Origin of the sequence: Vibrio profundi (assembly GCF_005281835.1) — a bacterium.
GTDB lineage: Bacteria > Pseudomonadota > Gammaproteobacteria > Enterobacterales > Vibrionaceae > Vibrio > Vibrio profundi.
Map to the genome: position 1 here is coordinate 826708 of NZ_RZIS01000001.1, position 57671 is coordinate 884378.

Genomic DNA, 57671 nt, shown 5'->3' on the forward strand with positions numbered 1-57671 from the left:
CTGCTCCAGCATCTACTGATGCCCGTGATGGTTTAGGTCCTCTGTTTAATACCAATGGTTGCCAAAATTGTCATATTAAAGACGGTCGTGGTCATGCGCCTGAAAAAGGAGATGATAACGCAGTTTCTATGTTGGTTAGACTCAGCATCCCGGCTGACACTCCTGAACAAAAACAAGCGTTTATTCGCAATGGTGTGATTCCTGAACCTACTTACGGTGGTCAGCTACAAGACTTTGCTATTCAAGGGGTCAAACCTGAAGGTAAAGTGAATATCTCTTATAGCGATGTACCGGTGACTTTCAAAGATGGCACGGTCGTAACACTAAGAAAGCCGGAGCTCAGCATCACAGAGCTCGCATTTGGGGACATGCATCCAGATACGCAGTTTTCAGCTCGTGTAGCTCCACCAATGATTGGCCTAGGTCTACTGGAAAGCATTTCGGAAGAAACCATTCTTGAGTTTGCGCGCCTTCAAAAGTCTGAAGGTTTAGGTGTGTCTGGAAAGGCAAACCGAGTGTTAGATGTGCAAACCAATGAATTAACACTTGGTCGTTTTGGTTGGAAAGCAGGTCAACCTAACTTGATGCAGCAAAATGCAGCGGCTTTTAATGGCGACTTGGGCTTAACCAGCAACTTATTCCCGAATGAGAACTGTACTAGTGCTCAATCCACTTGTACCGATTTCCCGAACGGTGGTGACCCTGAAGTGAGTGATAACATCTTAGATTTTGTCGAGTTTTACTCTCAGCACCTTGCGGTTCCGATTCGTCGTAATACCGATGATCCTAAGGTGATCAAAGGCAAAGAGTTATTTAAAACGGCGGGTTGTCAAAGTTGTCACCAAGCTGAGTTTCGAACGGCTAAGCGGGATGAACTGCCGGCCTTATCTGAACAGTTGATTAGCCCATATACCGATATGCTATTGCATGATATGGGAGAAGGCTTAGCGGATAATCGCCCTGAATATTTGGCCAATGGTCGTGAGTGGCGTACGACTCCGCTGTGGGGGCTTGGATATACCAAAGAAGTGAATGGTCATACATTCTTGCTGCACGATGGCCGCGCTCGTAACGTTATGGAAGCTGTATTGTGGCATGGTGGAGAGGCTGAATACGCGAAGCAGAATGTGTTAGCGTTTAACGCTGAAGAACGCGCAGCGTTACTGGCATTCTTAAACTCTCTTTAGGAAATAACATGAAAATTAAATTAATCGCATTGGCCTGTAGCTCGGCGCTGATTATAGGCTGCCAGTCGACCAATTCTGATGGTGTTGCTACATCATATGCTTTAGATACGACAAAACATGATAGTTCCGCCGTGTATCAGGTTCAGTTTGAATCGGCCGTTGAATTCAACAATAAAGCCCAGAAGTTAGAAATGGATGTGGCGCAATATTGTTCTTCAGAAACATTAGACTTGGCGCAAGTGAAAGGTTCTTGGCAAGAAACGATGACTGCGTGGATGGCATTACAAGGGCAAGAACGAGGGCCAAGCAAAGCGCTTGAGGAAAGTTGGAACGTTCAGTTTTGGCCTGACAAAAAAAATACCACAGGTTTGAAAATGTCTGGTTTAACTAAACAAGACAGAATGTGGACTCAGCAAGAAATCGCTTCACAAAGCGTGACCGTACAGGGAGTGGGCGCCATTGAATGGTTGTTGTATGACAAGCAGTCTCCACTATTGAATGATAAAGCTCGAGGCTGCCAATCAGCTGATGTGATTGCTCAGAACTTGGTAGTGAAATCAACAAACATTGTAAGCGCTTGGCAAGTGAATCCATGGTTGGATTTAGACAGCAAGCAATGGCAATCTGAGTATGTGGCACTTCTGACTAATCAACTTGATTACACGATGAAGAAAATGAGCCGCCCGATGGCCAAGATTGGTCAACCGCGTCCTTATTTCTCTGAGTCGTGGCGATCGCAAACCTCTATGCTGCAATTGAAAGCGAACTTAATTGCGATGCAAAAGTTATATCTAGCCAACGGTAATGGTTTGGATAATGTATTGCGTGAACGTGGTTTGGTTGATCTCGCTGATCGAGTGTCTTATCAGTTCAGCGATACAATTGCCTCATGGTCAAATGAATCGAGCTTGTTCGAATTACTTCAAACGAAAGGTGGCTATCGCTTTGTCTTGGCTGAGTACAACAAACTGGATCAACTTAAGTATTTGATTCACGATGAAATCGCAATCGAATTGGGTGTGATTATAGGGTTTAATGCTACCGATGGTGACTAACGAAACTCGACGTACACTTTTGAAAGCAGCGCTATTTGGCGCTGCTTCTCCGTTAATGCCTTTCGGCTGTGCGTCTGTTCAAAAGGCTTCGACTCAAACTCCATCATTAATCGGTTGTTCGATCTCTGGTAAGGGTAAATTCTCAGCCGTGGTCGCGGATGCAAAAGGTTATCCTATTCACTCAATGCCAATTCCCGATCGCGGCCATGGTGTGGCGATTAGCCCGAGTTCTAACCACGCTGTTGTGTTTGCTCGAAGACCTGGCAGCTACTTTATGGTTTTTGATTATACGACGGGGCAAACCGTAAAATTAATGCCTGCTGGTAAGCAGCGTCACTTTTATGGCCACGGTGTGTTTTCAAATGATGGCAATTTGCTTTACGCGACCGAAGGGGAATCTCACACAAGCACTGGCTTTATTGGTGTTTATGAAGTGAGCCAAGGCTATAAAAAAGTTGCTGAGTTTACAGGTTTTGGGCTTGGACCTCATGAAGTCATTATTATGCCTAACGACCAGCTCGTAATTGGAGTGGGGGGCGTGGATACAGATGGTCGCACACCTCGAAATTTAGACACCATGAAACCAAGCCTGAGTTACCTATCTCCCAACGGCGAATTACTAGAACAAGCTGTGCTTACGGACAAGAAATTGAGTATTCGTCATTTGTCCCATGATGGCGGCGAAACCGTGCTATGTGGCCAGCAGTATCGAGGAGAGCCTGATGAGTACCCTTCATTACTTGCTATGCATACTCGCGGTGGAAAAATGGAAATGCTGCAAGCTGAACCTGAACAGTGGGCACGATTCAATCACTACATTGCGAGTATTGCTGCAACCAAAGATTGGATTATCGCCACATCTCCCCGTGGTAACTGCTACGGTATTTGGTCGAAAGAGACTAAGAAGCTAGTCGAGCTAGCTGCGCTTCCAGATGCATCTGGTGCTGTCGTTTTTGACTCTACATTTTTATTAAGTTCAGGTTCTGGCGAGGTGGTTAGTCAGCAGCAGCCGGGAAGTAAATCGGTCGCTAAGTCAGGTGTCCAGTGGGACAACCATTGGTCGGCGATTTAAAGGGCTTCTTTCAGTCGCGTCTTATCGGATAGGCGTCGTTTAAAAATCACTCATCGCTTCCTTTTTCTTTGCCATACTGAATGTATGGCTAGGTCGGGGAGTGATGGTGATGCTCAAAACAATAATATTTACCGTATTTCTTTTTTTTTCTGCACAGGCGTGGAGCTTAGCTAGTTTTTACCAGCAAGGTTGGATCTCAAAAAGCTCAGGCTTAGAGTTTTATGTGCAGTATCCCACCATCACTGAAAGTCTTTATAGCAAGAATCCATCTCGGCTGTTTTGGAGCGATCCCGAGGCCGCTCAAACCTTAGAATTTCAGTTAAGCATAATTGAACAGTCAGGTATCAGCCCTTTATTTTCTCGCCAATTAAATCGACTCCGCTATTATCGCGAGAATGAGCTTTGGTTTGAATACGATATTCTTGCAACCGACACGCTACTCTTCTATATCAGCTATAGCGAAAATGCACCTTTGGTGGGAAAACCATGGTATTTTTCGGAAAAACTTCAATCAAAGTTGCCTCAACCTTCACAGTCTTCGATCTTAAGTTTGAACAGAGCGATTAGCATCAACCAGCTATCAGTGTTGACCAAAGCTTATGCGCCGCCTATTGGAAGTTACGATAATTTCGAAAAGTCTTATCTATTACTCTTGAGTTCGGTCGAACATGAACCTGATTTGTATATTCAAGCAGGGGTTAAATATCGAGGTGCTTTGTTACCGAATCGGGACAAATTAATTGACCGTATCGAACTGGTAGGTATTGATGTATCCCTTATGAGTGACAACGTCACTAACTACGATTTAGAATTAGAAGCAGCAGTAAAGACATTTCAGAGGATGCATGGCTTAACCGATGATGGCGTAATTGGGCCACAAACTTTGAAGTGGTTGAATATGAGCGCTCAAACAAGATTAAAAGCTTTGTCCCTCAATGCAGAACGTGCGCGTTTGTGGCCTACCGAGCGTGATTCTATGATCGTAGTGAATGTTCCAAGTTTTGAGATGAAATACTGGCAAGATGGTAAAGAAGTCTTTGAATCAAGAGTGGTTGTAGGGAGGAAGTCTCGCAAAACGCCACTGATTCAGACCAAATTAGACTCTGTCATTTTTAATCCTACTTGGAATGTACCATGGAAAATCATGGTGGAAGACATTCTGCCAAAAGTGAAAAAAGACTCGACTTATCTTGAAAACAATAACTTTGAAATTATAGAAGCATGGCGATCGCCAGATCTTATTAGTACAGCGGATATAGATTGGGAAAATATCACTCCCTCACGGTTCCCTTACAAACTGCGCCAACAGGCTGGAATTAAAAATGCGTTGGGTTTGTATAAATTCAATACTCCCAATAGTCGAGCCATTTACTTGCATGACACACCGAGTAAGAGTTTATTTGATGAAGACTCCAGAGCCTTTAGCTCTGGCTGTGTGAGAGTGGAACAAGCCGAAGAGTTTGCGTGGCTACTGTTGCAAACTCAAGGTTTAAAAACTCATGATCAAGCCAATATCGCGTTAGGCGAAAAAACAGCGGTTTCGTTAAAGAAACGCATCCCAGTTCATATAATTTATCAAACTGTATTGTTTGAAAACGAAGGTATTCAATATAGGAGTGATGTCTATCAATACGATCAGATATAGCGGATGGTGATATTTACCCAAAATTTACAATTAATATTTATGAATAAATTGTTTTTTCTATTCAATGACTAAGTTTTAATTTTGTCATTTTATGCACTGTAGGCCTGATTTCTCACATTTGACGAGTATAAATCCATTCTGTAATGTCCGTTTTTTGTTCAATAAATCGGTTTGTTTGCAGTATGTCTCAGAATGTTTTTTCTCGTCGTCAGTTTCTAGCGCTATCAGGCGGCACCTTGATCACTGCATCGTTAGCTCCATCCATCGCTTTTGCTTCCTACCCTGATCAGCCGCGAACCATCGCGATGAATAACCTTCATACTGGTGAGAGCCTTGAATCTTGTTATTTTGATGGTGTGAATTACGTCAGTGATGAAATGGCACGTATCAATCAGATCTGCCGTGATTTCAGAAGAAACGAAGTGCACCCGATGGACCGTCGATTGTTTGATCAAATCTCTCAGATTCAGTCTTTGCTGGGTACTCAAGCCGAAGTACAAATCATTTCTGGTTACCGCTCTCCAGCGACCAATGAAGCGCTACGTTCTAAATCGAGCGGTGTGGCTAAAAAAAGCTATCACATGCTTGGTAAAGCGCTAGATTTTAGACTGGATGGCGTGAAGCTTAGCCAAGTGCGTGAAGCAGCAATCAGCTTGAAGGCTGGTGGAGTTGGTTATTACGCGAAAAGTAACTTTGTTCACATTGATACTGGCCCGGTAAGACAGTGGTAACGCTTGTCAAATAATGACTCAAGTGTCATAGTTCGCGCAGATTTTGTATAGAATTAGGTTAATGTATGTCTCTTAAGTATCAAGTTGTTCCTGTTACATCTTTTGCTCAGAATTGCTCAATTGTTTGGTGTGATGAAACCATGGAAGGCGTAGTTGTCGATCCTGGTGGTGATGTTAAGCAACTGGCAGCGATCATTGAAGAGCTCGGTGTGAAAGTGGTGAACTTGGTCTTAACTCATGGTCACTTAGATCATGTAGGTGGAACTGAACCATTAGCTGAAATTCTAGGCGTGGACATTATTGGCCCTCATAAAGCGGACAACTTCTGGTTGCAAGGGCTAGAGAACCAAAGCCAAATGTTTGGTTTCCCACTAACGAAAGCATTTGAGCCGCAACAGTGGCTTAACGATGGCGATACCGTTGCATTTGGTAAGCAAACAATGCAAGTGATCCACACACCTGGGCACACACCTGGTCATGTGGTTTTATATGTTGAAGAAGCGAAGATGGCATTTGTGGGTGATGTGCTGTTTAACGGGGCGATTGGTCGTACAGACTTCCCTCAAGGTGACTTTGATACCTTAATTTCTTCCATTAAAACTAAGCTTTGGCCTTTGGGGCGTGACGTTACTTTTGTGCCTGGACATGGCCCAGAGTCTACGTTCGGTCGTGAACGAGCGTCTAACCCATTCGTAGCTGATGAAATGCCTTTATACTAGTTAAGACTTTCTGTATCTGGTTCGGCGGCAGCTAAATATCGTCGAGCCAGCCCAACAAACTCCTCTCCTGAACGATCTAAATCTTGTGTTGAGATGAAAATGTCATAGCCATGATAAGCGCGTTGATATTTCATTCGGTTTGCTAGCATTGCTTGTAAGCCTTGGTATTGAACGTTGTCATTGGCAATGAAGACACTTGAATCGAGCACTATATCTTCGAAATGAATCGCCTTTCCTGACTGTTTTACACCCAAATAAAGCAGCGACCGTTGACTAAGTAATATTTCCGTCGAAATTCGCGGGCAAATCGAATCGAGATAAGGCGGATAGTCTTTTAACTTTATGCCTATCCAGGGAAGTGGTCGGAACCAGCCTTGCTCGCCGTACTGACAGATCCCGATTGATTCAATATTTGACCATTTAACAACCCATCCTCCTTTGAAGAAATGTTGCTGTAAGTGTGTAGGGGTTAATGTGAGCATCACTTTACTTCGTATTGCAAAGTGATAGACCATCCAACCTACACATCCGGCACAAAGCACAAAAATGAAAATGGCTTTTCTAAACTCTTCGAATAGGGCTAGAAATAGGCAAAGAAATAAAATGGCATAGCCAAGCCATTTCGATCGATATGAATTGATATCGAATTCGACATTAGTTAAGTGGCGGGTGGGCAAAGAAGCCGGCATACGAATACCTTTAAATCTCTGGATCTATATCCAGTATAGTAAAACTCCAATTAACATTTCTATGACTAAATAATAGCCAGTAGTGAACAATATACGTATTTTTCATCGACTTTCGGTGCTTGGCGCTACAAATTGGTTAGGAATTTTGATATAAATCGCGCTTCAAATTTTCACCACTGCGCAAGAGCAGTGAACTGGAGAAATATTCAATGAGACTTGCTCATAAGCGTAAGGTGCAGGCTAAACTGCAAAAACGCATTAAAGCGTCTGTAGCTAAAGTATCAGAAGCTAAAGCATCAGTAGCGCCTAAAACAGCGAAGCCTGTCGCAGAGAAAGTTGTCGCAGAAAAACCTGTAGCAGCAAAACCAGCGGTAGAAAAAACAGTTGCAGCAACTAAGAAAGTTGACGTAGCACTGACTCCTAAGCAACAACAAGTGTTAGACATTGTTGTTAGCAATGCTGAAGGCATTAACCCTAAAGGTATTGGCTTAGCAGCTGGTCAAGAAGAAGCAAAAGCTGGTTCATGGGCTACTGGCGCATTGAAAAAACTTCTGGAAGAAAACCTAGTAACTAAAGAGCAAATTGCAGGTAACAAAGTTATCTACAAAGCAGTTTAATCCGCATTCGGATATAAGCTCAATTTAGTCAAAAGTTTCAAGCCTCGTTTATCGGGGCTTTTTTGTGCGTGCTTGATAATGAAGAGTGGATGTTTGATATTAAATAGCTTGCATTTCCTTGTAGCTAAGTGAACCATTGATTTTGCTTGGTTTAGTATTTCACGTTGATTGAAATATCGAGCTGTTTCACGTTATTGAATACTAAAATTAACATGTACCTACATCAACTACTTAGGTGCTTATTCATTGTTGAGTATGGCTTTATGGTTTGTAAGTTTCTAATACTAAACAAGTAATAATAAACTATAGGCTTTATCCTACGTATTTGTACGTACCTCATTGGTTTTAGATGGGGTGTTTGTTCGTTCCTTTCTGCGTGCTCACGCTGATATATTCCTTTGTTCAATGAGTTCATTCTGGTGAGGCTTAAAAAAATATACACGACATTTGATTTACATTCTATCGTACGGTAAGTTGATTGTAATGTGAATAATGAAGTCAAATAGCAAAGGATATGTATATGAGTCTTATTAGTAACTCACTGAAACGAGTATTTAAAACGGCAGCAGTAACCGCTGCAACGTGTTTAGCTTTAGTCGCAACGGGGGCAACTGCAGCTGAAAAAGTTTATCGCTTAAAATTGGCGGAGACTTGGGGACCAAACTTCCCTGTTTTTGGTGATGCAACCAAGAATATGGCAGCAATGGCTGAAAAAATGTCGAATGGGCGCCTTCAGATTCGCATCGACTCTGCCAACAAGCATAAAGCGCCACTTGGCGTATTCGATATGGTGAAGTCTGGTCAATACGACATGGGTCACTCGGGCTCGTACTACTGGAAAGGTAAAGTTCCTAACACTTTATACTTCACTTCTATGCCTTTCGGTATGACACCTGCTGAGCAGTACGCCTGGTTCTACCATGGTGGCGGTATGGAGCTAATGGAAAAGGTATATTCGCCTCATAATTTGATGTCGTTCCCTGGCGGTAATACCGACATCCAAATGGGCGGCTGGTTCCAAAAGGAAATCAACAGCGTAGAAGACCTTAAAGGTCTGAAAATGCGTATCCCAGGTTTTGCTGGCGAGATCTTAGCTGAACTAGGCGCTAAGCCAACCAATATTGCACCAGGTGAACTTTATACTTCACTAGAGCGCCGTACTATCGATGCACTGGAGTGGGTAGGGCCATCTCTTGACCTTCGCATGGGCTTCCACAAGATTGCACCTTACTACTACACAGGCTGGCATGAGCCAGGTTCTGAGCTTCAGTTCTTAGTCAACAAACGCACTTGGAACCGTCTGCCAGAAGACCTTCAAGAAATCTTACGCGTAGCGATGCGCACTGCGGCGTACGATATGTACACGCAAGCAACGCACGAAAGCGGCAAGAACTGGGTTTCAATGAAGACTGAATACCCTGATGTTCAAGTAAAAGATTTCCCGCCGTCAGTAATGAGCGCTCTTCAAGAAGCAAATGACCGCTTGTTAGCTAAGCACGCTGAAAAAGACGAGCTAGCGAAAGAAATCCAAGCGTCACAAGCTGATTACCTGAAACAAGTACGTTCGTGGACTGATATTTCTCACCGCGCTTACTTGAACAGCCAAGCTGCAAAATAATTACCATACTAATAATGTGAGGGGCTCACGATAGCCCCCACAAGAAGCCCAAGAAAACTTTTCTAATAAACACCACTCATTTGCATGCAAGTGAAGTGGTGTACCTTTCAAAATTCCATGGAGTAGGGAATGAGAAGCCTAATTTATATTGAACGAATATTTAATCGAATTGGCGATATGCTGGGTTGGTTATCGAGCATGTTGTTTATTCTCTTGGTCGCTAATGTCGTTTATGACGTTGTGATGCGATACGTATTCAATGACGTCTCAATTGCGTTTCAAGAGATGGAATGGCACTTATTCTCTGCTGTATTTTTACTCGGAGTCCCATACGCGATTAAAGCAGGTGGGCACGTAAGAGTTGATATTTTTTACGAGAAGCTCTCTTTTAAAGCACAAGCGATCATAGATTTACTTGGTACTTTCTTGTTTCTTTTTCCGTTTTGCCTATTGGTGGCGTGGTACGGTATCGATTTCGCAAAAGAAAGTTACTCACTCGGTGAAACTTCCGGTGACCCAGGTGGTTTGCCTTATCGCTGGATCATTAAAGCGATGATCCCATTATCATTTTTCTTGATGGCATTAAGTGGAGTTGGCCTTGTTCTTCATTCGTTGAACAAGATCGTTAACCCTCATTTAATCCACGCACAAAACAAATAAGGGACGAATATGATTGGTATTATTATGTTTTTCGTCGCCTTGTTTGCGCTATTGCTGGGATTCCCAGTCGCGTTTACTTTTGGTGGCATCGCGCTAATTTTTGGTGTTTGGGCTGAAGGCGTAGAGATGTTTGCGTTTATGCCATATCGCATTCAATCGATAATGGAAAATACGGTGTTAATGGCCGTACCGTTATTCGTCTTTATGGGGTTAGTATTACAAAAAACTCGTTTAGCTGAACAGTTACTCGAGTCCATGGGGCGTTTATTTGGTGGCGTTCGTGGTGGTATCGCTATCTCAACGGTTTTAGTCGGCGCTTTACTTGCGGCTTCTACGGGCGTGGTTGGCGCGTCGGTAGTGGCAATGGGCCTAATTTCTCTGCCCGTGATGCTCAAGTATAACTACGACAAAGGGCTGGCATGCGGAACCATCTGTGCTTCAGGTACGCTTGGTCAAATTATACCGCCTTCGATTGTATTGATTCTACTTGGTGATGTGCTTGGTGTGCCAGTTGGTGATTTGTTCCAAGCTGCGATTTGGCCGGGAATCATGCTGGTAGGTGCGTATGTCGTTTACATTCTTATTTACGCAAAAATGAACCCTGAAGCTGCTCAACCAATTGAACGTGATGATTCAATTAGTCGTAAGCAGGAGGTGTTCAATGCGCTGAAAGCCATTATCCCGCCGCTTACACTGATTGTAGTTGTATTAGGTTCTATTTTTGCTGGTGTTGCAACGCCTACAGAATCAGCTGCGCTGGGCGGTGCAGGTGCTCTTGTGTTAGCGCTGCTTTATCGCCAATTTAGTTGGAAGATGGTGTTTGACGCTTCAAAGGAAACGGTCAAAGTTACCGCAATGGTGTTTGCGATTCTGTTGGGGGCAACTGCTTTCTCCATGGCATTCACTTACACAGGTGGCGATTACCTAGTTGAAGAGTGGATGTTGGCGATTCCTGGCGACAAATGGGGCTTCTTGATCATTACGATGTTGGTGATTTTGATCCTTGGCTTCTTCATCGATTTCGTAGAAATTTGTTTCATTATCGTGCCTATTATCGCGCCAGTTGCGGAAATCATGGGAATCAATATGACTTGGTTCGCTATTTTGATTGCGATGAACCTACAAACTTCCTTCTTAACCCCGCCATTTGGCTTCAGCCTCTTCTATCTAAAAGGGGTCGCACCTAAGGGAGTGACAACACAAGATATTTACCGAGGTGTAATGCCGTTCATCGCCATTCAAATCGCGGTATTGGCGTCACTACTGATGTTCCCAGAATTTTATGGGATGTGATCGAATTCGAGATTGTGACAGCTTAATTACATAGACTAGCTTGAACTTGGTAAAGTAATAACTGCTTATTGAATACTCAATAAGCAGTTTTTTTATGGGGAAGGGAATGCCTCTTAAAGTTAAACTCATATTACTGACGCTTTTACCTCTGTTGTTGGTGTCGGCGAGCATTAGTTGGATCTCCTTGTATCAAACTAAAACGCTCGGAGAGAAGGAAGTGAAAATCTTCCGCGACAGCTTGATTAAATCCCGCGAAAGCGCACTCAAAGACAGCGTCGATTTAGCGTTCGATGCCATTTCTCACGTTTACAATAATCCTCATGCAAATGAAGCCGAAGCGAAGCAAGAAGTGCGCGATATTCTTACCAAGCTCCGTTATGGCTCTGATGGCTACTTTTTTGCGTATGACAAAAACGGTACAAATTTAGTGCATCCCATTCTTCCTGAATTGGTCGGGCAGAATTTACTCCATATTCAAGACGAAGATGGCGATTACCTTATCGTATCACTTTTGGATCAAGCCAAACGCGGTGGAGGATTTCATCAGTATTTATGGCAAAAGCCTTCGACAGGCGAAACCGTTTCTAAGCTCAGCTATGCCGCTTGGTTAGATAAATGGGATTGGATGATAGGAACGGGGCTTTACATTGAAGACGTTCGTGAAGAAGTCGCGAGCATGCAAGCAGCTATAAATAAGAATATAGAGACCACGTTTTTTTCAATCGTTGTGATTTTGAGTGTCACAGTAGCGGTGATCATCGTGCTTACACTAGCGATTAATATGCATGAACATCGTATCGCTGATAATAACCTAAAAGAACTGGCGCATAAGACCGTGATGTTCCAGGAAGATGAGAAGAAACATCTCGCTCGGGAACTGCATGATGGAATCAATCAATTACTGGTGTCGAGTAAATGTCATTTGGAGTTACTTGGGCATAAGCTTCAAGATGAAAGCTTGGTCGCACATTTGACTAAGTCCCAGCATTCTTTAATGACGGCCATTGATGAGGTTAGGCATATTTCTCATCAGTTACGTCCAAGTGCGTTAGATGATATCGGCTTAGAAGCCGCGCTTTCGTCGTTGTTACAAGACTTTAAAGCTCATTCAGGAACGGAAGTCGAAACCTTATTCAGTACTCAGCAAGGAAAGTTGAAGTCAGAGGCTGCCACGACTTTATACCGTGTTGTGCAAGAATCGCTGAATAATATTGAAAAACACTCGCAAGCGAAGAAGGTCACTGTGATTTTGCAGCAAATGGGGAATATGCTTCAGTTGCTGATCCGTGATAATGGGGTCGGGTTTCAAGTTCATGATGCGCTACATAAGCGCGGAATTGGTCTTAGGAATATGCGAGAGCGCGTTGAATTTATCGGTGGTGACTTTGAACTCAGCAGTGAAGTCGGGTTTGGAACAGAGATAACAGTGTTATTAACACTAGAAGGATTGGTACATGAGTGACGCTATCAGAGTAGTAATAGTGGATGACCATCAAGTCGTTTTAGATGGATTCATGGCTCGCTTAGAAATGGAATCGGATATCTGCGTAATTGGTACGGCCAGCAATGGTGTGGAAGCGGTCGAACTAGTAAAAAGCTTGAAGCCAGATGTAACCTTAATGGACATCAGCATGCCAATTATGAACGGTATTGATGCGACAAACCTTATTAAGGAATCGCAACCAGATGCGAAAGTGTTGATGCTGACCATGCACAATAACCGAGAGTACATTATGAAGGTGATGCAATCGGGTGCAGTCGGTTATATGTTGAAAGAAATTTCTGCGGAAAAAATGGTTCAAGCGATCAAAACGGTAAACCAGGGTTCGACTTATTTCTGTGAGAAAGTCACGCAGACTTTGTTCACTCAACCTGTGACGCCTGCACAAGCGATTCCTAACCCATTAAGCCGAAGAGAAGAGGCGGTATTAAAGTTAGTAGCGGAAGGGGCAAGTAGCAAAAAGATCGCAAACTTGCTCAATATTAGCTACCGAACGGTAGAAACGCACCGCCAAAATATTAAGCATAAGCTTGATATTCATTCAACTGCAGAGTTGGCGAAATATGCGGTAATGCAGGGTATCGTGGACTAAATTTTGAAGATTTTTGAGTTAAATTCTGTAATTTTCTGACAATATTTGCCTTAATTAGCGTTTTATTGCCTCATTTTTTGTTTTTATTTTATCGTATTGTTATCCTTATAAGCGAAATTAATAGCGTGTGGGTTGTTAAAACGCGCGCACCAACAAAAGAGGGACAATGGATCCAGTAAAGGATATCTATAGTATTGAGAATACAGATTACACTGTAGGCCAGGATAACGTGCAAAAATGGGGCTTTGATGTTCATAACCCTGTTTTTGGTATCAGTGCTGGTGTGATCATTTTGTTTTTAGTTGCTTTGCTTGTAGCTGATGCAGATACAGCCAAAGCCGCTTTGGACGGAATTAAATGGCAAGTGATTGGTAACTTCGATGGCTTGTTCATGTGGTCGGCAAACTTATTCGTTTTCTTCTGTTTTGCGTTAATTGTTTCACCGTATGGCAAGATTCGTATTGGTGGTGATGACGCGAAATCAGAGCACTCCAACCTGTCATGGATGTCGATGTTATTTGCTTCAGGTATGGGCATTGGCTTGATGTTCTGGGGAGTTGCAGAACCCGTTGCTTATTTCACGGGTTGGTACGAAACTCCGCTTGGTGTTGAAGCCCACTCAGCTGAAGCGGCTAAGCTTGCATTGGGTGCTACCATTTATAACTGGGGTTTACACGGCTGGGCTATCTACGCAGTTGTTGCTCTATCTCTTGCATTCTTCACTTTCAATAAAGGTTTACCTCTATCCATCCGTTCAATCTTCTACCCTTTGCTAGGAGATAGAGCTTGGGGTTGGTTCGGCCACTTTGTGGATATCGTAGCGGTTTTGGCGACCTTATTCGGATTGGCAACTTCGCTAGGTTTAGGAGCACAACAAGCGGCAAGCGGCATTAATCACGTATTTGGGACCGAAGGTGGTATTGGTATGCAGATCGGTGTGATCGCATTCGTTACTAGCTTGGCCATTATCTCTGTGATTCGTGGTATTGAAGGTGGTGTAAAAGTCCTCAGTAACGTGAATATGCTTGTGGCATTGGCATTACTGGTTTTTGTAATCATTGCTGGTGGCGCCGTAGCGCTTGGTTCTATTCCAACGGCATTGATGGGTTACATCGAAAACTTTATTCCATTGAGTAATCCTCACGGTCGTGAAGATGAAACTTGGATGCACGGCTGGACAGTATTCTACTGGGCTTGGTGGATTTCATGGTCACCATTCGTAGGGATGTTCATCGCTCGTATTTCTAAAGGTCGTACGATTCGCGAATTTATGATTGCGGTGCTGTTTATTCCGACATCAGTAATCGTTATTTGGATGGCAGTATTTGGTGGCATTGCGATTGACCAAGTTATCAATCAAGTCGGCGAAATTGGTACAAATGGATTGAAAGATATTACGCTTTCTCTATTCCATACCTACGATGCACTTCCAATGAGCTCAGTGCTGTCGGTTGTGTCTATTGTTCTGATCATGGTGTTCTTTATTACCTCTTCAGACTCTGGTTCATTGGTGATCGATAGTATTACTTCTGGCGGCAAGGTGGATGCTCCGGTACCTCAGCGTATCTTCTGGGCTGCAATTGAAGGCGCTATTGCTGCAGTATTATTATGGGTTGGTGGTACAGAATCCATCCAAGCACTTCAAGCGGGTACAGTATCCATGGCGTTGCCGTTTACCGTTATTCTGCTGTTGATGTGTTGGAGTTTATTACTCGGACTGCGCTCTGAAAGTCAGTTGGCGAGATATAATCAAGCCGCTAACTAATGATTAAATAATAAAGACCAGCGAGAGCTGGTCTTTTTGTATGCACACACTATATGAAGATTGGTTTAATTTTCAGCGAACTAGTCGCCCTTTACTGAAATAGATGACGCGATCTGCTAAAGTAAACTAATCCAAGTAATTGAATTATTGTTAGAACAGCTCCTAGATCTTGGTAGTTGAAATAAAGAGTGTTCGCTAGCTAGCAATATATAAAGGGATATTTGCGATATTCTGTAGAGAGGAATAATGACTAAAGGTATAGATAAATACAGTATCGATAGTACCGATTACACCGTCGGGCAAGATAATGTACAGAAATGGGGTATTGACGTACACAACCCTGTTTTTGGGATTAGTGCAGGTTTAATTGCACTGTTTTTGATTGGTGTATTGGTTACGGATACTGCGTCAGCAAAAGCGGCATTAGATGGAATTAAAGGTCAGATTATCAACTCTTTTGATTGGTTGTTTATCTGGTCCGGTAACATTTTCGTGATCTTCTGCTTAGGCTTAATAGTCTCTCCGTTTGGTAAGATACGCCTTGGTGGTGTTGACGCAACGGCCGATTATTCATTCATGTCTTGGCTGTCTATGTTATTCGCAGCTGGTATGGGTATTGGCCTAATGTTCTGGAGTGTTGCTGAGCCTGCGGCATACTTTACGGGCTGGTTTGAAACACCATTAGGCGTAGAGCCAAACACGCCTGAAGCGGCACGCTTGGCATTGGGCGCGACTATGTACCACTGGGGGCTTCACCCTTGGGCTATCTACGGTGTGGTTGCACTTTCACTAGCATTCTTTACGTACAATAAAGGCCTACCGCTTTCTATTCGTTCTATTTTCTACCCAATTTTAGGTGATAGAGCATGGGGTTGGGCAGGTCATATCGTTGATATACTAGCAGTATTGGCAACACTGTTTGGCCTTGCAACTTCCCTAGGTCTAGGTGCGCAGCAGGCTGCAAGTGGTATTCAGCATGTTTTCGGTATTGAATCAGGTTTAGGCCTACAAGTTGTCGTGATCGCGGTTGTTACATTATTAGCGGTTGTGTCAGTTTTACGCGGCATTGATGGTGGTGTGAAAATCATCAGTAACATCAACATGCTAGTCGCATTTTTGCTGTTGGGCTTAGTCGCGTTAATTGGCTACGCAGTCACTTTCGGTTCAATCCCGACAACCTTGATGGCGTACATTGAGAATATCATTCCGCTAAGTAACCCACATGGTCGTGAAGATGAAGCATGGTTACATGGCTGGACAGTATTCTACTGGGCTTGGTGGATTTCATGGTCGCCATTTGTAGGTATGTTTATCGCTCGTGTTTCTAAAGGCCGTACGGTTCGTGAATTTATTACCGCGGTACTTATTGTTCCAACTACTGTAACGATTGTGTGGATGTCGGTATTTGGTGGCCTTGCGATTGACCAAATCATTAATGGTGTAGGTGAGTTAGGCTCAAAAGGTCTGACTGATATTTCACTAGCTATGTTCCAAATGTTTGATGCTCTGCCGTTTGGCACAATGCTTTCAATCATTGCGATTGTTCTAGTACTGGTATTCTTTATTACCTCATCGGATTCTGGCTCATTAGTTATCGATAGCATCACTGCGGGTGGTAAAGTTGATACACCAGTTCTACAGAGAGTATTCTGGGCCTTCTTAGAAGGTGCAATTGCGGTTGCTCTATTATGGGTTGGCGGTACAGAAGCCGTTCAGGCGCTCCAAGCTGGGGCTATTTCTACAGCATTACCATTCACGATCATTTTATTACTGATGTGTGTGAGTTTATTAATGGGCATGCGTACAGAAAAACGTTAATAAATTTGAATGAATTAGCGAATTTAAAGGACGAATTTATATTCGTCCTTTTTTATATCTATAGATAAATAAACCGAACTTAGAACGGTCTTAATTTTGACGTTCGACGGGCTTTTGTCACTATTTAATGCCGAAATAACAAAAGCTTAGCTAAGTATTTTATTTGTACAAAACTGCTCGATATTGCTACTTAGATTGGTTAGTATTCGCCTGATCTTCCCTTATTTGCGAAATTACTATGAAACTCACACTTAAACAAAAGTTGATTGGCGCGAGCCTTTCGGCGGTTGTATTGATGGCGACGGCTTTAACTTGGCTATCGGCTACCCAGCTTTTCGAACAGACTCGAAGTGGCGTTTACCTACGTGCAGAAAGCGTATCAGCTGCTGCGTCAGAAGGTATAAAAAACTGGATTGATATTCGTAAAGATATTGCGACTGCGTTCAACGACTTTTCTCAAGAACCTGATTTAGTGCCTTACTTGAAGCAAGCTCGTGTTGCTGGTGGATTCGATGATATCTTCATGGGTACACCACAAGGTGATATGCACCGTTCACACCCTGAGCGTAATCGTGCTGATTACGATCCTCGCCAACGCCCTTGGTACATTGATGCGAACAGTGCGGGTAAGCAAATCATCACAACTGCTTACCAAGATGCGATTACCAATGCGCTGCTAGTAACGATCGCTGAACCACTTCGCCGTAACGGTCAGTTAGTGGGTGTTGTGGGTGCTGACGTACTAATTGATCAATTGATCAACGATGTAATTAGCTTAGATGTAGGTGACAACGCATACGCGATGCTGATTGATGCACAAGACGGTACGTTCTTAGCGCACCCGAACAAATCTCTAATTCTTAAGCCAGTAGATGAACTATCACGTGATATGTCGATGCCTGTTATTGAGCAAGCGATTCGTGGTAGTAACATTGAAGTGATCAACGAAAATGGCAAAGAGAAGTTACTTTACTTCACTAAGGTAAAAGGGACTGATTGGATCTTTGGTATCCAAATGGACCGCGAAACTGAAGAATCTAACCACGCATCACTATTGTCACAGTTAATCACGACGGCTGTGATCATCACTCTTATTGTGATTGTGTTGGTATCATGGTTAGTAAGTTTCCTATTCCGCGACCTAAAACGTGTGTCTGATGCACTAGAAGAAATCGCATCGGGTGAAGCAGATCTAACTCAACGTTTAGAGCCTAAGAGCAATGATGAAGTCGGTCAGTTGGCGACAAGTTTTAACCGTTTCGTTGGCAATATGCACCACATGGTCGTTAAGCTAAGTGAAGTTTCTGCTGCTCTTTCGGAGCAATCTAAACTGACTGCATCTCAAGCTGAAGAGCGTAGTGCACGTATTCGTTTGCAGCAAGATGAAATCAACATGGTGGCAACTGCAGTAAATGAAATGGCAGCGGCGACACAAGAGATTGCGGGTAACGCAGACCACACAGCTCAAAGCTCATCTGAAGCGGTTGGCGCTTGTGTTCACGGTGCAGACCAAGTGACACAAACTCAAAGCTCTATTCAGAATCTAGCTGAAGAGGTGCAAGTAGCGACTAACGTGATTCAAGAGCTTGAAGAGCACGGTAACAGCATCAACACTATCTTGGCGAATATTCAAGGTATTGCTGAGCAAACGAACTTACTAGCATTGAATGCAGCAATTGAAGCGGCTCGTGCGGGTGAGCAAGGTCGTGGTTTTGCCGTGGTTGCTGATGAAGTTCGCGTTCTTAGCCAGCGTACACATGGTTCGACGCAAGAAATTCAACAAACGATTGAATTGCTACAAGGCACGACGGGTAAAGCAGTTGGCATTATGGATGATAGCCGTAATCTAGCGGGCACCAGTGTTGATGACGCGAACTCTGCGGCAGCGAGCTTGACCCAGATTCATGCAGCGGTAGAACGTATCAGTGATATGGCAATGCAGATTGCTTCAGCGGCGGAAGAGCAAGCTTCGGTAACCTCTGAGATCACCCGAAATACTGAAGGGATCCGTGATGTATCTAACGAGCTAGCAACAGAAGCACATGACGCGGCAAATCAGGCGTCTCAGCTGTCTGAGCTTTCTCACGAGCTAGAGCAAGAAATTCGACGCTTTAAGCTGTAAAACACGAGACAGAGCCATTGACCTAGTAGTGAATGGCTTAGGTATAAAAAAGGAGCCAATTGGCTCCTTTTTTATTGGTTAGCATAACTACAGCCAAAGGCTTTTGATTGGTACACTCGGTTCATAATGATGTGCGATTTGAGCCTGTAATAATTCAGCGGTAGCAATCGCGTCGGTTAAAGCATGATGTGGTGTGTAATCAGGGAGGCTGTAACGCCTTCTGCTTTGCCCTAAACGAACTGAGCCGGGGCTCTTACCTTTCAGTTTGTTCCATAGCCCTCCAGCGAGCTTATGCTGAATGTTAGATTCAATTTCAAGCGTATCTAACACAGGAAACTCAATCCCTTCATTAATTCGCACTTTCAACGCATTATTGAGGAAGTCACGTTCAATACGACGATAATGTACCACCATCACATAACCAGATAGTGCTTCTAGAACGTCATCTAGCACTTCATTTAGGTCGGGGGCATCCAAAATGTCGTTATGCGTAATACCGTGAATAACCACCGATTCTTCTTCAAGCTTTTGCCTCGGTCGGATTGTCCAGTGCCTGGCTTGTTTTAGGTAGATTCGGTTTAAGCTGAAAGGCACTACACCAATAGTGATAATGTCATCCTTTTTAGCGTCGAGGCCTGTCGTTTCGAAATCGACCGCTAGGAAAGTTACATCCGAAATCGGTGTGTCTGGGCTTGGTAAGCTGTGCGAATAAAACTGCTTTAAACGCTCATCTTTGCAACGCTCTAATTTCTGCTGAAACTTGAACGGCCAATCGATAGCGGGAGACTTAAATATTCTATTCATACCGGCTACTTAAAGTTGTTGTTAGCTTGGTAACGGAACTTAAGGAAATTCTGAGCATTACTCAAAATTTGGAACGCATCTTTAAGGTTACGACGCTCAAAGTCAGACAGGTTCTCTGGCTCAATGTTGTTATCAGGATCGATTTGGTTATCGACATCCAGCGCTTGGTGGCGAATACGAACCATAGAGATAAACTCCATTGCGTCTTTCAAGTCCTGCGCTCGGCCTTTCGGGAGTATCCCTGCATCCAAAATATCATCCAAGCGTTCAAATGAGTTTTTAGAACGAGAGGCAACGGCAAGTGAATGGACACGGATTAAGTCTGCAAGCGGTGCAGTGCCACGGCGTTTCAAATTGATTGAGTTATTGTGGCGGCCATCTTTCTCCATTACGAAATCTTTAAAGAAACCGAGCGGTGGGGTTCGATTTAGAGCATTGCGAGCTAAACAAGCCAAGAAGCGGTTGTTTTTACGTGAACGTCGTACAATGAAGCTGTTCAGTTGCTCTGCCCATTTTAGTCGACCAAATACGCCATCTAAATCAAAGAAAATAGAGGCGTTCAATAGCGCTTTCGGATTTGGATCGTCAATCCAGTCAGAGAAACACTCTTCCCACTCTCGACGCGTCATACGCCATGTCGGGTTGGTCGCCATAATATCGCCTGTACAGTAGCTATAACCGCATTGATCCAATCCGTCACATACGAACTTAGCAAGCGCTTCAAAGTAAGCGTTATGCTTCTCTGGTTTGTAGGTGTCGTCCAGAATGATGGCATTATCTTGGTCGGTGACAAGCAGTTGTTCGTCGCGTCCCATGGAACCTAATGCCAAGAAGCAATATGGGATCGGTGGGGGACCAAGTGATTCTTCCGCAAGCTCTATAATACGTTGTTTAAAGCTTCGGCCAATAACCGACATCGCACTGCCGACCATGTGGGCATTGGCATCTTCGTTGACAAGGCGGACGAAGCTGTCTTTGACTTGCTCCGAAACGGTTTTCAAATCTTCAATTGATTGTTGCTGGAAAATACTACTTACCAACAGCAGCGAGTTTTGTGATTCGTAGCGAACAATATCGGTAGTTTCGATGATCCCAATTGGCTTACGATCTTTTAGCACTGGTAAGTGGTGAACGTTATAACGAAGCATTGTCAGCATGGCTTCGTAGACGTAAGCGTTATGGTCGAGTGAAATTACCTCACTGGTCATCACGCTCGATACTTCGTCATTCGGATCTAATCCTTGGGCTAATACGCGCGTGCACAAATCACGGTCGGTAATGATGCCTATCACGGGCGTTGAATCATCTTCTTCATCTTCAACGATATCTGGGTCAAGGATCAAAAGTGAAGAAACGTTTTCTTCCGCCATGATAGTTGCCGCTTGCTGAATGGTTCGTGTTTTTTCAATGACAGGAGCATCGCGGTGCAATAAGGTTTTCACCTTAGAAGTTGTTAAGTCGTTAGCATCGTTGTTGTCTGAGATGGCTTGGCGTAGACGGGCGTTGTCTTCAACTTCAACGAAATCAGCGAACGTGTCGTGATTTTCATACAGGTCTTGGAACACTTCTTCGGGAATGCAGTAAAGGAGCGTGTCTTCAATTGCCGTAACTGGGAAGCGAACTTTATTGTTTGTAAGTAGGCCCATTTGACCGAATAAGTCACCTTCGTCTAGGCGGTTATAAAGTTCGCCTTTTCTACGATATACCTCGACTTCACCACTACGCACCACGTAAAGGTCATTTATCTGATCGCCAAAGTGGATGATAGGCGTGCCTTGGCGGTAATAGCTGATTTCGACACTTTTGGTCACACTAGCAAGAGCGTCTTCAGGGAGTTCATTGAAAGGGGGATATTGTGCGAGAAAATTCTGAATTTCTAATAGCTCAGCTTCCATAGTGGGCTTCCATAGATTGGTATGTTTTCATGGTACAACATTTGCCAATTTTTTTCCGTGATGATTCAAGCTGTGAGCGAAAACCTTTTTAAAGTCTTATGGATAGACTAGTATTTTATAATTGCGAGTCAGTAAATGTATCGGTTGATGAGGTGGCGAATGTTGAAGTACGGTTTGGTTCCGGTTTTAGTCGGTTTTTCTTCTAGCCTATTGGCAAACTCATTGCCATCTGAGATCTTGGATTATAACCACGTATATGCTTCTGCTGGCTCGGGAAGCTTGAATGAAGATGCGGGTGGGAATAACAACGCTTCAATCTTTTCATTGGGGTTAAGCCATGAAATGACGGACAAATGGCTTATTCTGGGTGATTATGCAGCGAGATTTGTGCATCCAAATGAGAGTACAACTCGGACCGATACATTGATGGGCGGAGTCGGCTATAAATACCGTATCGACCAGGATTTTGATTTTGTGGCGTCTTACCTGCTAGGCGTGACGAAGTCGAAAGCTGAACTTAACGAGAGCAATGTTACTTTATCTTCAGAAACTGAATTCATTCACGGTGCTAAGATCGCGTTGAATTATGGTTTCTCTCGGACTTGGATTGCGAATGGGAGTATTCAATTCAATAGAAGTGACCTGTTTGATGAAGAAGTGTATCACGCAGGTTTACGTTATTTGGTAACGCCTAAATTTGCTGTGGGTGGTTTTTATAATCACCGCAATGGTAGTGAAGATCGAACTAATGAACTAGGCGTAAACTTTCTTCTAGAATATTAAGCGCGCCAGAAACGATTGATACAAAAAAGCCAGCATTATGCTGGCTTTTTTCGGATTGGACAGTGCATTAAAGAACAGCTGCGATTCCTTTGCATAACGGGCCCATGTTGGACTTAGTCATACCAGCAACACTAATACGGCCTGAACCTACAATGTAAATTGCAAACTCATCTTTCAAACGTGTTACTTGCTCTTTAGTAAGACCAGAGAAAGAGAACATACCGTTTTGACGCTCGATGAATGTAAAGTCTGCGTCTACACCTTCAGATTTCAGTGTTGCCACGAATAGCTCACGCATTTCTTGAATACGATCACGCATTTCTGCCACTTCCGCTTCCCATTCTGCACGTAACTGAGCATCACCTAGGATGTGAGTCACTACAGCACTGCCGTGAGCTGGTGGGTTAGAGTAGATAGAACGGATGATGCTCTTCACCTGAGAAAACGCGGTTGCCGCTACGTCTGCATTTTCAGCAACAAGTGTGAATGCACCTACACGCTCGTTGTACAAACCGAAGTTCTTAGAGAAAGAACTCGCGACTAGAATTTCTTTGTTGTACTTAGCAAAAACACGTAGGCCAGCAGCGTCTTCTTCAACACCTTTTGCGAAACCTTGGTAAGCGAAGTCAAATAGTGGTAGAAGACCTTTGTCAGCAACGAGTTTTGCTAGCGTTTCCCACTCTTCGGCTGTTGGGTCGATACCTGTTGGGTTATGGCAGCAGCCGTGCAGAAGAACGATGTCGCCTGCAGATGCTTTCTCTAGGTCAGCTACCATGCCCGCGAAATCTTTATCTTTTGTTTCAGCGTTGTAGTAGCTGTATTTAGCCGTTTCAATACCAGCAGCAGCGAAAACGCCATTGTGGTTAGCCCATGTTGGGTTACTAATCCAAATTTTCACTTCACCAAGTTGGCGCTTAATGAATTCACCTGCAACACGTAGTGCGCCTGTACCACCAGGAGCTTGCGCTGTTTTTGCGCGCTGCTCAGAGACGATTTCTGCATCAGCACCAAAAAGTAGCTTTTGAACCGCTAGGCCGTATTCAGCAGTACCTTCAATTGTTAGGTAAGATTTCGTTTTTTCATTCTCTAGTAGGGTTGCTTCTGCTTTCTTAACTGTCTTAAGTACAGGAGTTTGGCCATCTTCGTTTTTGTAGATACCAACACCTAGGTTGATTTTTTCAGCGCGAGCGTCTTTTTTAAACTCTTCTGTTAGGCCGAGAATAGGATCTGCCGGAGCAGCAACAACTTTTTCAAACATAATCTTCATCCATGTCAATTGAAGGGAGGATAGTAACAACTCCAGTATTTATACCTGTAAGGATTTTTGAAGACAACACGAATAGAACAGAAAAGCTAAAAAAAATCCGTTTGGCATGGAATATTCAATTAAACGGGGAAATTTCTAATAAAACACCCTACGGATAAACCAATAGGGTGCAAGTAATTTAGTATTTTTAGAGTGGGTGTTATGCGTGTTGTGCCACGAAGCTTTCCCGCTCTAATTCGCTCAAGTCTTCACCTTTATCTTGGTATTCTGCTGCGATTTTAACGAATTCATTTTCAACCGCTAGAAATGCCTGAACAACTTCAGGGTCGAAATGGCTACCTTCTCCCTCTAAGATGATTTCTTTCGCTTTATCGTGGGAAAAGGCAGGTTTATAAACGCGTTTCGAAATCAGCGCGTCATACACGTCCGCGAGAGCCATCAAGCGGCCAGACAAAGGGATTTGCTCTCCAGATAGCTGGTTGGGGTAACCTGAACCGTTCCATTTCTCATGGTGAGTGAGAGAGATCTCCTTGGCTACGCGTAAAAATGAGCTACTTCCAAGTTGTTTTTCTGCGATAGATAAGGCTTCCGCCCCAATTTTAGGGTGGCCTTTCATGATTTCGAATTCTTCGTCCGTCAACTTACCAGGCTTAAGTAATACGTTATCAGGAATACCAACTTTACCCACATCATGGAGAGGTGCTGATTTGTAGAGCAATTCGATGTAATTCGGTGTTAATAGGTCGCGATGTTTATCGGATAAGCTCATATGCTCTGCTAACACTTTTACATATTCTTGGGTACGTAATATATGAGCGCCTGTTTCGTTATCTCGGGATTCAGCTAAAGCGGAAAGACTGACAATGGCAACGTCGCGGGTCGTTTTCACTTCGGTTTGAGCAGATTGAAGACTATCTAGCATGGAGTTAGTCATTGACGCCATCGAGCCCAGTTCATCGTAGCCAAAGATAGGAAGCCTTGTTGCGATATTTCCCTTGGTTACTTGCTCTAACGAATATTCTTGGCTGAGCAAAATACGCTTAATCAGTTTGCTCCATAACACCATTATGGTGACGGCGTAGCCTGCTAAAACGGCTGATAAGAAGATGAACTCTTTAATGATACTGATTTTTCCGGTGCCATCGAGAAGGCGCTCGGGATTATGTTCTAGCCAAAATACATCTTTTACGGCAATCATTGTCAGCATCGTTGTTAAGGTGATAAGCAGCAGCACGACCAGGAAAATCATTTGCTTAACTAACGATATTCTTTGTCCAGTTAAAGAAAAGTCGAACTTTCCAGTGCGGTTCATTTCGTCAATTTGAGCCAGCTTTGATACGAGCTGCAAGATCGTGCCCGTAAAAAAGCCGAACAATGACATCCCAAACAGTACCTTTAAGTTACTGTCTATTGGGAAGTCATAACTTACGCTGTAATAGAGGGCAAATGGAACACTGGCAGCGAAATAGAGGGTTGTATCGAGTTGGGCGAATTTGCATTGTTTTACCCAAGTATGGTTAGCCAATACGAAATGCCGGATCAAAAAAAGTAGTGCAAATACGATAGAGACATGAGTGAGCACTTCGACTGCCGTTAAGGTTTCAAGCATCGGGCAAACTCGACCCCCGTAGGTGCCGAATAGGAGTGCGGCAACAGCGTAAAGTTTGATTGTAAGAGGCGCGTTATAGTTTGAATTATTCATGAATAAGCCTTTTTGTACTACTTCAAAAATCTTCCATAATACTTCTTACGAGCAACGGCTTAGATGGCGATGTTGAAGTGGAGCCATAACTGATGCGAATACAGACCGTGAGTATTGAGATAAGATTTCAATGTTCAGGCTAAAACTTTAACATAAAGTTAAACCTATGTACTCCGAGGTGTTAATTCACTCGCAAAATGTGTTGCTGTTATCTAGCCCTATGCTGGCGCTAAGGTAAGTCGAGCTCTGAACGCGAGCTCGACAGTTACAAGAGTTGATACGTTACTTGACTTTATTGGTATGCTCCTCACCTTCGTGGAGTGAAAGCGAATTTTTTGGGTATAAGCCTAATGCATCTTCCGCATCATGCACCCAATCTGGATGCCAGTAGTAGGGTTGAGTCCCTGTCGGATGATCCCAGCTCAAATTACCTTTATGAGCACCGTTATAAGACAAGTCTTGGAGTCTGAATATTTTCATGGACAACCTCCCTTGTTAGTTGACTTCAAGTTGCAAAGTCGAAAAACAATATCCACGTCTATATTATGGTGTAGAAAGTACGATTTCGCGAAGTTCCATATGCTTAGGTGAGGGGCGTTGGCACATCTTTATGATAAAGTTCGGTTTCTTATAAAAGCTAAGGGATGTTATGACCAAATATCAACAACTTGCTGAGCAAATAAAGCAACAAATTCAGCAGCAAACGTGGCGAGTCGGGGAGAAGATCCCGTCTGTGCGCATGAGTTGTCGAAATTTTGGGTTAAGTAACAGTACCGTTCTTCAAGCCTACCAATTATTGGAAAGCCAAGGCTGGATTGTAGCAAAACCTCAATCAGGCTACTTTGTGGCCCCTAGGCTGCAAGCTCAGTCACTACCTGAGCATACACCAGCAAATCAACGCAAGATAAACGACTTGCTGTTCGATTTTTTAAAAAGCTGCTCGGCAGACTCTATTGAGCCTTTTGGTTCAGCGTTCCCCGATCCTAGCCTATTTCCGCTGCCTGACTTAACTAGGAATCTGGCGAGTGCAGGCCGGAAGATGAAAAGTATCGATGTTATCGATAATTTACCTCCCGGTAGCGAGGCGTTAAGACGTCAGATCGCGCAACGTTATTTGCAACAAGGTATTGCAGTTAACATGCAGGATATCGTGATTACTTCGGGTGCAATGGAAGCGCTCAACTTGAGCTTGCAAGCCGTAACTAATTCTGGTGATGTAGTGATCGTAGAGTCACCGGCGTTCTACGGTGCTTTGCAAGCGATTGAGCGTTTGGGATTAACGCCGCTGGAAGTTGAGGTGGATTCAACGGATGGCTTGGATTTGGAACAGTTTGAACTGGCCTTGGAAAATAATAACGTTGCAGCGTGCTGGTTAATGACTACTTTTCAAAACCCGACAGGTAGTTGTTTATCCGAAGAGAAAAAGCAAAAGGTGGTTGAGCTTGCGAGTAAACACCAAGTGCCAATTATTGAGGATGATGTGTATGGAGAATTACACGAGGGTGAAACTCGACCAAAACCTCTAAAGTTTTACGATCAAGACAATCTAGTGTTGTTGTGTGGCTCATTTTCAAAGAGTTTATGCCCGGGTTATCGAATGGGGTGGGTGGTGAACTCAGCTTATAATGACCGAATTCAAAAGTTGCAGTTGTTGAGTACACTTTCGAGCAGCGCTCCAATTCAAGTAGGGGTTGCGCACTATCTGATTCATGACAGCTACGACAATCACTTACGTAAGTTGCGTAAAGAGTTGTTAGCAAGAAAGTCTCAATACCTGGCTATTCTTAAAAACGACTTTCCTGCCAATATAAAAATCTCAGATCCAGTAGGGGGATATTTCTTTTGGATCGAGTTTGATGAGTCGGTTTCTACTCGAGAGTTATATAAGCAAGGCTTAGTTGTAGGAGTCGGAGTAGCTCCGGGGGAGCTTTTCTCACCGGGATCCAAATTTGAACATTGTATTCGTTTGAATTTTTCGTATGAGCTAACCGAAGCTCGTAAGCTGGCTTTGAAGCAGTTGGGTAGAATAGCCCATTCACTATAAAAATCTGTACGGAAATATAGCGTTAAAACTGTACGCTAACAGTTAATAAATCTTGTGTTTCAATTGAGCATATCAATTCAATTGAAGGACTTATGATGAAAAATACAGAAACTAAACATGAGCTTCGCTTGATCGCGATTGCTATTGTCTGCGCATTAATGTTGGTCTTAGGTCATGTTATTTTGGCTAAAGCATTTGCTGATTTAGCTTGGACAGAGTACACCGCTGCTGCGATACCCTTTGTCATGTTCGCCATGTGCGTAGGGGCGATTAAATACGCCGCCGCTTCCGATATTGATTAACGAATATAAAAAAACCTCCGCAATTGCGGAGGTTTTTATTTGTTCTGTTGCTTTACGTTAAAGCGTTAACTTCAAATTAGAAGTTAGCAGAGCGCGGTGTACGTGGGAATGGAATCACGTCACGAACGTTACCCATACCTGTTACGTAAGACACTAGGCGCTCAAAACCAAGACCGAAGCCTGCGTGTGGCACAGTGCCGTAGCGACGTAGGTCGCGGTACCAGCTCATGTGCTCAGGGTCGATACCCATCGCAACCATACGCTCATCCAGGATGTCTAAACGCTCTTCACGTTGTGCACCACCGATGATTTCACCGATGCCAGGTGCTAGAACGTCCATCGCAGCAACTGTCTTGCCGTCGTCGTTTAAGCGCATGTAGAAAGCTTTTATGTCTTTCGGGTAGTTCTTAACGATAACTGGAGCTTTAAAGTGCTCTTCAGCTAGGTAACGCTCATGCTCAGAAGACATGTCGATGCCCCACTCAACGTCAAACTCAAATTTCTTACCAGAGTCTAGTAGGATTTGAATTGCATCAGTGTAGTCAACTTGTGCAAAGTCAGCGTCAACGAATTGCTCTAGGCGAGTGATCGCTTCTTTGTCGATGCGTTGAGCGAAGAACTCAAGGTCATCACGGCGCTCAGCAAGTACTGCTTTGAATACATATTTCAGCATGTCTTCAGCCAGTTTTGCTACGTCTTCTAGGTCTGCGAACGCTACTTCAGGCTCAACCATCCAGAATTCCGCTAGGTGGCGGCTAGTGTTTGAGTTTTCAGCACGGAACGTAGGACCAAACGTGTAAACTTTGCTTAGTGCACAAGCGTAAGCTTCAGCGTTAAGTTGGCCAGATACAGTTAGGAAAGTTTCTTTGCCGAAGAAATCTTCGTTGTAATCTACTTTGCCTTCTTCAGTGCGAGGGATGTTTTCCATGTCTAGCGTTGATACGCGGAACATTTCACCAGCGCCTTCTGCATCAGATGCAGTGATAAGCGGAGCCGAAGTCCAGAAGAAACCTTGCTCGTGGTAGAAGCGGTGAATCGCTTGAGACAGACAGTTACGAACACGTGCAACCGCGCCGATAACGTTAGTACGTGGACGTAGGTGTGCTACTTCACGTAGGTATTCGATAGAGTGACGTGTCTTAGCCATTGGGTAAGTGTCAGCGTCTTCAACCCAACCTACAACTTTTACGTCAGTTGCAGCAAGTTCGAAGTCTTGACCTTTCGCAGGAGACTCAACAATCTTACCTGTTACTTCAACAGAGCAGCCAGTTGTTAGCTTTAATACTTCGTCTTCGTAATTATTAAGATTATTAGGGACCACGGCCTGAATCGGGTCGAAACAAGAGCCGTCATAAATGGCAAGGAAAGAGATTCCAGCTTTGGAATCACGACGTGAACGGATCCAGCCGCGTACAGTTACTTCACTGTCTACCGCTAGCTTGCCGCCAAGTACGTCTGTTACAGGCGCGTAAGTCATGTTGGTTTCATTCTCCATTGAGGGACAAATTCAACCTAATGCCAAAGAGCGTTAAGATGTTCAAAGCTTTGATTTGAACAAAAAACAATCGAAACACTAGGTTGTGTAATACTTATAAATCAATGGAACATATTACCTGTCATACCGAGAGCTTCAACCTTTATTCTCGCTTGGTTGAAGAAAAATCCTTACTTGATTAAAGAAAATAAGCTCTCGGCTGAAATTTTGTTCTATTTGCGTCCATTTACCTGCTTTTCTAATGAAAATTGGTTAATCAGGTGCTCTAAATGCTGTGATAACTTCTCTAAGTCGGTGCTAATGTCACGAGTCTCACTTGCTGAGCGGGAAGTGTCATTTGCGTGTGAAGTGATAGTATCGACCTTATTCTGAACGTCTTGCGTAGCAAGCGTAGTAGATTGAGTTTGATCTTGGATGTTCTGCGCGTGGGAGAGGACTTGTTGCATTTCAGCGACCACGTTTTCCATTTCTACAGAAAGCTGCTCGATATCGGTTGAACTTTCATGGGCGTGTTCACATACCGTATCGACTGATACTAGAGATTCTTCGCTACCTTTTTGGAATTGACCAATGATCGCTTCTATATTGCCTGTTGCGTCTGCTGTGCGAGAGGCGAGGTGACGAACTTCATCGGCGACGACAGCAAAGCCTCGGCCTTGTTCGCCAGCGCGAGCAGCCTCGATCGCGGCATTAAGAGCGAGTAGGTTAGTTTGTTCAGCAATGCCTTTTATTACGCTCAATATAGAAGACACTTCGCCCGTTTGTTCATTGAGTGACGAAATCTTATCTTTTACTTTCTCAATACTGCTTACTAAGTTTTTGATTTCATTGCTGGCGTTGTGGGCTTGGGAAGCACTTTTTCTCGCCACATCGGCTGTATGTGTGATGAGTTCAGAGGCGGTACTCGTGGCTTGTTCTACGTCCACTTGCTGCATCTGAATTTCTTGGATATTGCTTTGTACTTCGCCTGTCTCGTGTTGCTGGTTGTTCGCAGCCTTCTCAGTGATCTGTGCAACCGAAGTGAGTTGGTTAGCGGAGCTATTTAAGGTGTGAGAGGTTTCTTGTACTTGCGCCAAGCTATGAGAAACCGTGTCCATAAAAGAGTTAATAGACGTCGATAAACGACCTATTTCGTCGTCTTTGCCAGTCGGTAAGCGCTCAGATAGGTTCTTATTTTGACTCACGGACGTCATAAACTTAGAAGTTAACTGGATTGGGCGAACAACGATTTTTCGAATTAAGCCCATTGTCATACTAAAACCAATAAACGAGATGAAAGCCATAATTGCAATAGCGGCTATCGCTTGCTTGCTGATCATGCTATTTACGTGGCTGAGGTTATATTCTAGACGAATGGCGCCAAGCACTTCACCTTCCGGTGCCATGTGGCAGGCAACACAGTTAGTTCCACGGTAGTTCTCACTCGATTTCATTGGCAAGGCCACTACGATCCCTTTACCCCAATCCGATTCAATAGACTCGATAATGGTTTCGCCAGCAAGTGCGCGGCGATCAATTTCGTCAAGCGGCTTTTGGTTCTCTTGCCCCGGACCGTACAGTTTGCTTACGGCGTCAGCTCTTAATACTCGAACTTGCTCAATACCTTCTTGAGCCAATGCTTTTTGGCGTAGCGTTTCTTTCTGCGCCATTGTGCCCGTTAACATCATCATGTTAAGGCTATCGAAGTAATTACTAGCTTTATCGTGAAGTTGCTCGCTGAGAACAGAATTCACCAATTGCTTTTGCTGGTAGTACTGATAGTAGGTGGATATTGCAAGTACGAATGCAAAGACGGTGACCAGAGCCACCAGAAGTTTGAACGTGATAGTTGAGCGCATAATTATATTTTTATTGTGTTTAATAGACGACGCTAATTTAACGTTTGCGCTCACTACTACCAAAGGGGTGTGTTGATAATTGTGACCATGAACATAGTGTGGTTATGTAAATGTGATGTAGCAGCTTTGTATGCAACATATTGACACGGTAAGTGTCAATAATTTACCGTCTAAAGTTTGGTTGTTTGGGTGCACATCACAGAGAGAGGGCCATTTATAAACCTTGTAGTGGGGCTTACTTTTACGTAGTATTGCGTGTCATTTTTTTAAGCTTGAGATACAAGATGAGAACAGAGTTATACAAAGAGTTTATGTTTGAAGCCGCGCACCATTTACCACATGTGCCTGAAGGTCATAAGTGTGGTCGCCTGCATGGACACTCTTTTCTTGTTCGCTTATATGTTGAAGGTGAAGTGGATCCACATACAGGTTGGGTTATCGACTTTTCAGAAATCAAAGCCGCATTCAAACCTATTTACAATCGTTTAGATCACTACTACTTGAATGATATTGAAGGTCTTGAGAACCCAACAAGTGAAGTGCTGGCTAAGTGGATTTGGAATGAACTAAAGCCTTCTCTTCCTTTACTAAGTAAAGTAGAAATTAAAGAAACGTGTACAGCTGGTTGTATTTACACTGGACAATAAGCATCAGTTTGTTAAAAAGCGCCTCATATGAAGGCGCTTTTTTTGTATTTGAATTAGAGTATTCGGTTTGCGGATTGCTTTATCTCTAAGTATTCACCCTTTGAATTTTAATGTGCTCGCAAGGGTATACCTATATAAAAAATTAAGGCGCATATTAATTTCTCGTCATTTCGAGCTTCGTTAGAGTTGCATTCATGAGCGTGTTAGTTAAGATGAATGAGCCTCTAACGGAGAGGTAATTTAGCCGAAGGATCTGCTATACGTAATTAAAATGGAATGTGACTAACTGGACACATACATGACATTCAAAATCACAACCCCAATCATTGAACCTACGGAAGGTTCGCCACACGCAACAACTTCTGTTTCAAACACACCTGATCTACTTTCTTTTGTTATATTACACCTCAACGCTCTACGTCAGTTCTTTACCCAAGATAACGCCCGTTATCGTTCCTATCTGAGTTTTTCATACTGAACTTTAATGAATTTCGCCACGCGGTGATTTCTCATATTTCTAATCCATAAAAAATTAAGTTGAAGAAAATGAATACTAAGATGATAGGGAGCTCCCTAATTATTTCTGGTACCGCTTTAGGTGCTGGAATGCTCGCAATTCCAATGGTCCTTGCACAGTTTGGCTTACTGTACGGCTCATTACTGATGGTGCTAATTTGTTTTGGTACTACTTACGCCGCATTGCTATTGCTTGAAGCGACGATCAAATCGGATGGTGGCTTAGGCTTAAACTCCATTTCTCGAAAAATTTTAGGTAAGGGCGGTCAGTTAATTACCAACGGTTTACTGTACGCGTTACTGATTTGCCTACTGATGGCTTATATTCTGGGCGCAGGGGATTTGCTCAGTAAGCTGGTGTCGAATTTCGGTATTGAACTGAGCCAGCAGCATAGCCAAATTCTATTTACTTTGGTTGCTGGTGGTGTGGTCGCTGCTGGTACAGGGGTAGTAGACAAGCTTAACCGTTTACTGTTTTTTGTCATGATTGCGAGTCTATTTTTGACGTTGACTTTCTTGGCTCCAGATATGTCCATCACGAACTTACAACAGGTCACGAATGATGATCATGTTGATCTAATTAAAACCAGTGCGATTTTGTTTACGAGTTTCGGTTTCATGGTCGTGATCCCTTCTCTGGTTTCTTATAATCATGAAGCAACAGATAAGCAGCTAAGAAATATGGTTATCGTTGGTTCACTGATCCCATTAGTGTGTTACTTATTCTGGCTATTTGCGGTTGTGGGTAATTTAGAACCTGAGCAAATTCGTAACTTTAGCAACGTTTCTGATTTAATGGCGGTTTTTGAAGAACGTGCACCTTGGATCGGCTACGTCCTGACGGCGTTTACGGGTTTAGCATTACTGACGTCATTCTTTGGGGTGGCGATGGCTCTATTTAATCAGAATCGTGACGCCTTCAACCAAAACCGAGCAGTTACGTACGTGATTAGCTTTATTCTTCCTTTAGTGGGCTCATTATTAGCCGCGGATAAGTTTTTGGCAGTGCTGAGTTATGCTGGCATCATCTTAGTGTTCTTAGCCGTGTTCATCCCGTTGATCATGGTCTACAAACTGAGATTCATGAAAGTTGAAGCTGGGCGTTACCAAGCGGAGGGGGGCGACGTAATGTTGGTATTCTCACTCGTCTTCGGTAGCTTCTTGCTGGTGACACAGGTTATGTGATTGAATTAAATCAGATCAAAAAAAGGAACGCATGAGCGTTCCTTTTTAATATCGGCTGCTATTAGCAGACGACTTTAATCGCAAGGCCACCTTGAGAGGTTTCACGGTATTTGGCATTCATGTCTTTACCTGTTTCTAGCATAGTTTCGATAACCTTATCTAGAGATACAGTAGGAGCAGAAGAACGACGTAGTGCCATGCGAGTCGAGTTGATCGCTTTCACTGCCGCGATACCGTTACGCTCGATACATGGTACTTGTACTTGGCCAGCAACTGGGTCACACGTTAGACCTAGGTTGTGTTCCATCGCGATTTCCGCAGCCATACATACTTGCTCTGGGCTACCACCCATAAGCTCAGCAAGGCCTGCCGCTGCCATAGAACATGCTACGCCTACTTCACCCTGACAGCCAACTTCCGCACCAGAGATAGAAGCGTTACGCTTGTATAGACCACCGATCGCGCCAGAAGCTGCGAAGTAACGGATGTAGTCTTTCTCTGTTACCGTTTGAATGAACTTGTCGTAGTAAGCCAGTACCGCAGGGATGATGCCACATGCACCGTTGGTTGGTGCGGTGACTACACGGCCGCCGGCAGCGTTTTCTTCATTAACGGCAAAAGCGAACATGTTTACCCAGTCAACCACTGTCATAGGATCGTTAGTGGTTTTTTCTGATGTCATTAGCTGTTGACGTAGTGCCGCAGCACGACGAGGTACACGCAGAGGACCAGGCAGGATACCTTCAGTATTCATGCCGCGATCCATACATTCGCGCATCGTTTTCCAAATGTTAGCGAAGTAAGTTCGTGATTCTTCATCCGAGTGAAGTGCTTTTTGGTTTTCCATTACTAGTGTGCTAATTGATAAGCCACTGTCTTTACATTGGTTAACCAACTCTTCAGCCGTTGTAAATTCGTATGGTGCTTTAATTGGGTTTTCTTCATCTTTGCCGAAGTTCTCTTCGTCAACGATAAAACCACCACCAATAGAGTAGTAAGTCTTAGAGTAAGCTTTCTCTTCACCAATCCAAGCATGGATTTGCATGCCGTTTTCGTGAAGCTCTAAGTTAGTAGTATGGAAGTTCATACCGCCGTCTTTTGGGAAAGAAACTGTATGACAGTGCATACCAACTGGAAGGCGTTCTGTTTCTTCTACACGAGCGATGAAACCCGCAATAGAATCGATATCTACTTTCTCAGGGGTATTGCCTGCAAGACCCATAATAATAGCGATATCAGTGTGGTGACCTTTCCCTGTCAGTGATAGCGATCCATAAACGTCCACGGTGATCTTAGTAATGTCGCGCAATTTTCCCATTGCACGTAGGTCATCAATAAATTCTTTACCCGCTTTCATTGGTCCAACTGTGTGTGAGCTCGATGGACCAACACCGATTTTATAGATATCAAATACACTAATCATAGTGACTACCTCAAAAGAGAGCCCCCCGAACTAAGAGGGAGGCTCATTTATTATCATTATATTTTGTGCTTAATCTCTGCTTATAAGACTTTATCTGTCTTATAAAAAGTGAGTTGAGATTAAAGAGCGCCGTAGATTACAGAACTAATTGCCGCAAGACCACAGATAGCTGTAAAGATTTGTACAGGTGCTGAAGTTTTGTACTTAGCCATCGCTGGAACCTTGTTCATTGCGAATACAGGCATTAGGAACAGGATAGCTGCAATCATTGGAGCACCCATTGTCTCAATCATACCTAGGATGCTTGGGTTAACTACCGCAACAATCCAAGTAGTCACAACGATGAACGCTAGAGACATTTTTTCAATCTTGCTTACTGGAGTTTCAGAGCGAGACTTGATTAGGCCAACTAGACCTTCGTGTGCACCTAGGAAGTGACCGAAGTAGCTAGAAGTGATTGCTGCGAACGCTACAAGAGGACCCATGTAAGAAATCAGTGGAGACTCGTGAACGTTAGCTAGGTAAGAAAGAACAGAGATGTTTTGCTCTTGTGCTGTTGCTAGTTGCTCTGGAGACAGAGAAAGAACAACAGAGAATACGAAGAACATTACAAAACCCATTAGCATCATTGCCGCGCCGCCAGTGATTTTGTCAGTTTTCTTAACTGCGTCTTCACCGTACACACGACGTTGTTCTTTAGAGAACTGAGAAATGATTGGGCTGTGGTTGAAAGAGAATACGATGATTGGGATTGCAAGCCATACGATTGAAGGCATTGCAGACCACTCTGGAGAAACTTCCATCATAGAAGTGTTCCAATCAGGTACTAGGTAGAAAGACAGAGCAAGCAGAATGAATACTAGAGGGTAAACCATCGCTGATGTTGCTTTAAGCATTAGCTCTTTACCAAACACTACACCCGCAGTCATAGCAGCGATTAAGCAACCAGACAGTAACCAGCGAGGAATTGATTCCATGCCCATTTGGTTAACTAGGAAAGAGTCAACTGTGTTTGTGATGCCGACACCATAGATTAGAACGATTGGGTAGATAGCGAAGAAGTAAGCGAAAGTAATAAGGTTTGCGCCAGTCTTACCGAAGTGTTCTTCAACAGTGTCAGTGATATCTGCATCTGGGTTTTTAGCAGACAGTACGAAACGAGCTAGAGACTTGTGAGCGAACCAAGTCATTGGTGCTGCAATTAGGGCTAGGATAACTAATGGCCAAAAACCGCCAGCGCCAGCTTTAATTGGAAGGAATAGTACACCAGCACCAACAGCGGTACCGAAAAGTGAAAGACACCAAGTGAAATCTTTATAATTCCACTTCGAAGCGGATAGTTCGGCATTTGCCGAAGAAGTTGTTGTGTTCATGTTAAATTACTCATTTTTTGGGAACAGGAAATAAGTCGAGGTCTATTTTGCAGGATTTTGTTCGGGCGAAAATAGATCTAAATCATGTAATGAAACGGCCGTGTATATGATATTCCAAAAACAAATTTTTGATCACGAAAATGATGTGCCACAGGTGATTTCTAATAATGCTTGAGATTAGTTTTAGTAATGCGAGGCATAAAAAAGATTAGTTTCATATGAAGGAAACGATTGCGCAGATTTCTATTAATTATTCTATTTTATGGAGAAATTGAGAGTTGTTTACAAGGTGTTATCGAAGGGTTGTTTTTATGTGCTCGGTTTCATCAATTGTTGTTGCAGAGATTGGATGATTTGCGCCGTCATCCCCCAAATTAGATGTTCGTTAAACGGAATAGCAAACACACGATGACGGAATTTTTTTAGAGGAAACATGTAGCTGAAGAGTTTGTTACGGTCTAAAACGTGCTCTGCAGGCACCTCAAAAACGGATTCAACTTCATTAAAGTCGATAGTGACTTGATAATTTGGGTCTACCATCGCGACGACGGGAGTGACCGAAAAGTGGCTTATGGTGTGAATTTCTGGAAGTTGGCCAACAATTTTCACTTGGTTTGGCTCAATCCCCACTTCTTCTTCAAGTTCTCTTAGCGCGGTAATTTGCAGAGATTGATCGCTTGGCTCGAATTTTCCACCGGGAAAGCTGACTTGGCCAGGGTGATGTTTGAGGTGTTCAGCACGTTTCGTAAAGATGATTTGCAGACCGTTGTCGCGCTCCACTAAACCGATCAACACCGCGGCTTTTCTTAATCTCGCATTATCAAGGTGGGCCACTCTTTGCATAGACTCAGGATGATAAGCAATTGTGTTTTTAAGTTGAAAATTTTGTAGGAAGTCGAGTTTATTCATATTCTCACTTTGATTGACTTAAAACGTGGTGTGTAGCGACTACTAATAAAATACTTAACGTCAATAAAAATAAGTGTAGGTCAGAATTTAAGTTTGGGCACCAAGTATTTGAAAATAGAGAAGAGTTAGCTCATTCTTAAATGGCAATGTTCTTAGGAGAGCGTGAGATGAAAGGAATCATATTTACCGAGTTTCTAGAGTTGGTTGAAAATAAGTTTGGATTAGAAGTGCTCAATGATGTGCTTGAAATGTCAGAAGATGAAGGGGTTTATACCTCTGTCGGCAGTTACGATCATCGTAATCTAGTCAAAATGATTATCAATTTGAGTAAAAAGACAGAAATAGAGCCTGCCACTTTGCAAAGAGTGTTTGGGGAATCCGTGTTTAAGAACTTACTCTCTACTTTGCCGGATCACGCGAGCATCAAAGACAGCAACACTACCTTTCAGTTTGTCCGTCACGTAGAAGAATACATCCACGTAGAAGTCAAAAAGCTCTACCCAGACGCTGAGCCTCCCGCCTTTGACTTTATTGCTCAAGACGAAGCTAGCCTAGAATTTGATTATAAAAGCGCTCGGTGTATGTCGCATGTTTGCCTTGGGCTGCTAGAAGGGTGTGCCAACTATTTCGATGAATCCCTAGAAATAGCCATGAATCCACAGAATTCGGATGAAAGCGTTGTCCGATTCAACCTTAAATTAGTGTAAGTGTTATGTCTTTAGTAACGGCATTAGAGCGAAAGATAAGCCGAGAGATTGCAGCTAGAAAAGAAGCAGAGCGCTTGCTTGAACAGAAAAGCTTGGAGCTATTCGAAGCCAATCAGCACCTTGAATTGGCACTTAAGCAACTAGAAAAAACCTCGAAAGAGAATCTCAAGAAAATTGAGTTTCAGGAACAAATAGACAGCTTGCTGATTGAGTTTGGGCGTTCGTGCTTGCGTGGCGACTTGGATGACGTAATGTTATCTGAAGTGACGCAACGCATTAAAACCAGTGATTTTATCGAGCTGAGTCGTTTGATATTGCCTAAGGGCTTTCTGCCTGAATTGAGTAAATCTGATTTTGGTGATCTAGATTTAGACGGCGTGGTGTTAGATACCACAGCGCCAGTATGGCAGGACAACTTGCTCACCATGCCTCTCGAAATCGAACAAGTCGTTATTGGCTCACTGTTGCTGAGAGTAAACTTGCCAAGCGCTGATAAGGAACTGGTTGAGAGCCAGCTATTATTGGTCACCGATTTGATCTGCGGGGTGATCACCCACCAGCTAACCAGTAATAGAAATATCGAATCACGCAGACGTGCAGAGGCCTCTGAGCGCTCGACTCGGGATTTCGTCGCGATGATCAACCATGAATTACGAACTCCACTCAATGGTTTACTTGGTAGTGCTGAGCTGCTTAATGACACATATCTGACCGATGAACAGCAGCATATGGTAGGCAACCTTACTCAATCAGGGGAGTTGCTGAGAGTCATCATTAATGACTTACTTGATTACAGTAAAATGAATGCCGGCATGTTGGAGCTGATTGAGAATAAGTTCCCGCTGGCGAACTTACGCAATACCTTGAATGGAATATTTGTTAATCAGGCATCAGAGAAGCAGATAAACTTTGCAATCGAGGTGGACTCGGATGTCCCTAACTACTTCTTTGGTGATATTGAAAGGGTGACTCAAATATTCGTGAATCTGATTGGTAACGCGATTAAGTTCACCGAATATGGCCAAGTAAAAGTCACAATTCGATGGCAATTTGGCATGCTGCATTGCGCGGTGGAAGACACTGGGATCGGTATTTCAGAGGGTTCACAAGACAAGTTGTTTAAGCCATTTATTCAGGCCGACCGTTCTAGCAGTCGAAATTATGAAGGAACGGGGCTTGGCCTCGCGATTTGTAAGCAGCTCGTGGGCTTAATGAACGGCACGATTTCAGTAAAAAGTCAGCTAGGTAAGGGCACCACGTTTTTAGTTGATATACCACTGAAAGAAATCAGTGAGGCACGAGTTCATAGCCACATCGAAAATGATTCCATGTCGGAAGTCGGGCTATCACTGATTCAAGTGCTGGTGGTTGATGATATTAAAATGAATCAGATCATCATTCAGCAAATGCTTGGGAAAATGGATATTACTCCGGGCGTTGCTGAAAACGGTGTCGAAGGCGTAGAACAGGCAAATGGTCATTATTACGACATTGTATTTATGGATTGTCGGATGCCGATCATGGATGGCTTTGAAGCGACGAAACAGCTCAGAGAAGAAGGCTACACTCGGCCGATTATTGCGTTAACCGCAGGGACGACCATCGAAGAGCGTGAACGTTGTATCGAAGCCGGAATGGACGATATTTTGAGTAAACCTTACACGGCTGAAGATCTACGTGAAATGCTAAAAAAATGGGGATGATTTACGTCATCCCCATTTTCAATCAACTCGCTTAAGCGTTTTCTAATACCGGCAGAATGCGGCTCAATTTATCGAGGGTCTCTTGATATTCGGCATCACATTCACTGTCTGCCACTACGCCGCCACCCGCCCAAGCATAGATATGTTGGTTTTCAGCGACCAAAGTACGGATCGTGATACTCGTATCCATACGACCATTTCGGCTAATGTAGCCGATACTCCCGCAATACGCCGAACGGCGATGTGGCTCCAATTCCTCAATGATCTGCATAGCACGAATCTTAGGAGCGCCAGTAATCGACCCGCCCGGAAAACAAGCTCTCAGTAAGTCATTAGCATTGTATTGGCTATCTAACTCCGCGCGGATAGTACTAACCAAATGGTGCACAGCGGGGAAGCTTTCAATATCGAACAATTTAGGTACGTTTACCGTTCCGGGTTTAGCGACACGACCTATATCGTTGCGAAGCAAATCGACGATCATTAGGTTTTCAGCTTGATCTTTTTCTGCAGTCGCAAGGTCTTGTGCGTTCGCTTTGTCTGTCACTGCGTCTTCTGAGCGAGGTCGAGTCCCTTTAATTGGCTTGGTTTCAATTACCGTGTCGTTAAGCTCGAGAAAGCGTTCTGGAGAAACACTCAAAATAGCTGAGTTCTCCATTCGGATGAAAGCTGAAAACGGCGCTGAATTGTACTCTTCTAACTTTTCATAGGCCTGCCATTCACTGCCTTGGTAATCGGCTTTGAAACGTTGCGCCAAATTGATCTGATAGCAATCGCCAGACAGCAAGTAATCTTGTACTTTGTTGAATTTAGCCGCGTATTGCGATTGGGACATATTTGATGTCCACGCGCTTGTGAGGGCGAATGATTCAGACGCAATCGAGTTACGATCATTTAGCCATTGCCAGTGCTGTTCAATATTTACACCAACAACATAGGCTGACTTTAGTTTATGGTCGATAATCAAAGCCCATTCGTATAATCCAACAGCCATATCTGGCGATTCAATGTCATGTTCAGCGAGCTCAGGTAACGTTTCAACTTGTCTGCCTAGGTCATAGCTAAAATAGCCTAATGCCCCACCAATAAATGGCAGTTCAGAAAAGACGCTTTGTTTGGGAAGTAGCTTCTGCTGATACTCATTCAATAGCTCAAACGGATCTTGTTCTAACTCTTTAGTAACGCCATTAACATTTACACGAGTATGAGCGCCAAAAGTTTCCAATGTGGCGATTGGCTGAGCAACCAAAATATCAAACCGACTGTCGACATGGCTTTCGGACGCAGAGCGTAATAGCATAGCCCACGGCTCACTTTCGATGCGTGAAAATAGCTGTTTAGCTAGGTTTGGTTGATATTCAAGCGACTTTGATTGGATTGGGTGTAATTCGTTGTTATTCATTTGTTTAAATTGTGACAAAGAGTTCGATCACTGAATGGCTTGTGTGAGAAAGCAAGAGTATCATAATTTGCAAATAATGTGAGTTCTTGATTTCTGCCGCAAACGCTATGCTTGTAGGTAAGTGATTACCTGCGGTCATGGTCAAAAAAAGCTCAATATAAGCGGTAATGAAAGTGAGCTGACAATGGAAGCAGAACTATAAAAAGAGGCATACAATGACGGTTATTCGTAAGCAAGATGTGATCAGCAGTGTCGCTGACGCACTTCAGTACATTTCTTATTACCACCCTTTAGACTTTGTCCAAGCCCTAGAAAAAGCGTACGAGAAAGAAGAGAGCCAAGCCGCTAAAGATGCGATTGCTCAAATCCTAATTAACTCGCGTATGTCTGCAGAAGGGCACCGTCCTATCTGTCAAGATACTGGGATTGTGACTTGTTTCGTGAACATCGGTATGGATGTGAAATGGGAAACTGATCTGACAGTACAGCAAATGGTTGATGAAGGTGTTCGTCAAGCATACAACAACCCTGATAACCCATTGCGTGCATCGGTATTAATGGACCCTGCAGGCAAGCGTATTAATACTAAAGACAACACACCAGCGGTTGTTCACATTAATATGGTTCCGGGCAACGAAGTTGAAATTCAAATCGCGGCGAAAGGCGGCGGTTCTGAGAACAAAACCAAGATGGTTATGCTAAACCCTTCTGATGATATTGCAGAATGGGTAGAGAAGACGCTACCAACCATGGGGGCTGGCTGGTGTCCACCGGGCATGCTAGGTATAGGTATCGGCGGTACGGCAGAGAAAGCTGCGGTACTTGCGAAAGAGTCTCTAATGGAACACATCGATATCCAAGAGCTTATCGAGAAAGGCCCTAAGAACGCAGAAGAAGAGCTTCGTTTAGACATCTTCAACCGCGTAAACAAACTGGGTATTGGTGCACAAGGTCTTGGCGGTCTAACTACCGTTGTTGATGTGAAGATCAAAACTGCACCAACACACGCAGCGTCTAAGCCAGTTTGCTTAATTCCTAACTGTGCGGCAACACGTCACGTACACTTCACACTAGATGGCAGCGGCCCAGCAGAGCTAACACCACCTAAGCTAGAAGAGTGGCCAGATATCACATGGGAAGCAGGCGCTAATACACGTCGTGTGAACCTTGATGAAGTGACTAAAGAAGACGTACAAGAGTGGAAGACAGGCGAAACCGTTCTTCTATCAGGTAAGATTCTGACAGGTCGTGATGCTGCGCATAAGCGTATTCAAGGTATGCTTGAGAGCGGCGAAGGCCTACCAGAAGGTGTCGACTTTAAAGGCAAGTTTATCTACTACGTAGGTCCTGTGGATGCAGTGGGCGATGAAGCGGTAGGTCCTGCTGGCCCAACTACGTCAACACGTATGGATAAGTTCACAGACATGATGCTAAACGAAACTGGCATCATGGGCATGATCGGTAAAGCAGAGCGTGGCCCTGCAACCGTTGAATCTATCAAAGAGCACAAAGCGGTTTACTTGATGGCGGTAGGTGGCGCAGCTTACCTAGTAGCGAAAGCAATCAAGAAAGCTCGCGTTGTTGCATTTGAAGACCTAGGTATGGAAGCGATTTACGAATTTGAAGTAGAAGATATGCCAGTAACAGTGGCGGTTGATTCTACCGGTGCAAACGCACACCAAATTGGTCCTGATACTTGGAAAGTAAAAATCGCTGAAGCGGAAAAGTAATTCAAAGGCGCTTAACTATCAGTATCCATTCTGATAGCACGCTAAATGTCACAAATGTGGCATGAAATCTAAGATAAGGGTAGCAATTGCTACCCTTATGTCTATTTATCAATGATATAGTGAATGTCAGTCTTACAATAACTCTGGAGAGCGCGATGCCTCGTTTCATTCAAATTCTGCAAATCATTCTCGCAGTCGTGATTGGCGGTTTCATTGGTTACGATTTGATCCTTCATGGAATCAGTATCTTCGACGAGAAGTATGTAACCATTACTTGTGTTCTTTGGGTATTTTCTGAAATCTTGCTATTTGTTATTTATAAATTGATTGAAGACGATTAACCGCGAAGCAGACCAAATATCTAAACCCCTGATTACTTATGTATTCAGGGGTTTTTTGTTCATCTAGCATTAATAATGAAAATTGCATAATCTGGCTGTACATGTCGTAGAGGTTTAGTGAATGAAAAAAATTACTCAAGAAGTGAATGACTTTATCAACCGAGGGATGGATTCTCATATCAGAATCGCCGTTACGGGGCTGTCTCGTGCTGGCAAAACAGCGTTTATTACGTCGTTGGTGAATCAGTTATTGCACACTTCTACACACAGTAATTTACCTTTGCTGGCATCAGCGAGAGAAGGGCGGTTAATCGGTGCTAAGCGAGTGCCGCAAACCAATATGATGGTGCCGCGTTTTTCTTATGACGAAGCGATGGACTCATTATTAGCATCGCCTCCATCATGGCCTGTTCCGACAAGAGATGTTAGTGAGATACGCTTAGCTTTGAAATATAAGCCAAGTAAGGGCGCAAAAAAACTGCTGTCGAAAAACAGCACTTTGAATCTCGATATTATTGATTATCCAGGAGAGTGGTTATTGGACCTGCCTCTTCTTGATATGGACTTTGATTCTTGGAGTCAAACTCAGTTCGAAGCCATTAAAGGCCACCGAAAGTCGTTAGCAAATAATTGGCTTACGCAAATGGAGTCATTCGATTCTGAAGCGGAGCTAGATGAGAAGAAGCTTGCGGAAATAGCAGAGATTTACACCGATTACCTGCATTCGTGTAAAGAGGAAGGACTGCATTGGGTTCAGCCTGGGCGATTTGTTTTGCCTGGAGAGCTAGCTGGTGCACCGGTGTTGCAATTTTTTCCTTGTCATTCAAAACAAGAGAAATCAGAAAAGTCGTCCAACTATTCAATGCTGAAAAAACGCTATGAGGAGTATCAGCAGAAAGTGGTGAAAGCTTTCTATAAGAACCACTTCTCAACGTTCGATAGGCAAATTGTGTTAGTTGATTGTCTGCAGCCGTTAAATGCGGGCCATGAATCCTTCTACGATATGCGTGGTGCGCTTGAGCAACTGATGAAAAGCTTCAAATATGGTCGTAGCAATGTATTGAGACGCTTATTTGCCCCGAAAATAGATAAGATTTTATTTGCAGCAACGAAAGCGGATCATATCACGCCGGATCAGCATCCAAACTTAGCTTCATTACTCCAACAAATGGTTCATCCTGCTTGGCAGCATGCGGCATTTGAACATATCGATATGAGTTGTATGACAATAGCATCAATCCAAGCCACCACGTCAGGTTTTATTTCATCCGGCGACACCAGCATTCCTGCGTTGCAAGGCACTACTTTACAAGGCGATCCGCAAACTATGTTTCCAGGAGAAGTGCCGAAGAAAGTGCCGAAGCAAGAATACTGGCAAGAGAATGGTTTTGACTTTACGGCGTTTCGTCCACTTGAATCAGAAAGCGATCAGCCTTGTCAGCACATACGTTTAGATAAAGCACTTGAGTATTTAATCGGAGACAAATTGAAATGAGTAAATTACAAAATAGCCCCGATCTTAAGAATAAGCAGGTGTTCGACCAACCATTAGACCCTGAGCATCATTCTACTCAAGCTTCAGTAGAGCCTGAGTTAACGGCGCAGATGCAGTTTTCTGAGCAAGAAACCTTCACTCCAATTGCGATTGAAGAGCCTGCCGATACAGAAACTGAGCAGCAACTTGAACAAGTTATTCGGCCTAGAAAAGGTAGCCGCTGGCTAGTGACGGGACTTGTGGTGAGTTTCTCTGGTCTGGTTGCTTGGCAAGCGATTGATACTGTGGTCACCGCGGTTCAAACGGCGGATTGGTTGGCGCTTGGGTGGGCTGGCTTTATGGCAACAATAGCATCTTTGGGCTTAGGAGCGATCGGTAAAGAATTATGGAAGCTGCGTTCACTTAGAAATCATTTTAGCGTTCAAGAGCAAAGTGAGCAGTTGATACAAAATGATAGCGTAGGAAAGGGCAAAGCATTTTGTGTGTCCATTGCCAAACAAAGCGGCGTAAAGGAAGAAAGCCCGGCCTTTGATAAATGGTTGAATAGCGTTAACCCGGCTCACAGCGATGCCGAAGTGTTAGATATGTACGATGCACTTGTCGTTGCGGAACAAGACTCGAAAGCAACCAAAGTGGTTTCGCAGTATTCGACAGAATCTGCGGCGCTGGTGGCCGTTAGCCCTTTAGCGGCTGCTGATATGTTGTTGGTGGCGTGGCGCAATTTTAAAATGATCGATAAGTTAGCCGATATTTACGGCGTTGAACTAGGGTATTGGTCAAGACTAAAATTATTTAAGTTGGTGCTCATTAATATGGCCGCAGCTGGTGCTAGTGAATTGGTTGTCGATGCAAGTATGGATCTGATGTCCATGGATTTAGCTGGTAAGGTTTCAGCTCGTGCAGGTCAAGGCTTAGGTGTTGGTATTCTAACCGCGAGGTTAGGTATTAAAGCAATGTCGTTGTTACGCCCAATCCCTTGGAAGCAAGAGAGAAAAGTTCGACTTAGTTCAATTCGTAAGCAGATCGTTGGTAAGTTGGCGCAAATTACTCTGAAATAGAACTAAGGCACACGACAGAGCTTGACGGCTCGTATTGCTATACTACAAACTAGTGTCAACTTTTCCTGACACCTTATAGTAGGAACAATTAGTGCGTCTTGAAGTATTTTGTGAAGACCGACTCGGTTTAACTCGTGAACTGCTCGATATCTTAGCTTCTAAGAGTATCGATTTACGAGGTATTGAAATTGATGTCACCGGTATTATCTATCTTAACTGCCCAGACATTGATTTCGATACTTTCAGTGAATTAATGGCTGAAATTCGTCGAATTGCCGGGGTGAAAGACGTACGAAAAATTCAGTTTATGCCGAGCGAAAGGCATAACACTGAGCTCATCGCTCTGCTTGCAAACCTTCCCGATCCCGTACTCGCGATTGACCTCAAAGGTTCCGTCGATATGGCTAACCACGCCGCTCTTAACCTGTTTGGTAAAGGTAAAGACGATATTATTGGTGAGCCAGTATCTGCATTAATGCCAACTTTTAACTTCTTACGCTGGATTGAAGGCGATGTCACAAGACACCGTGAATCAATGGTTTTAGATGGTCTCGATTACTCAATTGAAATCCTTCCGGTTTATTTAGGTGGTGACTCGAACGAAGCTGTACTTGCCAGTGCAGTGATGACTATCCGTTCTAGCCAGCAAGCATCACTGGCACAAGATGTACTACCGGAACAAAACAACTTAGGTTTTGAGCATTTTGTAGGTATTTCCAACCGACACAAGGCCCTTATTAGCCAAGCGAAAAAGCTCGCAATGTTAGATCAACCTTTGTTGATTGAAGGGGATACCGGAACCGGGAAAGAGATGCTAGCGAAAGCGTGCCATAACCGTTCTAATCGTTCTTCTTATCCATTCCTTGTTTTGAGCTGCGCTTCTATGCCTGATGACGTTGCTGAAACAGAGTTGTTTGGTCATGCACCGGGTTCGTTCAATCACGAACAAGGTCACAAAGGGATTTTTGAGCAAGCGAACGGCGGTACCGTTTTCTTAGATGAAATTGGTGAAATGAGCTCACACCTGCAAATCAAATTATTGCGCTTCCTTCAGGATGGTACGTTCCGTCGTGTGGGCGCTGAAGACGAGATGCATGTGGATGTTCGAATCATTGCTTCGACTCGCCATAAGCTGGCTGAACTCGCTGAATCTGGCGACTTCCGTGAAGACCTTTTCTATCGATTGAATGTACTGACCTTGTCGATCCCTGCATTACGTGAACGTTCTAATGATGTTGGGCCGCTGCTGGATCTGTTCGTTGCGAAATACGCTCAACAACTCGGAATGCTAAAGCCTCAATTGGATGAAGAGCTGATTGAGCAGCTTGGTAACTATCAGTGGCCAGGCAATATCCGCCAGCTAGATAACATGGTGTTGCGTGCACTAACTGAACTGGATGGGGATCTACTCACGATTGATCATTTCCATTTACCTCAGCTAGAAACAGTGACCACCGGAATGGCGAATCTGAATATCGACGGCTCTCTTGACGAAATAATGAAAGATTACGAATCTCAAATCTTAGAGAAGTTGTATCAATCTTTCCCATCGAGCCGTAAGTTAGCCAAGCGTTTGAACGTTTCGCATACTTCAATCGCGAACAAACTGCGTGATTATGGAATTCGTAAAAATTAATGGAAGACTTAAGCACCTCTGAAAAAGCCTATATGCGTGATGGTAACTTATTACTGCGTACTGCTGAGCCAAAAGACGCTGATATGATCAGCGAATACTTCACCGCCAATCGTGCTTTTCTCAAACCGTGGGAACCTGCGAGAGAAGATGTATTTTTCAGCTCGATTGGGTGGGCTCAAAGGCTAATCAAACTTAACGAGCTGCATAAAATGGGGCTTGGTTATTACTGTTTGTTGATTGACGCTGAAACAGAAAAAATGTTGGGCACTATCTCTTTTAGTAATTTGTCCCGTTTCCCTTTCTATGCTTGTAATCTTGGTTACTCTTTAGCTGAGTCTGCTCAGGGGCATGGTTATATGCGCCGTGGCTTATCTATGGCGGTGCAATACATGTTTGATCACCAGAATATGCATCGTTTAATGGCGGGCTACATGCCGCGAAATAAACGCAGTGAAGCGGTGTTGCAACATGTTGGCTTCGAGCGTGAAGGTTACGCAAAAGATTACATCCAAATCAACGGTAAGTGGGAAGACCATATTCTGACTTCGTTGATAAATCCGAACTGGGAAGACAAAAGGGTAGGTTAATGGATAGGCTGCAAAAGCAATTAGCGTTAATTATTGAGCTAGACCAATTAAAATCAGTACTGCGTCGTACACGAGTTAAAAGTGCCGATAAGCGCTTAGAAAACAGCGCAGAACATAGCTGGCATGTTGCGTTAATGGCGATATTGATGGAAGAGCATGCCAACAAACCTGTCGATATTGCACGTGTTGTTAAGATGCTTTTACTGCATGATATTGTAGAAATCGACGCCGGAGACCTATTTGTTTACGATACCGCTGCCGCACCTGAACAAGAAGAAAAAGAGTTAGCTGCTGCTTATAGGTTGTTTGGCATGCTTCCAGATGATCAAGCGAAGGATTTATTGGAGATATGGCTTGAATTTGAACAAGCTGAATCTTCAGATGCTAAGTTTGCTAAAGCATTGGATCGTATTATTCCGATGTTATTGAATCATCATAATCAAGGCCAAAGCTGGGTTGAACATGGTGTTTCACGCGAACAAGCATTAACGATCAACAAAAAAATAGAGAAGGGTTCCACCGTACTGTGGGATAAAGCTCAACAAGTGATTGAAGATGCTGTCAACAATGGTTGGCTTAAGCCTTAACTTGTATAAAAAGCTAAAATTAAAACAAAATAGTTTCGAGGAAATTTGATGTCATATACAACTTTGGATGAATACCAAAGAAAATGGATTTTCACTCATCAGTCAATGCCATTGCCGCAAGAAGACTTAGAGAAAATTAAGCCAATGACACAGGCTCGCGCTTCTCAGTTTTGGAAAGAAAATGTAAGCCCACAAAGCCCTGATTCAGAAAGGTTGAGTTCCCAAGATTGGCCAAGTAAGGCTTCGAATTGGACTGAAGAAGTGAACTGGATGGTGAACTGGGAAGCCGACGAGCCGGAGCTACCAGAAGAGATTCTCGCTCATATTGACTGGCAAGACGATGTGACCGTGTATTTTTGCTACGAAAAATACAACATCCTTGAAACCAAGTGGTCAGTATTTAAAAAGCACTGGAAAAACTTTTTGTTCTACGATGACGGCCCAATTTTACTGGGTAGACGTAGAAACGAAGCCTTATGGTTTAGTACCAAAGGCACAGTACAGCTTGGACAACGAGCTTAACTGACAATGAAAGCGAGCAAACAGCTCGCTTTTTTATTACCTTCAATAACTTCATCTCTAAAAATAATTAAACACTTCTATACTCAGTGAAAGAGCGTGGAGGTGGTGGAATGGATGACAAGTTTCTCAAGTCTATAGTGCAGCTTACAGAGCAAACCAATACAACCTCGCTCGGTTACTGTGTTTTGGCGACCTTAGCCGAAATGATCCCGCTACATTCCGCATTCTTACATCATATAGTGGATTCTGAGGAATTTCTGATTGCCAAATTGGTGACTTCGAAAAACGAAGATGGCAAAGAGATCTTGTGCTGGGAATATGGCCACAATGGAATTCTTCGTACCGACCAAGAGGTCGAAGAGTGCTCTTCCGTAATCAAGAAAATTTCAGATGATCGATACCTTTGCGAGTACTTAGTTCCAATCACAGAAACAACATCAACGAAACTGAGCCTAGACCTTAAAGAGTCGCCCAACGAATATGAAATGCTAATCGATGGCTGTATGCGGATATACAATAATTACTTGTTGTTACTGCATGAAAACGAAAGAGATAAGCTAACCGGGCTTTTCAATCGAAGAACCATGGAAGAGCGGTTGTTGATGTGCTTCAACTCGGCCATGAAGATTGAAGACAACCAGCATATGCCAGCTGTTGCCCTCATCGATATTGATAATTTCAAGCACGTTAATGATGACTTTGGGCACTTAATTGGAGACGAAGTTTTACTGTCTTTTGCCCAGCAAATGAAAGGCTATTTTGTTGAAGGGGAACAATTGTTTCGTTTTGGTGGCGAGGAGTTCGTTGTGATCTTTCCTCCACAGCCGTCAGAGAAAATTGTCGATACCCTTAATGGGTTTCGCGAGTTACTTGCCAAATTCTCCTTTCCTCAAGTTGGTAATATTACATTTAGCGCAGGAATGTGCAGCATTAAGAAAACAGACTACCTCTACAATATTCTTGATCATGCGGATAAGGCTTTGTATTACGCCAAAGAGCATGGGCGAAACCAAGTAGGGCACTACGAATATCTAGTGAACCTAGGAGAAATTGTAGAAGACGATCAAGGTGATAGCAGTGTCGAACTGTTTTGATCTTTCGAACTTCAAATAATCAATAATCTTGCCGTCCCAATCAAAATAATACTAGGCTATTCAGTCGCTTAGTCATTGTTTTTGGATATACTCCTGAGCTCTCTTTGCATCTTTATAACAAACTACTGTTTGTACATACAGCTTTTTGTTGCATTCATAGAATGTAAATCTATACTGTATATATAAACAGTTGGAGGTGCTTATGTTGTGGGACACATTAGAACGAGTGAACAAGTTACGCAAACAAGCTATTGAGGATGCTGAGTTTCTGGAATCAGCTCAGTCTCATGCCCAATCAATCATGTCGGAGGTTTCTGGGCAAAGCGTCCCTAAACCTTTCGTAAAGAGCCCTAAAAAACTATCGGATATCTATGAATGTACGGAGTTTTCTAGTAATCCAAGCGGTGTACATCACTGATAAAGTAGCGCTACCTGATATACGAACTGAGATTAGGTGAAGGTAGCGTTAACCTCTTTATAGAAGTCTTTAAATTACAAAACTATCAATTTAATACTAATATTAAACTAGATTCATTAATTGCTGAGGCAGATATGAACTTAGTGAGCAGAAAATTAATAATTATCATAGCGATAGCAGTAGCGCTGTTGATTGTGTTAATGCAAGCTCAACGTGTGAATATTACTCCTGCGATTAATGACTCTCCCATTCGCATTGCCGTTTCTCAAACTCCGCTTTCATCCCCTTTTATTATCGCAGACCAGCAACAGTTTTTTGTTGAGCACGGTGTGTCCGTCGAAATTGTCCCCTGCTATGGCGGAGTGGCATGCGCCAAAATGTTGTTTGATGGTGACGTTGACTTGGCGACGGCTTCAGAATCTGTGGTGGTATTTCAAAGTTTCAATCGTAATGACTTTAAATTGATTGCCAGTTTTGTCGAGTCGGGTAATGACTTAAAGCTGCTAACGTTGAATGAATACAACATTGAGCATATTTCGGCGCTGAGTGGTAAAAGCGTAGGCGTGATCAAGGCGAGCGCCAGTGAATACTATTTAGATTCGCTATTGATTGCGCATAACTTAACTCAGATGCCTTTGAATAAAATCTATTTGCAGCCGCAGGAGCTCGAACAATCCCTCATATCAAATGCTGTCGATGCGATATCCGTTTGGGAGCCATATGGCTATTTACTCGAAACACGAGCGAATTCAGAGGCGATAAATTTGGGGATGCAGGGAGTTTACAACCTATCGTTTAACTTACTTGCGATGAATGAGGACTTGAATAAGACGACAGAGGAGTCGGCTCGTATTCTGAGGGCTGTGGGCGAAGCAATAGATTGGATACACGATAACCCAGATGAGGCACGGATAACCATCGCCAGTCGTTTAGATATCCCCTTAGAGCAGTTGGAGTGGTCTTGGAAGGATTATGTATTTCGTTTATCTCTTAGCAATTCATTACTTTCTAATTTACAGATGCAAGCTCGCTGGGCAATGAGTGCGGGGTTAGTGAAAGGAGTTCAGCCCGAATACCGACAAATACTATTCCCTCAATCATTGGAACACGCACTTAACGTAGAGGCACTGCTTAAATGACTGGGTCAATCTACAGAAAGCTAAATAGCTTGTTCGTATCCTCTTTATTGCTGGTAGTTATCATCATGGTGTCGTGGTGGCAAATGCTAGAAAAACATCAAGATGCTCAAAACGCGATTACGGAAGTCATCAATATTCAGAAAAGCGTTGAGACGCTGCGAAGTCAGCTATGGATCTATTTGGAATTCGAGGATGGAGAAAGCCTAAACGAGGTTCAGGCGGCGCAACTAAGCTTGGCGAGTACCTTAGATGAAAGTATGTACTTAGAAGGGCAAATCGAAAATATTAAGTCCATGAATGAGGGGCTTGCTACCTTGATTGTTCAGGAGCGTCAAATTAACGAGCAATATCAGAAAGGCAACCATACTTCATTACTTCAGGACATAGGCGTCAAGCAAGCTAAATTGTTGCTTCATTCCAGATATAACATGACCGTACAAGGCATGGTGGAAGAACTTTTCTACTTACAAAAGATGCTAATTGAAGACAGCGCAGAAGAGCAAAGCATGACGTTGTTTACGAGTATATTTCAGATCTTGCTGTTCTCAGTATTAGTTTGTGCGATTTCATTGATGATTCTTAAACGCTTTAAAACCGGAGTGAAAGTAATTAAAAGAGGGATATTGGAGCTTGCTGACGGCGATCTGAAAAGTCGAATTAAAAACAAGAAGCTCGACAGCGAGTTTATCGCTATCGCTGAATTTTTTAATCAAATGAAAGAATCGCTTCAACAAACAACCGTGACGAAAGATGAGTTAGAGCAAGAAGTACAGCGTCAAACCTCTAAGCTTGAGCTACAAAAAGAGCAGCTAACCTTTCTTTCTGAGCGTGACCCGCTTACGGGGTTGTATAACCGAAGAGCATGTAAAAACTTGCTTGAAGGCGCGACGATTAAGGCGAAACGAACCGGATTAAAAGTTGCGTTGTTGTTTTTGGATTTAGATAAGTTCAAACAAATTAATGACGAAAAAGGGCATGACGCTGGAGATGAAGTGTTACGTCAAATAGCGACACGGCTTAAAGCGAATATCCGAGCATCGGATTTTGTTGGGCGTATCGGTGGCGACGAATTTGTGGTTTGTTTGGATTTGCTTGATAACTATGATGGCGTGGAAGCGAAAGCTCGTCAGCTTGTTCATGCGTTCGATCAGCCGATGATGGTTAACGGGGAAGCGTTGAGCGTAGGCGTGAGTATCGGTATTAGCTATTATCCACTGCATACGACTGATATAAGCTGCATGTTCCGAATGGCAGATGAAGCCATGTACGAGGCTAAACGAAGCGTTGAACACACCTATCTGTGCCATGGTGATGTCAACGAATTTAGCCGAGCGGCAAATAAAGAAAGTACAGGCTGATGACGAGCTAAATACTTAAAGAGTCAGAGCTGAAAATAAAATGGCCCAGCACTTAAGTGTAGGGCCATTTTTATTACTACTTTAAATCAATAAGCGACTAGTGGTTAATTAGGCTCAATCCGCTTGGTAAAGCGTCACCAAAGATACGTTTGGACTCACTTTCAGAAAGCTCTTTCACTTCTGCTACTAGAGAAATCCATGCTTCAGGTACTTTACTTTGCTTAAGTTTTGTAAGGACTTGTTCGCGATAATCATCAGAAATATCAAATAATCGGTCGCCTGTCTTTCTGCAAATCATTACCGCAGCAAACGCTATCATCTGTTCTTTCTGCCAGTTTTGCTCTAGAAGCTTAGGTAGCCATTGCTCTGCCTGTTCGCGTGGGATCACTGTGTGTTGGCTACCATACAGAGGAGTACGTGAAGCTAAACGGCCAAAAGCCCACCAGTGTGCTTGAGCAAACTGAGAATGGTTAAGTGCTTTATTCAAGAACCAAGTTGATAGCAGCGCTTTATCTTCAACTTCTAAGTGCTCTAAAGATGCCGACAAACGCACCATTGCTTCGTAGCCTTTGTCTTGCGCTTCTTTTGCTGATTTCGGGTTTTTAGCTGCACCAGGGTGTAAGTACTTAGCAATATCAGCCAGAATGTTTTCTTGTTGTTCTTGGCTTAAACCACCCGCAACGCGCCGCCAGAATACCCACCAATCTGTCCAACCTTGATGGTTCTGAAATTGAATACCTTGCTGGTATAAGCCCCAAACTTGCTCCATTCTCCAAGAATCAGTGGGATCGCCAAACCCAGGGCGCATGGCAAAGCCCGCGAGTCGAAGCCAGTTTTTCTCATGTTGCTCCGAACGACGGCGGCGTTTACGGCCAAGTGAAAAAGAATCAAATAGGTGGCGAAGAGTTGTGAAATCCCATTCATCGCGTTTGCCTAGTCGTTTTTCAAGATCTTTCGATAGTGTTTTGATCTCTTTCGATTCTGCACTCTTTTTGTTGCCACTGTAGAGGCGAGAAATCAACTCTTTACACTCATCTAAGCGTGGGTGAAGTGTAGAGTTATCAGACTCTTCGCCTTGCTTGTTTCTGACTTCAAATTCAAGCAACCAACGTTTCGAGTCATCTTCAGTACTCACGCATTCCATTTTCAGTGTACCGACTTCGGTTAACTGGCAAGCGAGTAGCACCTCGACACGCTCTTTTTGGTTAGCTTGAAGTTCTGCCGTACCTGAGCCTTCCAGCGTCGAGATGTAAGGTGGAAGAGGGGAGAACAGGTCTGCATCAACATTGACCATCACACCATTTTGAATCGCAGTATCGTGGGCAATTTGATCGTGGGTTGACGTCAGCAAGTTAAAACGAACTGGCTCGCCTAATGTCAGTGAGAAACGACGGCTGTTCAAACGGATTTCTTGGCCTTCTTCGGTACCTTTGGCAAGCAGACACAGTGCTTTACCCATCTTGTTCTTTTCTTGTAAATGTAAGAAGTAAGAACGAGCAGCACCACCACCAATTTTAAGCTGAGCCCCACGTCGAGCTTTACCGAATGCGACAGCTCCTAGTGCGACAGACCAATCTGGATGAGGGTTATCGAGAACGGTAACAGGTGCACCTCGCCAACTACCGAGCAAGTTGGTGATTCGTTCAGTCACTAGGTCACTGTTAAACACACCACCGTTTAGCAATAAACCAACGGGAATCGCAGGCGCAGTTTCATCGTGGTTTATTGACTGCAGTGCGGCGTGTGAAACTTGCTGATGTTGGGTCAAGAACTCAGCAATATGTTTACTTACTGCGGGATCGGCGACATAGGGCAAGCCAAATTCAACCACGGCGCTGCGTCTTTTATCAGGGGTTTGATCAAACTCTGAAAGTGGGAAAAAGCCATCAAGAGCTATTTGATGAACTTCAGCCTTGGTTAGCCCAATGCTTTTGGTTCCGCCAAGTAGCTTAGAGCCGCTGCCGAGCATGGTGATTTTTACTTCTTCAGGTGCGTCTGATGAGAGCAGGTTTTCTTTTGCTTTACGCGTTTGCTGAATAAGTTTGGTCAAGCTTGCTGCGTTTAACTTTTTGCTTTGGTTAAAGCGTTGCTCTGCAAGGTGGGCCAGCGCTAGGTCTAGGTTGTCACCGCCAAGCATTAAGTGTTCGCCTACGCCAATACGGTCAAGGCCAAGCTCGTCGTCGGTGAATTTAGCCTCAATTAAGCTTAAGTCAGTTGTACCACCACCTACATCACACACTAAAATCAGTGGTAATTGTTGTAGTTCGTCAGAGGCTGTTTGTTGGTGCCTCGCGTACCAGTCGTAGCATACGGCTTGTGGTTCTTCTAAGAGTACGATTTTAGAAAGGCCCGCCAAGGCTGCGGCTTCAAGGGTTAGCTTACGTGCTGTTTCATCAAAAGAAGCCGGTACTGTCACGACCACATCTTGATCTTCGAGCTTATTGCTAGGGTTACGATAATTCCATGCTTGGCGAATGTGATTTAGGTAACTAGCACTCGCTACAACTGGCGAGACTTTGTCTACATCGTTGGCTCCAGCCCATGGCAAGATGTCTGAATTTCTATCAACCGCTTGGTGCGATAGCCAGCTTTTAGCACTGGATACTTGTCGGCCTTCAACCTTTGCTCCTAATTCGCGAGCCCATTCACCGACAATGACATTATTGATGTCACCAGCGACGGGTACTGATTCCCAAGGGAGTACTAAATCGGAAGTAGAAATCTGGCCTTCTGCTGGGTGATAGCGAAACGAAGGCAACAGAGGTTTGCGAACCACTTCGCCGGGGCCGATAAGTTGGTCGATATCAAATAAGGATACGGGAGACTGTTGTAGGTCGTCGGATATTTCACAGAATGCAACAACGGTGTTCGTCGTTCCTAAATCAATACCAACGAGAAAACGAGGAGATGCCATTACTGAACCTCACGCTATTATGTTGTGTCGGACAAACGCAGCAAAATATCTTAGAAATAAATAACGGTATTTAGCTTACGCTTGCAAACTATAGAATTAAAAACGGCACCAAAGTAGGTGCCGTTGAATATATTTCGATTACTGACTTAACTCAGAATCGTCTGCAGAAGCTGCATCTTCACGAACGTCGAACTCAACGTGCCATTTCTGACCATTGTCAGTAGCAATTGCTTCTAGGTAAAGCGTGCCTAGTTCAGTGACACGTGAAGCCAGTGTTACAGGAACCACTTCTCCTTCACGACGGCCTTCAGAAACAGGCAGCGTCACTTGGATCTCAGGCAATTCTTCGAGCTCTTCTGGTGCCCAGTGATCAAGGTGAGTACCGGCTTCGTCTTCACGACGAGTTGTTGAACCAAAGAACTGGAAGTGAACTGGTTGACCAATTACTAGACCAAATTCTTGGCTAGGCACTTGAACGCTTGAGCCTTCTTCCATACCAAACGGTGCAACACACAGTGCTTCCATTGGAGGAGCCATACCTGGGATTGCAGGCATCGCGCTTTCAATTCCTACATAGTAAGAAGATGCGATACCACCGCGGATACGAACGCCTTGACCACGACGTACCGCGCCGTAGTAAGAAGCACCGCTTGCAACCGCAAGGTCTAGATCTAAGCCTGAAAGCTGTTTTGCAAATTCAGCGTCAGCGTTGATTAACCACTCGTTGATTGTGTCTGAAAGACGATCAGCAAGTAGGTTAGATTTTAGAACACCACCGTTGAACAGGATTGCTGTTGGTTTGATGAAGTCAGCAGCAGGCGCTTCAGCACCAGGCATACCCGGCATGTTTGCAAACGGATTGAAATCTTGTTGAGCCGTTTCACCATTTCCAGAAAGTGCGTTTGCTTGCTTAGAAAGGAATGCGGCAATGTGACGAGTGATGCCCGCGTCTTGCGCGTATGGCAGACCCATTTGAGTCAGTGCACCACGCGTTTTTTGTACCGGGTGATCAGTCACAGCAACTTTAGGGAAGAAGCCATCAACCAATGTTTGTTGTACTTCTTGCTGAGTTAGCTCTGTTTTTAATGTTGCGCCTAGTAGTTTAGAACCACGGCTAGGAACCACGATTGGCACAGCTTGAAGTTCAGCATCGTTCAGTAACGCTTCTTTTGCGTCACGACATGCATGAGTCATCGCTTGAACTTGCCAAGGTGCTAGTTCTTTGCCGTCTTGCGCCAGCTTCATCTTCAAGCGATACGCCAGTGCCAAGTCCATGTTGTCGCCGCCAAGTAGGATGTGTTCACCTACCGCGATACGGTTCAGGCTAAGGTTGCCGTCATCTTGAGTCACTTCAACTAAAGATAGGTCGGTAGTACCACCACCGATATCCACAACCAGCACGATGTCGCCAACATCTACTTCATCACGCCATTTGTCGTTGCTGTTATCGATCCAGCTGTATAGAGCCGCTTGGGGCTCTTCTAAAAGCGTTAGATGAGTGAAACCTACGTTACGAGCGGCTTCTGCGGTTAGGTCACGAGCTGCTGGATCAAACGAAGCAGGAACGGTGATCGTTACGTCTTGGTCAGCCAGCTTGTGTTCTGGGTGAGTGTGATTCCACGCTTCTTTTAAATGTTCTAAGTAAAGCTCCGTCACTTTTAGTGGAGAAACTTTTTCTACTTCTTCAGGGCTGCCTGCAGGTAGGAATGCGTC

Annotated in this window: 48 protein-coding genes (2 of these 48 only partly in view); 34 read left to right on the top strand and 14 right to left on the bottom strand. The window is 43.7% G+C overall.

Annotation, left to right across the window (positions count from 1 at the left end; all coding sequences use genetic code 11):
* The 6 genes from ELZ11_RS03830 to ELZ11_RS03855 form a co-directional block, all read left to right on the top strand.
* On the top strand, nt 1-1187 hold the 3' portion of the coding sequence (locus ELZ11_RS03830; protein WP_137356038.1) for a di-heme oxidoreductase family protein. It extends 202 nt beyond the left edge of the window; only the last 1187 of its 1389 coding nucleotides appear in the window; its start codon lies off the left edge, out of view; the stop codon is at nt 1185-1187.
* An 8-nt stretch (nt 1188-1195) separates the two neighbouring features.
* A complete protein-coding gene (locus ELZ11_RS03835; RefSeq protein ID WP_137356039.1) occupies nt 1196-2242 on the top strand; it encodes an imelysin family protein in 1047 nt (348 codons plus the stop codon).
* Nucleotides 2232-3314, top strand: coding sequence for a DUF1513 domain-containing protein (locus ELZ11_RS03840; protein ID WP_137356040.1), 1083 nt, complete (start codon nt 2232-2234; stop codon nt 3312-3314). The genes ELZ11_RS03835 and ELZ11_RS03840 overlap by 11 nt, the downstream gene beginning before the upstream one ends.
* 109 nt (nt 3315-3423) lie before the next feature.
* On the top strand, nt 3424-4959 hold the full coding sequence (locus ELZ11_RS03845; RefSeq protein ID WP_137356041.1) for a L,D-transpeptidase family protein: 1536 nt from the start codon (nt 3424-3426) through the stop codon (nt 4957-4959).
* Nucleotides 4960-5141: 182 nt separating this feature from the next.
* Nucleotides 5142-5690: a peptidoglycan L,D-endopeptidase MepK gene (mepK, locus tag ELZ11_RS03850; RefSeq protein WP_137356042.1), complete on the top strand. Its 549-nt coding sequence runs from the start codon at nt 5142-5144 to the stop codon at nt 5688-5690.
* 65 nt (nt 5691-5755) lie between these two features.
* Complete coding sequence (locus ELZ11_RS03855) at nt 5756-6409, top strand: MBL fold metallo-hydrolase (protein WP_137356043.1); 654 nt, start codon at nt 5756-5758, stop codon at nt 6407-6409.
* Here the strand turns inward: ELZ11_RS03855 and ELZ11_RS03860 are convergent.
* Complete coding sequence (locus tag ELZ11_RS03860; RefSeq protein ID WP_137356254.1) at nt 6406-7086, bottom strand: DUF2982 domain-containing protein; 681 nt, start codon at nt 7084-7086, stop codon at nt 6406-6408. The genes ELZ11_RS03855 and ELZ11_RS03860 overlap by 4 nt on opposite strands.
* A 221-nt stretch (nt 7087-7307) precedes the next feature.
* Here ELZ11_RS03860 and ELZ11_RS03865 point away from each other — a divergent pair, with 221 nt between their 5' ends.
* The 9 genes from ELZ11_RS03865 to ELZ11_RS03905 all read left to right on the top strand — a co-directional run bounded on the left by ELZ11_RS03865 (nt 7308) and on the right by ELZ11_RS03905 (nt 19084).
* Complete coding sequence (locus ELZ11_RS03865; protein ID WP_137356044.1) at nt 7308-7715, top strand: MarR family transcriptional regulator; 408 nt, start codon at nt 7308-7310, stop codon at nt 7713-7715.
* Nucleotides 7716-8235: 520 nt separating this feature from the next.
* Entirely contained in the window at nt 8236-9333 is a 1098-nt protein-coding gene (locus ELZ11_RS03870) for a TRAP transporter substrate-binding protein (RefSeq protein WP_137356045.1), read from the top strand.
* Between the two features lie 129 nt (nt 9334-9462).
* Nucleotides 9463-9993 carry a TRAP transporter small permease subunit gene (locus tag ELZ11_RS03875; RefSeq protein WP_137356046.1) on the top strand — a complete coding sequence of 177 codons (531 nt, stop codon included), beginning with the start codon at nt 9463-9465 and terminating at the stop codon, nt 9991-9993.
* A 9-nt stretch (nt 9994-10002) separates the two neighbouring features.
* Complete coding sequence (locus ELZ11_RS03880; RefSeq protein WP_137356047.1) at nt 10003-11286, top strand: TRAP transporter large permease; 1284 nt, start codon at nt 10003-10005, stop codon at nt 11284-11286.
* A gap of 106 nt (nt 11287-11392) precedes the next feature.
* Complete coding sequence (locus tag ELZ11_RS03885; RefSeq protein ID WP_137356048.1) at nt 11393-12748, top strand: cache domain-containing protein; 1356 nt, start codon at nt 11393-11395, stop codon at nt 12746-12748.
* Entirely contained in the window at nt 12741-13379 is a 639-nt protein-coding gene (locus tag ELZ11_RS03890) for a response regulator transcription factor (protein WP_137356049.1), read from the top strand. The genes ELZ11_RS03885 and ELZ11_RS03890 overlap by 8 nt, the downstream gene beginning before the upstream one ends.
* A gap of 166 nt (nt 13380-13545) precedes the next feature.
* Entirely contained in the window at nt 13546-15144 is a 1599-nt protein-coding gene (locus ELZ11_RS03895) for a BCCT family transporter (RefSeq protein WP_137356050.1), read from the top strand.
* Nucleotides 15145-15390: 246 nt separating this feature from the next.
* Nucleotides 15391-16962 carry a BCCT family transporter gene (locus ELZ11_RS03900; RefSeq protein ID WP_137356051.1) on the top strand — a complete coding sequence of 524 codons (1572 nt, stop codon included), beginning with the start codon at nt 15391-15393 and terminating at the stop codon, nt 16960-16962.
* Between the two features lie 238 nt (nt 16963-17200).
* A complete protein-coding gene (locus ELZ11_RS03905; RefSeq protein WP_137356052.1) occupies nt 17201-19084 on the top strand; it encodes a methyl-accepting chemotaxis protein in 1884 nt (627 codons plus the stop codon).
* 87 nt (nt 19085-19171) lie between these two features.
* On the opposite strand, the gene ELZ11_RS03910 is transcribed toward ELZ11_RS03905, so the two are convergent.
* Nucleotides 19172-19888 (bottom strand): 3'-5' exonuclease, encoded by a 717-nt coding sequence (locus ELZ11_RS03910; protein ID WP_137356053.1) that lies wholly within the window; start codon nt 19886-19888, stop codon nt 19172-19174.
* 5 nt (nt 19889-19893) lie between these two features.
* Nucleotides 19894-21783: a DUF294 nucleotidyltransferase-like domain-containing protein gene (locus tag ELZ11_RS03915; protein ID WP_137356054.1), complete on the bottom strand. Its 1890-nt coding sequence runs from the start codon at nt 21781-21783 to the stop codon at nt 19894-19896.
* 159 nt (nt 21784-21942) lie between these two features.
* Here ELZ11_RS03915 and ELZ11_RS03920 point away from each other — a divergent pair, with 159 nt between their 5' ends.
* Nucleotides 21943-22566, top strand: coding sequence for a hypothetical protein (locus tag ELZ11_RS03920; protein ID WP_137356055.1), 624 nt, complete (start codon nt 21943-21945; stop codon nt 22564-22566).
* 67 nt (nt 22567-22633) lie between these two features.
* Here the strand turns inward: ELZ11_RS03920 and ELZ11_RS03925 are convergent, their stop codons facing one another.
* From ELZ11_RS03925 to ELZ11_RS03935, 3 genes are all read right to left on the bottom strand, one after another.
* A complete protein-coding gene (locus ELZ11_RS03925) occupies nt 22634-23824 on the bottom strand; it encodes an amino acid aminotransferase (protein ID WP_137356056.1) in 1191 nt (396 codons plus the stop codon).
* A 208-nt stretch (nt 23825-24032) separates the two neighbouring features.
* A complete protein-coding gene (locus ELZ11_RS03930) occupies nt 24033-25535 on the bottom strand; it encodes an HD-GYP domain-containing protein (RefSeq protein ID WP_137356057.1) in 1503 nt (500 codons plus the stop codon).
* Nucleotides 25536-25817: 282 nt separating this feature from the next.
* The gene (locus ELZ11_RS03935; protein WP_137356058.1) at nt 25818-26015 is read right to left on the bottom strand and encodes a hypothetical protein; all 198 of its coding nucleotides are present in this window, start codon (nt 26013-26015) and stop codon (nt 25818-25820) included.
* A 169-nt stretch (nt 26016-26184) separates the two neighbouring features.
* On the opposite strand from ELZ11_RS03935, the gene ELZ11_RS03940 reads away from it, so the two are divergent.
* Together ELZ11_RS03940 and ELZ11_RS03945 are read left to right on the top strand one after the other, a co-directional pair.
* Nucleotides 26185-27579, top strand: coding sequence for an aminotransferase-like domain-containing protein (locus tag ELZ11_RS03940; RefSeq protein ID WP_137356059.1), 1395 nt, complete (start codon nt 26185-26187; stop codon nt 27577-27579).
* A gap of 95 nt (nt 27580-27674) precedes the next feature.
* Nucleotides 27675-27881: a hypothetical protein gene (locus tag ELZ11_RS03945; protein ID WP_374939794.1), complete on the top strand. Its 207-nt coding sequence runs from the start codon at nt 27675-27677 to the stop codon at nt 27879-27881.
* Between the two features lie 76 nt (nt 27882-27957).
* Here ELZ11_RS03945 and asnS read toward each other — a convergent pair whose 3' ends face one another.
* Together asnS and ELZ11_RS03955 are read right to left on the bottom strand one after the other, a co-directional pair.
* A complete protein-coding gene (gene asnS / locus ELZ11_RS03950) occupies nt 27958-29358 on the bottom strand; it encodes an asparagine--tRNA ligase (protein ID WP_137356061.1) in 1401 nt (466 codons plus the stop codon).
* 230 nt (nt 29359-29588) lie between these two features.
* Nucleotides 29589-31214, bottom strand: coding sequence for a methyl-accepting chemotaxis protein (locus tag ELZ11_RS03955; protein ID WP_137356062.1), 1626 nt, complete (start codon nt 31212-31214; stop codon nt 29589-29591).
* A gap of 284 nt (nt 31215-31498) precedes the next feature.
* On the opposite strand from ELZ11_RS03955, the gene queD reads away from it, so the two are divergent.
* Together queD and ELZ11_RS03965 are read left to right on the top strand one after the other, a co-directional pair.
* On the top strand, nt 31499-31861 hold the full coding sequence (queD, locus tag ELZ11_RS03960; RefSeq protein WP_137356063.1) for a 6-carboxytetrahydropterin synthase QueD: 363 nt from the start codon (nt 31499-31501) through the stop codon (nt 31859-31861).
* Between the two features lie 546 nt (nt 31862-32407).
* Entirely contained in the window at nt 32408-33562 is a 1155-nt protein-coding gene (locus ELZ11_RS03965; protein WP_167494617.1) for an amino acid permease, read from the top strand.
* Between the two features lie 61 nt (nt 33563-33623).
* Here ELZ11_RS03965 and ELZ11_RS03970 read toward each other — a convergent pair whose 3' ends face one another.
* From ELZ11_RS03970 to ELZ11_RS03980, 3 genes are all read right to left on the bottom strand, one after another.
* The gene (locus ELZ11_RS03970) at nt 33624-34985 is read right to left on the bottom strand and encodes an L-serine ammonia-lyase (RefSeq protein WP_137356064.1); all 1362 of its coding nucleotides are present in this window, start codon (nt 34983-34985) and stop codon (nt 33624-33626) included.
* Between the two features lie 119 nt (nt 34986-35104).
* A complete protein-coding gene (locus ELZ11_RS03975; RefSeq protein WP_137356065.1) occupies nt 35105-36358 on the bottom strand; it encodes an aromatic amino acid transport family protein in 1254 nt (417 codons plus the stop codon).
* 309 nt (nt 36359-36667) lie between these two features.
* A complete protein-coding gene (locus tag ELZ11_RS03980) occupies nt 36668-37267 on the bottom strand; it encodes a CoA pyrophosphatase (RefSeq protein WP_137356066.1) in 600 nt (199 codons plus the stop codon).
* Nucleotides 37268-37434: 167 nt separating this feature from the next.
* Between ELZ11_RS03980 and ELZ11_RS03985 the strand changes: the two genes are divergently transcribed.
* Nucleotides 37435-37974, top strand: a complete 540-nt coding sequence (locus ELZ11_RS03985; protein ID WP_137356067.1) for a heme NO-binding domain-containing protein — start codon at nt 37435-37437, stop codon at nt 37972-37974.
* 5 nt (nt 37975-37979) lie between these two features.
* Nucleotides 37980-39677 (top strand): ATP-binding protein, encoded by a 1698-nt coding sequence (locus ELZ11_RS03990; RefSeq protein WP_137356068.1) that lies wholly within the window; start codon nt 37980-37982, stop codon nt 39675-39677.
* A 31-nt stretch (nt 39678-39708) separates the two neighbouring features.
* On the opposite strand, the gene pabB is transcribed toward ELZ11_RS03990, so the two are convergent.
* The gene (gene pabB, locus ELZ11_RS03995) at nt 39709-41079 is read right to left on the bottom strand and encodes an aminodeoxychorismate synthase component I (protein WP_137356256.1); all 1371 of its coding nucleotides are present in this window, start codon (nt 41077-41079) and stop codon (nt 39709-39711) included.
* Between the two features lie 215 nt (nt 41080-41294).
* On the opposite strand from pabB, the gene ELZ11_RS04000 reads away from it, so the two are divergent.
* The 12 genes from ELZ11_RS04000 to ELZ11_RS04055 all read left to right on the top strand — a co-directional run bounded on the left by ELZ11_RS04000 (nt 41295) and on the right by ELZ11_RS04055 (nt 53044).
* The gene (locus ELZ11_RS04000) at nt 41295-42809 is read left to right on the top strand and encodes a fumarate hydratase (RefSeq protein WP_137356069.1); all 1515 of its coding nucleotides are present in this window, start codon (nt 41295-41297) and stop codon (nt 42807-42809) included.
* Nucleotides 42810-42964: 155 nt separating this feature from the next.
* On the top strand, nt 42965-43150 hold the full coding sequence (locus ELZ11_RS04005) for a hypothetical protein (protein ID WP_137356070.1): 186 nt from the start codon (nt 42965-42967) through the stop codon (nt 43148-43150).
* A gap of 121 nt (nt 43151-43271) precedes the next feature.
* Nucleotides 43272-44645 (top strand): YcjX family GTP-binding protein, encoded by a 1374-nt coding sequence (locus tag ELZ11_RS04010; RefSeq protein ID WP_137356071.1) that lies wholly within the window; start codon nt 43272-43274, stop codon nt 44643-44645.
* Nucleotides 44642-45703, top strand: coding sequence for a YcjF family protein (locus ELZ11_RS04015; protein WP_137356072.1), 1062 nt, complete (start codon nt 44642-44644; stop codon nt 45701-45703). The genes ELZ11_RS04010 and ELZ11_RS04015 overlap by 4 nt, the downstream gene beginning before the upstream one ends.
* 91 nt (nt 45704-45794) lie before the next feature.
* On the top strand, nt 45795-47339 hold the full coding sequence (gene tyrR, locus ELZ11_RS04020; RefSeq protein WP_137356073.1) for a transcriptional regulator TyrR: 1545 nt from the start codon (nt 45795-45797) through the stop codon (nt 47337-47339).
* The gene (gene rimJ / locus ELZ11_RS04025) at nt 47339-47926 is read left to right on the top strand and encodes a ribosomal protein S5-alanine N-acetyltransferase (RefSeq protein ID WP_137356074.1); all 588 of its coding nucleotides are present in this window, start codon (nt 47339-47341) and stop codon (nt 47924-47926) included. The genes tyrR and rimJ overlap by 1 nt, the downstream gene beginning before the upstream one ends.
* Nucleotides 47926-48513, top strand: coding sequence for an HD domain-containing protein (locus ELZ11_RS04030; RefSeq protein ID WP_137356075.1), 588 nt, complete (start codon nt 47926-47928; stop codon nt 48511-48513). Before rimJ ends, ELZ11_RS04030 begins: the two co-directional genes overlap by 1 nt.
* Before the next feature lie 48 nt (nt 48514-48561).
* Nucleotides 48562-49035 (top strand): DUF2947 domain-containing protein, encoded by a 474-nt coding sequence (locus ELZ11_RS04035; protein WP_137356076.1) that lies wholly within the window; start codon nt 48562-48564, stop codon nt 49033-49035.
* A gap of 110 nt (nt 49036-49145) precedes the next feature.
* Nucleotides 49146-50129: a GGDEF domain-containing protein gene (locus tag ELZ11_RS04040; RefSeq protein WP_137356077.1), complete on the top strand. Its 984-nt coding sequence runs from the start codon at nt 49146-49148 to the stop codon at nt 50127-50129.
* Between the two features lie 202 nt (nt 50130-50331).
* Nucleotides 50332-50547, top strand: a complete 216-nt coding sequence (locus ELZ11_RS04045) for a hypothetical protein (protein ID WP_137356078.1) — start codon at nt 50332-50334, stop codon at nt 50545-50547.
* A gap of 200 nt (nt 50548-50747) precedes the next feature.
* On the top strand, nt 50748-51686 hold the full coding sequence (locus tag ELZ11_RS04050) for an ABC transporter substrate-binding protein (RefSeq protein WP_374939795.1): 939 nt from the start codon (nt 50748-50750) through the stop codon (nt 51684-51686).
* Nucleotides 51683-53044, top strand: coding sequence for a diguanylate cyclase (locus ELZ11_RS04055; protein ID WP_137356080.1), 1362 nt, complete (start codon nt 51683-51685; stop codon nt 53042-53044). Before ELZ11_RS04050 ends, ELZ11_RS04055 begins: the two co-directional genes overlap by 4 nt.
* Nucleotides 53045-53141: 97 nt before the next feature.
* Here ELZ11_RS04055 and ELZ11_RS04060 read toward each other — a convergent pair whose 3' ends face one another.
* Both ELZ11_RS04060 and ELZ11_RS04065 read right to left on the bottom strand, forming a co-directional pair.
* Entirely contained in the window at nt 53142-55958 is a 2817-nt protein-coding gene (locus ELZ11_RS04060; protein ID WP_137356081.1) for an Hsp70 family protein, read from the bottom strand.
* Nucleotides 55959-56096: 138 nt separating this feature from the next.
* A protein-coding gene (locus ELZ11_RS04065) for an Hsp70 family protein (RefSeq protein WP_137356082.1) crosses the window boundary here: on the bottom strand, nt 56097-57671 show its 3' portion. 357 nt of this gene lie beyond the right edge of the window; the window shows 1575 of its 1932 coding nt (coding positions 358-1932); its start codon lies beyond the right edge, outside the window; its stop codon occupies nt 56097-56099.

What these genes read in the sequence shown, in the direction of transcription:
- ELZ11_RS03835 (WP_137356039.1), top strand. Translation starts at nt 1,196, where the DNA reads ATGAAAATTAAATTAATCGCATTGGCCTGTAGCTCGGCGCTGATTATA.
- ELZ11_RS03840 (WP_137356040.1), top strand. Translation starts at nt 2,232, where the DNA reads ATGGTGACTAACGAAACTCGACGTACACTTTTGAAAGCAGCGCTATTT.
- ELZ11_RS03845 (WP_137356041.1), top strand. Translation starts at nt 3,424, where the DNA reads ATGCTCAAAACAATAATATTTACCGTATTTCTTTTTTTTTCTGCACAG.
- mepK (WP_137356042.1), top strand. Translation starts at nt 5,142, where the DNA reads ATGTCTCAGAATGTTTTTTCTCGTCGTCAGTTTCTAGCGCTATCAGGC.
- ELZ11_RS03855 (WP_137356043.1), top strand. Translation starts at nt 5,756, where the DNA reads ATGTCTCTTAAGTATCAAGTTGTTCCTGTTACATCTTTTGCTCAGAAT.
- ELZ11_RS03865 (WP_137356044.1), top strand. Translation starts at nt 7,308, where the DNA reads ATGAGACTTGCTCATAAGCGTAAGGTGCAGGCTAAACTGCAAAAACGC.
- ELZ11_RS03870 (WP_137356045.1), top strand. Translation starts at nt 8,236, where the DNA reads ATGAGTCTTATTAGTAACTCACTGAAACGAGTATTTAAAACGGCAGCA.
- ELZ11_RS03875 (WP_137356046.1), top strand. Translation starts at nt 9,463, where the DNA reads ATGAGAAGCCTAATTTATATTGAACGAATATTTAATCGAATTGGCGAT.
- ELZ11_RS03880 (WP_137356047.1), top strand. Translation starts at nt 10,003, where the DNA reads ATGATTGGTATTATTATGTTTTTCGTCGCCTTGTTTGCGCTATTGCTG.
- ELZ11_RS03885 (WP_137356048.1), top strand. Translation starts at nt 11,393, where the DNA reads ATGCCTCTTAAAGTTAAACTCATATTACTGACGCTTTTACCTCTGTTG.
- ELZ11_RS03890 (WP_137356049.1), top strand. Translation starts at nt 12,741, where the DNA reads ATGAGTGACGCTATCAGAGTAGTAATAGTGGATGACCATCAAGTCGTT.
- ELZ11_RS03895 (WP_137356050.1), top strand. Translation starts at nt 13,546, where the DNA reads ATGGATCCAGTAAAGGATATCTATAGTATTGAGAATACAGATTACACT.
- ELZ11_RS03900 (WP_137356051.1), top strand. Translation starts at nt 15,391, where the DNA reads ATGACTAAAGGTATAGATAAATACAGTATCGATAGTACCGATTACACC.
- ELZ11_RS03905 (WP_137356052.1), top strand. Translation starts at nt 17,201, where the DNA reads ATGAAACTCACACTTAAACAAAAGTTGATTGGCGCGAGCCTTTCGGCG.
- ELZ11_RS03910 (WP_137356053.1), bottom strand. Translation starts at nt 19,888, where the DNA reads ATGAATAGAATATTTAAGTCTCCCGCTATCGATTGGCCGTTCAAGTTT.
- ELZ11_RS03915 (WP_137356054.1), bottom strand. Translation starts at nt 21,783, where the DNA reads ATGGAAGCTGAGCTATTAGAAATTCAGAATTTTCTCGCACAATATCCC.
- ELZ11_RS03920 (WP_137356055.1), top strand. Translation starts at nt 21,943, where the DNA reads ATGTTGAAGTACGGTTTGGTTCCGGTTTTAGTCGGTTTTTCTTCTAGC.
- ELZ11_RS03925 (WP_137356056.1), bottom strand. Translation starts at nt 23,824, where the DNA reads ATGTTTGAAAAAGTTGTTGCTGCTCCGGCAGATCCTATTCTCGGCCTA.
- ELZ11_RS03930 (WP_137356057.1), bottom strand. Translation starts at nt 25,535, where the DNA reads ATGAATAATTCAAACTATAACGCGCCTCTTACAATCAAACTTTACGCT.
- ELZ11_RS03935 (WP_137356058.1), bottom strand. Translation starts at nt 26,015, where the DNA reads ATGAAAATATTCAGACTCCAAGACTTGTCTTATAACGGTGCTCATAAA.
- ELZ11_RS03940 (WP_137356059.1), top strand. Translation starts at nt 26,185, where the DNA reads ATGACCAAATATCAACAACTTGCTGAGCAAATAAAGCAACAAATTCAG.
- ELZ11_RS03945 (WP_374939794.1), top strand. Translation starts at nt 27,675, where the DNA reads ATGAAAAATACAGAAACTAAACATGAGCTTCGCTTGATCGCGATTGCT.
- asnS (WP_137356061.1), bottom strand. Translation starts at nt 29,358, where the DNA reads ATGACTTACGCGCCTGTAACAGACGTACTTGGCGGCAAGCTAGCGGTA.
- ELZ11_RS03955 (WP_137356062.1), bottom strand. Translation starts at nt 31,214, where the DNA reads ATGCGCTCAACTATCACGTTCAAACTTCTGGTGGCTCTGGTCACCGTC.
- queD (WP_137356063.1), top strand. Translation starts at nt 31,499, where the DNA reads ATGAGAACAGAGTTATACAAAGAGTTTATGTTTGAAGCCGCGCACCAT.
- ELZ11_RS03965 (WP_167494617.1), top strand. Translation starts at nt 32,408, where the DNA reads ATGAATACTAAGATGATAGGGAGCTCCCTAATTATTTCTGGTACCGCT.
- ELZ11_RS03970 (WP_137356064.1), bottom strand. Translation starts at nt 34,985, where the DNA reads ATGATTAGTGTATTTGATATCTATAAAATCGGTGTTGGTCCATCGAGC.
- ELZ11_RS03975 (WP_137356065.1), bottom strand. Translation starts at nt 36,358, where the DNA reads ATGAACACAACAACTTCTTCGGCAAATGCCGAACTATCCGCTTCGAAG.
- ELZ11_RS03980 (WP_137356066.1), bottom strand. Translation starts at nt 37,267, where the DNA reads ATGAATAAACTCGACTTCCTACAAAATTTTCAACTTAAAAACACAATT.
- ELZ11_RS03985 (WP_137356067.1), top strand. Translation starts at nt 37,435, where the DNA reads ATGAAAGGAATCATATTTACCGAGTTTCTAGAGTTGGTTGAAAATAAG.
- ELZ11_RS03990 (WP_137356068.1), top strand. Translation starts at nt 37,980, where the DNA reads ATGTCTTTAGTAACGGCATTAGAGCGAAAGATAAGCCGAGAGATTGCA.
- pabB (WP_137356256.1), bottom strand. Translation starts at nt 41,079, where the DNA reads ATGAATAACAACGAATTACACCCAATCCAATCAAAGTCGCTTGAATAT.
- ELZ11_RS04000 (WP_137356069.1), top strand. Translation starts at nt 41,295, where the DNA reads ATGACGGTTATTCGTAAGCAAGATGTGATCAGCAGTGTCGCTGACGCA.
- ELZ11_RS04005 (WP_137356070.1), top strand. Translation starts at nt 42,965, where the DNA reads ATGCCTCGTTTCATTCAAATTCTGCAAATCATTCTCGCAGTCGTGATT.
- ELZ11_RS04010 (WP_137356071.1), top strand. Translation starts at nt 43,272, where the DNA reads ATGAAAAAAATTACTCAAGAAGTGAATGACTTTATCAACCGAGGGATG.
- ELZ11_RS04015 (WP_137356072.1), top strand. Translation starts at nt 44,642, where the DNA reads ATGAGTAAATTACAAAATAGCCCCGATCTTAAGAATAAGCAGGTGTTC.
- rimJ (WP_137356074.1), top strand. Translation starts at nt 47,339, where the DNA reads ATGGAAGACTTAAGCACCTCTGAAAAAGCCTATATGCGTGATGGTAAC.
- ELZ11_RS04030 (WP_137356075.1), top strand. Translation starts at nt 47,926, where the DNA reads ATGGATAGGCTGCAAAAGCAATTAGCGTTAATTATTGAGCTAGACCAA.
- ELZ11_RS04035 (WP_137356076.1), top strand. Translation starts at nt 48,562, where the DNA reads ATGTCATATACAACTTTGGATGAATACCAAAGAAAATGGATTTTCACT.
- ELZ11_RS04040 (WP_137356077.1), top strand. Translation starts at nt 49,146, where the DNA reads ATGGATGACAAGTTTCTCAAGTCTATAGTGCAGCTTACAGAGCAAACC.
- ELZ11_RS04045 (WP_137356078.1), top strand. Translation starts at nt 50,332, where the DNA reads ATGTTGTGGGACACATTAGAACGAGTGAACAAGTTACGCAAACAAGCT.
- ELZ11_RS04050 (WP_374939795.1), top strand. Translation starts at nt 50,748, where the DNA reads ATGCAAGCTCAACGTGTGAATATTACTCCTGCGATTAATGACTCTCCC.
- ELZ11_RS04055 (WP_137356080.1), top strand. Translation starts at nt 51,683, where the DNA reads ATGACTGGGTCAATCTACAGAAAGCTAAATAGCTTGTTCGTATCCTCT.
- ELZ11_RS04060 (WP_137356081.1), bottom strand. Translation starts at nt 55,958, where the DNA reads ATGGCATCTCCTCGTTTTCTCGTTGGTATTGATTTAGGAACGACGAAC.